General features: G+C 52.7%; 56 protein-coding genes, 1 pseudogene and 1 riboswitch (2 of these 58 only partly in view). Of the genes and pseudogenes, 30 read left to right on the top strand and 27 right to left on the bottom strand.

What is annotated here, in order from left to right; all coding sequences use genetic code 11:
• From SLIP_RS08830 to aroH, 7 genes are all read left to right on the top strand, one after another.
• Nucleotides 1–329, top strand: the 3' end of a protein-coding gene (locus SLIP_RS08830) for a 3-methyl-2-oxobutanoate dehydrogenase subunit VorB (protein WP_013175929.1). Its footprint begins 730 nt before the window's first position; only the last 329 of its 1,059 coding nucleotides appear in the window; its start codon lies off the left edge, out of view; its stop codon occupies nt 327–329.
• Nucleotides 326–1,066, top strand: coding sequence for a thiamine pyrophosphate-dependent enzyme (locus tag SLIP_RS08825; protein WP_013175928.1), 741 nt, complete (start codon nt 326–328; stop codon nt 1,064–1,066). Before SLIP_RS08830 ends, SLIP_RS08825 begins: the two co-directional genes overlap by 4 nt.
• Nucleotides 1,067–1,068: 2 nt before the next feature.
• Entirely contained in the window at nt 1,069–1,614 is a 546-nt protein-coding gene (locus SLIP_RS08820) for a 2-oxoacid:acceptor oxidoreductase family protein (RefSeq protein ID WP_013175927.1), read from the top strand.
• A gap of 298 nt (nt 1,615–1,912) precedes the next feature.
• Nucleotides 1,913–2,665: a nickel pincer cofactor biosynthesis protein LarB gene (larB, locus tag SLIP_RS08815; RefSeq protein ID WP_013175926.1), complete on the top strand. Its 753-nt coding sequence runs from the start codon at nt 1,913–1,915 to the stop codon at nt 2,663–2,665.
• Nucleotides 2,666–2,730: 65 nt separating this feature from the next.
• Nucleotides 2,731–3,231 (top strand): hypothetical protein, encoded by a 501-nt coding sequence (locus SLIP_RS12145; protein ID WP_013175925.1) that lies wholly within the window; start codon nt 2,731–2,733, stop codon nt 3,229–3,231.
• Nucleotides 3,232–3,352: 121 nt separating this feature from the next.
• Nucleotides 3,353–3,772, top strand: coding sequence for a HutP family protein (locus tag SLIP_RS08805; RefSeq protein ID WP_013175924.1), 420 nt, complete (start codon nt 3,353–3,355; stop codon nt 3,770–3,772).
• A gap of 43 nt (nt 3,773–3,815) precedes the next feature.
• A complete protein-coding gene (aroH, locus tag SLIP_RS08800; protein ID WP_013175923.1) occupies nt 3,816–4,181 on the top strand; it encodes a chorismate mutase in 366 nt (121 codons plus the stop codon).
• Between the two features lie 288 nt (nt 4,182–4,469).
• On the opposite strand, the gene SLIP_RS08795 is transcribed toward aroH, so the two are convergent.
• On the bottom strand, nt 4,470–5,303 hold the full coding sequence (locus tag SLIP_RS08795; RefSeq protein ID WP_013175922.1) for a carbon-nitrogen hydrolase family protein: 834 nt from the start codon (nt 5,301–5,303) through the stop codon (nt 4,470–4,472).
• A gap of 245 nt (nt 5,304–5,548) precedes the next feature.
• Here SLIP_RS08795 and thrC point away from each other — a divergent pair, with 245 nt between their 5' ends.
• The gene (thrC, locus tag SLIP_RS08790; protein WP_041432943.1) at nt 5,549–7,048 is read left to right on the top strand and encodes a threonine synthase; all 1,500 of its coding nucleotides are present in this window, start codon (nt 5,549–5,551) and stop codon (nt 7,046–7,048) included.
• 59 nt (nt 7,049–7,107) lie between these two features.
• Here thrC and SLIP_RS08785 read toward each other — a convergent pair whose 3' ends face one another.
• From SLIP_RS08785 to SLIP_RS08775, 3 genes and pseudogenes are all read right to left on the bottom strand, one after another.
• A complete protein-coding gene (locus SLIP_RS08785; protein WP_013175920.1) occupies nt 7,108–7,653 on the bottom strand; it encodes a 2-oxoacid:acceptor oxidoreductase family protein in 546 nt (181 codons plus the stop codon).
• A pseudogene (locus tag SLIP_RS08780) lies at nt 7,650–8,291 on the bottom strand (thiamine pyrophosphate-dependent enzyme); the annotation flags it as partial. The pseudogene SLIP_RS08780 and the gene SLIP_RS08785, both read right to left, overlap by 4 nt.
• A complete protein-coding gene (locus SLIP_RS08775; RefSeq protein ID WP_049765038.1) occupies nt 8,255–8,752 on the bottom strand; it encodes a hypothetical protein in 498 nt (165 codons plus the stop codon). The gene SLIP_RS08775 and the pseudogene SLIP_RS08780, both read right to left, overlap by 37 nt.
• A gap of 147 nt (nt 8,753–8,899) precedes the next feature.
• On the opposite strand from SLIP_RS08775, the gene SLIP_RS08770 reads away from it, so the two are divergent.
• The 3 genes from SLIP_RS08770 to SLIP_RS08755 all read left to right on the top strand — a co-directional run bounded on the left by SLIP_RS08770 (nt 8,900) and on the right by SLIP_RS08755 (nt 11,553).
• On the top strand, nt 8,900–9,577 hold the full coding sequence (locus tag SLIP_RS08770) for an ABC transporter permease (RefSeq protein WP_013175918.1): 678 nt from the start codon (nt 8,900–8,902) through the stop codon (nt 9,575–9,577).
• An 82-nt stretch (nt 9,578–9,659) separates the two neighbouring features.
• Complete coding sequence (locus tag SLIP_RS08765) at nt 9,660–10,391, top strand: ABC transporter ATP-binding protein (protein WP_013175917.1); 732 nt, start codon at nt 9,660–9,662, stop codon at nt 10,389–10,391.
• A 69-nt stretch (nt 10,392–10,460) separates the two neighbouring features.
• A riboswitch (molybdenum cofactor riboswitch) is annotated at nt 10,461–10,579 on the top strand.
• 131 nt (nt 10,580–10,710) lie between these two features.
• Nucleotides 10,711–11,553: an ABC transporter substrate-binding protein gene (locus tag SLIP_RS08755; RefSeq protein ID WP_013175916.1), complete on the top strand. Its 843-nt coding sequence runs from the start codon at nt 10,711–10,713 to the stop codon at nt 11,551–11,553.
• A gap of 99 nt (nt 11,554–11,652) precedes the next feature.
• Here the strand turns inward: SLIP_RS08755 and SLIP_RS08750 are convergent, their stop codons facing one another.
• From SLIP_RS08750 to SLIP_RS08740, 3 genes are read right to left on the bottom strand one after another with little or no spacing between them, the layout of a single operon-like run.
• Nucleotides 11,653–13,650 (bottom strand): DUF6449 domain-containing protein, encoded by a 1,998-nt coding sequence (locus tag SLIP_RS08750; RefSeq protein ID WP_013175915.1) that lies wholly within the window; start codon nt 13,648–13,650, stop codon nt 11,653–11,655.
• Complete coding sequence (locus SLIP_RS08745; protein WP_013175914.1) at nt 13,625–14,524, bottom strand: ABC transporter ATP-binding protein; 900 nt, start codon at nt 14,522–14,524, stop codon at nt 13,625–13,627. The genes SLIP_RS08750 and SLIP_RS08745 overlap by 26 nt, the downstream gene beginning before the upstream one ends.
• Before the next feature lie 4 nt (nt 14,525–14,528).
• The gene (locus SLIP_RS08740) at nt 14,529–14,903 is read right to left on the bottom strand and encodes a GntR family transcriptional regulator (RefSeq protein ID WP_013175913.1); all 375 of its coding nucleotides are present in this window, start codon (nt 14,901–14,903) and stop codon (nt 14,529–14,531) included.
• Nucleotides 14,904–15,512: 609 nt separating this feature from the next.
• On the opposite strand from SLIP_RS08740, the gene SLIP_RS08735 reads away from it, so the two are divergent.
• The 7 genes from SLIP_RS08735 (at nt 15,513) to aroF (SLIP_RS08705) (ending at nt 22,412) form a co-directional block, all read left to right on the top strand.
• Nucleotides 15,513–17,006, top strand: coding sequence for an anthranilate synthase component I family protein (locus SLIP_RS08735; protein ID WP_013175912.1), 1,494 nt, complete (start codon nt 15,513–15,515; stop codon nt 17,004–17,006).
• A complete protein-coding gene (locus tag SLIP_RS08730) occupies nt 17,003–17,590 on the top strand; it encodes an anthranilate synthase component II (protein WP_013175911.1) in 588 nt (195 codons plus the stop codon). Before SLIP_RS08735 ends, SLIP_RS08730 begins: the two co-directional genes overlap by 4 nt.
• A 110-nt stretch (nt 17,591–17,700) precedes the next feature.
• Complete coding sequence (gene trpD / locus SLIP_RS08725) at nt 17,701–18,723, top strand: anthranilate phosphoribosyltransferase (protein WP_013175910.1); 1,023 nt, start codon at nt 17,701–17,703, stop codon at nt 18,721–18,723.
• On the top strand, nt 18,717–19,496 hold the full coding sequence (gene trpC, locus SLIP_RS08720) for an indole-3-glycerol phosphate synthase TrpC (RefSeq protein ID WP_013175909.1): 780 nt from the start codon (nt 18,717–18,719) through the stop codon (nt 19,494–19,496). The genes trpD and trpC overlap by 7 nt, the downstream gene beginning before the upstream one ends.
• A 69-nt stretch (nt 19,497–19,565) precedes the next feature.
• Nucleotides 19,566–20,753 (top strand): tryptophan synthase subunit beta, encoded by a 1,188-nt coding sequence (gene trpB / locus SLIP_RS08715; protein WP_013175908.1) that lies wholly within the window; start codon nt 19,566–19,568, stop codon nt 20,751–20,753.
• Nucleotides 20,750–21,532: a tryptophan synthase subunit alpha gene (gene trpA, locus SLIP_RS08710; protein WP_013175907.1), complete on the top strand. Its 783-nt coding sequence runs from the start codon at nt 20,750–20,752 to the stop codon at nt 21,530–21,532. Before trpB ends, trpA begins: the two co-directional genes overlap by 4 nt.
• Before the next feature lie 49 nt (nt 21,533–21,581).
• Nucleotides 21,582–22,412, top strand: coding sequence for a 3-deoxy-7-phosphoheptulonate synthase (gene aroF / locus SLIP_RS08705; RefSeq protein WP_013175906.1), 831 nt, complete (start codon nt 21,582–21,584; stop codon nt 22,410–22,412).
• Between the two features lie 7 nt (nt 22,413–22,419).
• On the opposite strand, the gene SLIP_RS08700 is transcribed toward aroF (SLIP_RS08705), so the two are convergent.
• The 5 genes from SLIP_RS08700 to SLIP_RS13130 form a co-directional block, all read right to left on the bottom strand.
• Nucleotides 22,420–23,214 carry a metal ABC transporter permease gene (locus tag SLIP_RS08700; protein ID WP_041433563.1) on the bottom strand — a complete coding sequence of 265 codons (795 nt, stop codon included), beginning with the start codon at nt 23,212–23,214 and terminating at the stop codon, nt 22,420–22,422.
• Between the two features lie 88 nt (nt 23,215–23,302).
• Nucleotides 23,303–24,049 carry a metal ABC transporter ATP-binding protein gene (locus SLIP_RS08695; RefSeq protein ID WP_013175904.1) on the bottom strand — a complete coding sequence of 249 codons (747 nt, stop codon included), beginning with the start codon at nt 24,047–24,049 and terminating at the stop codon, nt 23,303–23,305.
• Nucleotides 24,046–25,002, bottom strand: coding sequence for a metal ABC transporter substrate-binding protein (locus SLIP_RS08690; RefSeq protein WP_013175903.1), 957 nt, complete (start codon nt 25,000–25,002; stop codon nt 24,046–24,048). The genes SLIP_RS08695 and SLIP_RS08690 overlap by 4 nt, the downstream gene beginning before the upstream one ends.
• A gap of 53 nt (nt 25,003–25,055) precedes the next feature.
• Nucleotides 25,056–25,472 (bottom strand): Fur family transcriptional regulator, encoded by a 417-nt coding sequence (locus tag SLIP_RS08685; protein WP_013175902.1) that lies wholly within the window; start codon nt 25,470–25,472, stop codon nt 25,056–25,058.
• A 92-nt stretch (nt 25,473–25,564) separates the two neighbouring features.
• On the bottom strand, nt 25,565–25,741 hold the full coding sequence (locus SLIP_RS13130; protein ID WP_423218585.1) for a type II toxin-antitoxin system VapC family toxin: 177 nt from the start codon (nt 25,739–25,741) through the stop codon (nt 25,565–25,567).
• A gap of 371 nt (nt 25,742–26,112) precedes the next feature.
• On the opposite strand from SLIP_RS13130, the gene aroF (SLIP_RS08680) reads away from it, so the two are divergent.
• The 3 genes from aroF (SLIP_RS08680) to aroA are packed head-to-tail and all read left to right on the top strand — an operon-like array spanning nt 26,113 to nt 29,545.
• Nucleotides 26,113–27,126 (top strand): 3-deoxy-7-phosphoheptulonate synthase, encoded by a 1,014-nt coding sequence (aroF, locus tag SLIP_RS08680; RefSeq protein WP_013175901.1) that lies wholly within the window; start codon nt 26,113–26,115, stop codon nt 27,124–27,126.
• 39 nt (nt 27,127–27,165) lie between these two features.
• The gene (locus SLIP_RS08675) at nt 27,166–28,248 is read left to right on the top strand and encodes a prephenate dehydrogenase (protein ID WP_013175900.1); all 1,083 of its coding nucleotides are present in this window, start codon (nt 27,166–27,168) and stop codon (nt 28,246–28,248) included.
• 4 nt (nt 28,249–28,252) lie between these two features.
• Nucleotides 28,253–29,545 carry a 3-phosphoshikimate 1-carboxyvinyltransferase gene (gene aroA, locus SLIP_RS08670; protein WP_013175899.1) on the top strand — a complete coding sequence of 431 codons (1,293 nt, stop codon included), beginning with the start codon at nt 28,253–28,255 and terminating at the stop codon, nt 29,543–29,545.
• 79 nt (nt 29,546–29,624) lie between these two features.
• Here aroA and SLIP_RS08665 read toward each other — a convergent pair whose 3' ends face one another.
• Nucleotides 29,625–31,583, bottom strand: a complete 1,959-nt coding sequence (locus tag SLIP_RS08665; RefSeq protein ID WP_013175898.1) for a methyl-accepting chemotaxis protein — start codon at nt 31,581–31,583, stop codon at nt 29,625–29,627.
• Nucleotides 31,584–31,869: 286 nt separating this feature from the next.
• Between SLIP_RS08665 and SLIP_RS08660 the strand changes: the two genes are divergently transcribed.
• Nucleotides 31,870–32,259, top strand: a complete 390-nt coding sequence (locus tag SLIP_RS08660; protein ID WP_013175897.1) for a hypothetical protein — start codon at nt 31,870–31,872, stop codon at nt 32,257–32,259.
• A 119-nt stretch (nt 32,260–32,378) separates the two neighbouring features.
• Here SLIP_RS08660 and SLIP_RS08655 read toward each other — a convergent pair whose 3' ends face one another.
• The 13 genes from SLIP_RS08655 to SLIP_RS12140 form a co-directional block, all read right to left on the bottom strand.
• A complete protein-coding gene (locus SLIP_RS08655) occupies nt 32,379–32,840 on the bottom strand; it encodes a chemotaxis protein CheX (RefSeq protein ID WP_013175896.1) in 462 nt (153 codons plus the stop codon).
• A gap of 1 nt (nt 32,841) precedes the next feature.
• Nucleotides 32,842–33,321: a chemotaxis protein CheX gene (locus SLIP_RS08650; RefSeq protein ID WP_013175895.1), complete on the bottom strand. Its 480-nt coding sequence runs from the start codon at nt 33,319–33,321 to the stop codon at nt 32,842–32,844.
• Between the two features lie 9 nt (nt 33,322–33,330).
• Nucleotides 33,331–33,732 carry a response regulator gene (locus tag SLIP_RS08645; RefSeq protein ID WP_013175894.1) on the bottom strand — a complete coding sequence of 134 codons (402 nt, stop codon included), beginning with the start codon at nt 33,730–33,732 and terminating at the stop codon, nt 33,331–33,333.
• A gap of 147 nt (nt 33,733–33,879) precedes the next feature.
• Nucleotides 33,880–34,938 carry a protein-glutamate methylesterase/protein-glutamine glutaminase gene (locus tag SLIP_RS08640; protein WP_041432936.1) on the bottom strand — a complete coding sequence of 353 codons (1,059 nt, stop codon included), beginning with the start codon at nt 34,936–34,938 and terminating at the stop codon, nt 33,880–33,882.
• A gap of 1 nt (nt 34,939) precedes the next feature.
• Nucleotides 34,940–36,496: a chemotaxis protein CheW gene (locus SLIP_RS08635; RefSeq protein ID WP_013175892.1), complete on the bottom strand. Its 1,557-nt coding sequence runs from the start codon at nt 36,494–36,496 to the stop codon at nt 34,940–34,942.
• A gap of 42 nt (nt 36,497–36,538) precedes the next feature.
• Nucleotides 36,539–38,476, bottom strand: a complete 1,938-nt coding sequence (locus tag SLIP_RS08630; RefSeq protein ID WP_013175891.1) for a methyl-accepting chemotaxis protein — start codon at nt 38,474–38,476, stop codon at nt 36,539–36,541.
• 86 nt (nt 38,477–38,562) lie between these two features.
• Nucleotides 38,563–40,053: an Hsp70 family protein gene (locus SLIP_RS08625; protein WP_013175890.1), complete on the bottom strand. Its 1,491-nt coding sequence runs from the start codon at nt 40,051–40,053 to the stop codon at nt 38,563–38,565.
• A gap of 4 nt (nt 40,054–40,057) precedes the next feature.
• Nucleotides 40,058–40,441: a hypothetical protein gene (locus SLIP_RS08620; RefSeq protein WP_013175889.1), complete on the bottom strand. Its 384-nt coding sequence runs from the start codon at nt 40,439–40,441 to the stop codon at nt 40,058–40,060.
• Nucleotides 40,442–41,233 (bottom strand): ParA family protein, encoded by a 792-nt coding sequence (locus SLIP_RS08615; RefSeq protein WP_013175888.1) that lies wholly within the window; start codon nt 41,231–41,233, stop codon nt 40,442–40,444.
• An 11-nt stretch (nt 41,234–41,244) separates the two neighbouring features.
• Nucleotides 41,245–43,917 carry a chemotaxis protein CheA gene (locus tag SLIP_RS08610; RefSeq protein WP_013175887.1) on the bottom strand — a complete coding sequence of 891 codons (2,673 nt, stop codon included), beginning with the start codon at nt 43,915–43,917 and terminating at the stop codon, nt 41,245–41,247.
• A 23-nt stretch (nt 43,918–43,940) separates the two neighbouring features.
• Nucleotides 43,941–44,315 carry a response regulator gene (locus SLIP_RS08605; protein ID WP_013175886.1) on the bottom strand — a complete coding sequence of 125 codons (375 nt, stop codon included), beginning with the start codon at nt 44,313–44,315 and terminating at the stop codon, nt 43,941–43,943.
• Between the two features lie 11 nt (nt 44,316–44,326).
• A complete protein-coding gene (locus tag SLIP_RS08600) occupies nt 44,327–45,157 on the bottom strand; it encodes a CheR family methyltransferase (RefSeq protein WP_013175885.1) in 831 nt (276 codons plus the stop codon).
• Between the two features lie 28 nt (nt 45,158–45,185).
• Nucleotides 45,186–46,277 (bottom strand): HEAT repeat domain-containing protein, encoded by a 1,092-nt coding sequence (locus tag SLIP_RS12140; RefSeq protein ID WP_013175884.1) that lies wholly within the window; start codon nt 46,275–46,277, stop codon nt 45,186–45,188.
• Nucleotides 46,278–46,559: 282 nt separating this feature from the next.
• Here SLIP_RS12140 and SLIP_RS08590 point away from each other — a divergent pair, with 282 nt between their 5' ends.
• The 3 genes from SLIP_RS08590 to SLIP_RS08580 all read left to right on the top strand — a co-directional run bounded on the left by SLIP_RS08590 (nt 46,560) and on the right by SLIP_RS08580 (nt 49,323).
• Complete coding sequence (locus SLIP_RS08590; protein ID WP_013175883.1) at nt 46,560–46,838, top strand: cell division protein ZapA; 279 nt, start codon at nt 46,560–46,562, stop codon at nt 46,836–46,838.
• Complete coding sequence (gene polX / locus SLIP_RS08585) at nt 46,838–48,514, top strand: DNA polymerase/3'-5' exonuclease PolX (protein WP_013175882.1); 1,677 nt, start codon at nt 46,838–46,840, stop codon at nt 48,512–48,514. The genes SLIP_RS08590 and polX overlap by 1 nt, the downstream gene beginning before the upstream one ends.
• A 65-nt stretch (nt 48,515–48,579) precedes the next feature.
• A complete protein-coding gene (locus tag SLIP_RS08580; protein ID WP_049765036.1) occupies nt 48,580–49,323 on the top strand; it encodes a DUF421 domain-containing protein in 744 nt (247 codons plus the stop codon).
• Here SLIP_RS08580 and SLIP_RS12425 read toward each other — a convergent pair.
• The gene (locus SLIP_RS12425; RefSeq protein ID WP_013175881.1) at nt 49,210–50,499 is read right to left on the bottom strand and encodes a phosphatase PAP2 family protein; all 1,290 of its coding nucleotides are present in this window, start codon (nt 50,497–50,499) and stop codon (nt 49,210–49,212) included. The two genes, SLIP_RS08580 and SLIP_RS12425, sit on opposite strands and share 114 nt — an antisense overlap.
• Before the next feature lie 210 nt (nt 50,500–50,709).
• Here SLIP_RS12425 and SLIP_RS08570 point away from each other — a divergent pair, with 210 nt between their 5' ends.
• The 5 genes from SLIP_RS08570 to SLIP_RS08550 form a co-directional block, all read left to right on the top strand.
• A complete protein-coding gene (locus tag SLIP_RS08570) occupies nt 50,710–50,949 on the top strand; it encodes a DUF2283 domain-containing protein (protein ID WP_013175880.1) in 240 nt (79 codons plus the stop codon).
• 119 nt (nt 50,950–51,068) lie between these two features.
• Nucleotides 51,069–52,028 (top strand): hypothetical protein, encoded by a 960-nt coding sequence (locus SLIP_RS08565; RefSeq protein ID WP_013175879.1) that lies wholly within the window; start codon nt 51,069–51,071, stop codon nt 52,026–52,028.
• Nucleotides 52,029–52,101: 73 nt separating this feature from the next.
• Nucleotides 52,102–54,594, top strand: a complete 2,493-nt coding sequence (locus SLIP_RS08560; protein ID WP_013175878.1) for a U32 family peptidase — start codon at nt 52,102–52,104, stop codon at nt 54,592–54,594.
• A gap of 2 nt (nt 54,595–54,596) precedes the next feature.
• Entirely contained in the window at nt 54,597–56,936 is a 2,340-nt protein-coding gene (locus SLIP_RS08555) for an endonuclease MutS2 (protein WP_013175877.1), read from the top strand.
• Nucleotides 56,937–57,155: 219 nt separating this feature from the next.
• Nucleotides 57,156–57,671, top strand: the 5' portion of a protein-coding gene (locus SLIP_RS08550) for an NUDIX hydrolase (RefSeq protein WP_013175876.1). Its footprint extends 117 nt past the window's final position; 516 of the gene's 633 nt are visible here — the first part of the coding sequence; it begins with the start codon at nt 57,156–57,158; the stop codon falls past the right edge of the window.

Below are 57,671 nucleotides of genomic sequence, written 5' to 3'. Positions count from 1 at the left end.
ACGCGGAGCTGGTGGTGGTTGCCTTCGGGTTGTTATCGCGGGTGGTCAAGAAGGCGGTCACCGAACTGAGAAGTAAAGGGTTAAAGGTGGGGTTGGTTCGTCCTATTACCCTGTGGCCTTTCCCCGACGATACGATAAAGCAGTGCTTGGATACGGCTAAGATGTTTATGACGGTGGAAATCAACATGGGGCAGATGATCGAAGACGTGCGACTGGCGGTAAACGGTCGAGCCCCCGTGGACTTCTACGGGCGAGTAGGGGTTATTCCTAGTCCTCGGGAAGTAGAGGCAGCGATTATGAACGTGGCAGCAAAGGGGGGGCTTGTATGAAAAAGGTGTTCCAGAAGCCGGAGAGTTTGACCGGCAAGCTCTGGCATTATTGTCCGGGATGTGGTCACGGCATTATCCACAGGCTTATAGCCGAGTCGATGGACGAACTAGGCATTCGAGAAAAGACAGTGGGGGTGTGTCCGGTAGGCTGCGCGGTTTTGGCTTACGATTATTTCAACTGCGACATGTTAGAAGCTGCTCATGGACGAGCCCCGGCGGTAGCCACAGGTCTGAAAAGGGTGCTGAAAGATAGGGTGGTTTTTACGTATCAAGGAGACGGGGATCTGGCTTCTATTGGTATGGCAGAGATAGTGCACGCCGCGTCAAGAGGGGAGCGGATCAGCGTCTTTTTCGTAAACAACACTGTATACGGGATGACCGGGGGGCAGATGGCACCGACTACTCTGTTAGGACAGGTCACCACCACTTCGCCTTACGGGCGTGACAAGGATCGGGAAGGGTATCCGATTAGAATAGCAGAAATACTGGCTCCATTTGAGGGAGCGGCCTACGTCAGCCGTGTGGCCATCAACAATCCCGCCAACGTAGTTCGGGCCAAGCGGGCCATCAAGAAGGCTTTTGAGGTCCAATTGCAAGGAACAGGGTTTTCTCTGGTCGAAATTCTTTCAACCTGTCCCACCAACTGGGGATTGGGAGCGGTTGAGGCTATGAAGTGGCTGGAGGATAACATGATTCCGTACTACCCTTTGGGCGACCTTAAAGTTAAGGAGGGTTAGACGTGGAGAAGCAGGTCTTAGTAGCAGGTTTTGGCGGGCAGGGGGTTCTATTCATAGGCCTATTTCTTACTCACGCGGCGATGCTAGAAGGGATGAACGTGTCCTACGTTCCCTCCTACGGCGCAGAAATGAGGGGTGGTACTGCCAACTGCATAGTGACCATTTCCGACAGCTATATAAGCTCACCGTTAACCGACAGCCCTTTGCATTCGATCATACTGAATCGTCCTTCGCTAGACCGGTTTGAGAACAGTGTGCAACCAGGTGGGGTTTTAGTGGTTAACACTTCGCTGGTGGACCGAATGCCGGTAAGGCAGGATATTGAAGTGTATTCGCTGCCGCTCAACCAATTGGCAGAGGAACACGGTTTTGCTCGGGGGGCTAACATGATAATCCTGGGGGCTTACATTGCCAGAACCGGAATCGTTAACCTGGATTCAGTCGCCAATAGTTTTGACGCTATTTTCAAGGGCAAACGCAAGCAGATGATTGAGGAAAACAGGCAGGCCTTTTTGGTAGGAGTAGAGTATGCTCGTAATAACTGGTAACAACCGGCGCCGGCAGGTAACTGAAAATTGTGTGTTTAGGCTTAGCCTCATCGGGGATCGATAACCGGCTTGCTTCGGCAATTTCTTCTTTACCAAAGCTTTTTCGAAAATGGCTTCACAATTATCATCGGAACTGCTTGTGAAGAATACAAGTCAAGAAATTGGTGGGGTTAGGCCGGTCAACCTTTTGTGCTGAATCGTAGCGTAGGCGCAAAAGGTTGATTGTTTATGTGATTGATTTAATTATGTGACTGGAAGGTGAGTGGGACGGTATTATTTTGGGGAGGGGGTACGGCGGGTGGACAAAGAGCGCTTGAGGGTATTGTTGGAGGAGGTAGCCACGGGTCGGGTCACAGTGGAAGAGGCGTTGTCGCAGTTGAAGCTGCTTCCTTATGAAGACCTAGGGTTTGCCAAGATCGATTATCACCGGGGAGTAAGAGATGTTTTCCCCGAGGTTATATTTTGCCCGGGCAAGACTCCGGAACAGATAGCGGTAATCTTTAACAAACTGGCAGCGCAAGGTACCAACGTACTGGCAACTCGCGCCACGGAAGAGGTTTTTGACGTGGTGAAGAATGAGGTAAGAGATGCGGTCTTCCACCCTGTAGCCCGCCTGATAACAGTCAAAAAAAAGGACTTTCCTAGGGCAGGAAAAGTGGCGGTGGTAACTGCGGGAACTTCTGACCTGCCGGTGGCGGAGGAAGCGGCTATTAGTCTCGAGTTGATGGGAGCGGAGGTAGTTCGCATCTACGATGTGGGAGTGGCCGGGATTCACCGGCTGTTTGACCGCTTGGAGGACATCAACGAAGCCCGGGTTCTTATCGTCGTGGCTGGGATGGAAGGAGCTTTGGCCAGTGTGGTCGGGGGTTTGACCCGGCGGCCGGTGGTGGCAGTTCCTACCAGCGTCGGATACGGTGCCAATTTTGGTGGACTGTCTGCACTTTTATCCATGCTGAACACTTGTGCTACGGGTGTGGGCGTGGTCAATATTGATAACGGCTTCGGAGCTGCAGCTTTAGCTTTCTCCATATTGAAGTCAGCCGAGGACTAGCCAGGGATAATCTTTTGCTTGCAGGCATAACATAAAGCAAAAAGCTGCAAGCGGGAGATGATAGCTTGAAGCAACTCCTGGACAAAGTGGAGAAGTACCTGATCCGGGGGGTTGTCTTAGGGGTAGTAGCCTTGGTGGTGGTCCAGGCCATGATGACCAAGGAGCCCTTGCGTTTTTACCTGAGTCTGGGTGAACGCTTGGAAGGACAAAGCATCGAATACCCTGCGGGTAATGTGAATTCGGAGAAGACCGCAGTGAATAAGAAAAGGGAGGGAGCAGAGGGTTACTCCCCATGGGGTAAACTGACCATTTCGTTAAAAGACTATTCTGCTCTAGCGAAGGCCAAGGTGTTGGTGAATAACGAAGAGGTGGCCAGTTTTTCTTCAAAAACCGTAGAAGTGAGGGTGATGGGCGGGGATGTGGTGGAGATAGATTCGACCTACTATAACTTCCCGGTCACGTTTGAAATCACCGGGGTATCTAGGAATTTGGCTACTCCTTCGCTGCATCAGGTTTTTACTTCTAACCAAGGGATGGTTATGGTCGGCAAAGTGATAGTAAAATAAGGTCATGTGAATATCTTCCCTACGCGTGAAGCAGGATAACAACCATCACAGCAAGAATATGTTGATTTAAACCGAAAGGGGGCCCTGCAACTCGAGGAATTTGTTGCAAAGGGGGAAGAGGATGGTCGAGACTGGTAGTAAGGCAGTGGCAGCCGCAGCGATAAAGATGGCTCTGACTGCGACCCGGAGTGAAGAGATGGAACTCAAAAAGCGACTGTGGGAGGAGAAAAGCATCAGGGCTGTGGCGGTGGACTATGGAGGAGAATTCATATACTCGGTGAGCAAGATAGTAGAAAGGGCAGTGGTAGCGGCTAAAAGAGAAGGAGTAATCAAAGACACTCATCCTGACGAAGGCGCGGTAGCAGGGGCTACGAGAGAAGCTATAAGCCAGATAATTCCCAAGGCCTTGGGCCTGAACGTAGGAGGGAAGATAGGTATTGCCAGGTACCAAGACCATATCAGCGTGGCCATATTCTTGGGTATTGGATTGTTGCATCTGGATGAGGTGGCGATCGGACTGGGCCACCGGGCTGTACCGTGATGGCTTTGCAAAGCAAACCAGGTGGGAAGGGTAGGATGGTGGAATGTTGGTGGTGAGGGGTATAAGAGGAGCTACTACGGTCGAGCGTGACTGTCCCGAGGACATCACGGAAGCCGCTACAGAGCTCTTGCATGAAATTGTCAAACGGAATGAGATTGAGTTAGACGATGTGGTTGCCGTGATTTTTACTGCCACGAAGGATTTGTCCTCAGCTTACCCAGCGGTAGCCGCACGCAAGATGGGTTGGAACCACATCCCTTTGCTGTGTTGTCAGGAAATGGCAGTTGCGGAGGCTTTGCCTCGGTGCATCCGGGTGCTGATGCTGGCGAATACGAGACTTGCGATACAGGATGTGAGACACGTGTATCTGCGCGGGGCCAAGTGCCTGCGCACAGACATCAGCGGGTAAAGCCTCAGCCACAGATGAACACTGATGGGCGCAGATTAGCACAGATTTTTGTTTGCTGAACGCAGATTGACGCAGATTTTTAATCGCAGAAGAATATAACTCTGAATTTCTTTATTGAAACAGTCAATAACAGAATCCATGTCCTGCGTGTGGTTTTTTGTAATGAGTACTTGGCCCATGCACTGCATGTGAAAAAGGGGTACTGCACTATTTTTTAGGGCCATTAGGGTCAGGGCAAAGCCCTAAAAAGTCATAAATATATTTGTTTTTTATATACGTCTGCGTAAGTCAGCGTCTTTTCAATGTGTACAAATCGGTGCGGCGATGACGAAGCAGGGGAAGGGCTTTGCGCACCTGTTCGATGCGGCTGAGATCTAGGTCTGCCCACAGGACGGTTTCTGTGCTACCAGTCGAGGCGAGCACGGATCCCCACGGGTCTACTACCATGGAATGGCCCCAGGCATGGTAGCTAGCGACGGGATTAGTGGCTGGGGCGGCTCCTACCACGAATACCTGGTTGTCGATGGCTCGGGTTCGGAGCAGGATCTCCCAGTGAGCAGGCCCGGTAGTCGTGTTGAAGGCGGCAGGTACCACGAGCACCTGAACACCGGACAGCGATAGCAGGCGGCTCAGTTCGGGGAAACGGATATCATAGCAGATGAGTATCCCCAGGGTAGCCGCTGGTGTGGGTATAATGGTCAGATTGTTCCCCGCTTTCAGAGTGTCGGATTCTCGAAAGGAAAGCCCGCTCTCCAGGTCTACATCGAACAAATGGACTTTGCGGTGACAGCCGAGAAACTGCCCATCGGGACCAAAGACCGGACACGAGTTGAAGATGCGACCGCCGGAGTCGATTTCTGGTATAGATCCTCCCACCAGATAGATGTGTTCATCACGTGCAGTTCTAGACAGCAGTAACGAGGTCTCACCGTTAGGGATTGGCTCGGCATAAGATGGGAAAGCCATGCTTTCGTAAGGGCAGTTAAACATCTCCGGTAGTACAACCAGGTTACATCCTTGACGTGATGCTTTGCGGATCATTTCCCGCGCCTTTCTCAGATTGCTCTCCTTGTCGTCAACGACCATCATCTGGCAGATCCCGATTCTTAAGTTAGCCTTCACTTGCATACCCCCGCATTTTCAACTGTTTACCCGTTTTGTCTCCTTGCTATCGGTTCCAAATCATTGCCCATCATGTTGCCGTCCCATACCACAAGTATGGCAATTTGTGACGGTGGTGGTCAACTCCAGGCTGTGTTCGGAATAGTTGCCGGCCCTCGGGCCCAAAGAATCAGGTGGTTGGCCGAGATCACTGGTTGTAAATTGAACCGCTTTCGGCTATAAGTATGGCAGGGAGGTTTTAAATGATGAAGTATGTGAGCACAAGAGGCCAAGCGCAACCCGTAAGTTCAGCTGAGGCTATAAAGTTGGGTATAGCTCCTGACGGCGGATTGTTCGTTCCCGAAGAAGAAGTTCGCCTGAAATGCGACGAACTAGCAGCGATGCGTGGAATGAATTACCAGGAAAGGGCTGTAATGGTTTTAACCAAGTTTTTGACCGATTTCTTGGAGAAAGAGATCAAGGAATACGTCGACGCTGCTTACAGCCCCGAAAGATTCGACCATCCTCATGTCGCTCCAGTGGCCAGGCTCGACAACAGTACCTACATCTTAGAGCTCTGGCATGGCCCGACCTGCGCTTTTAAAGACATGGCCTTGCAGCTTTTGCCGCACCTGCTCACTGCCAGTACCCGTAAAACGGGAGAAAAGGCCCACATCGCTGTGTTGGTAGCAACTTCTGGCGATACAGGCAAAGCGGCCTTGGAAGGATTCAAAGACGTGCCAGGGACCAGTATCATCGTTTTTTATCCGGCTCAAGGGGTGAGCCAGGTCCAGGAGCGGCAGATGGTAACCCAGGAAGGGTCCAACGTGCATGTGGTTGCTGTGGAGGGCAACTTCGATGACGCCCAGAACGGGGTCAAAGCCATGTTCCAGAACCAGGGTCTGGAGACGGCAATGGCGGTGCGAGGGATAAAATTTTCTTCGGCCAACTCTATTAACTGGGGGCGCCTGGTTCCACAGGTAGTATATTATATTTCTGCTTACCTTGATCTCGTAAGCGCGGACGTCATAGAAGAAGGAATGCCAGTCAACTTCGTGGTTCCCACCGGCAACTTCGGCAACATTTTGGCAGCGTTCTATTCGAAACAGATGGGTTTGCCCATAAACAAGCTGATATGCGCGGCTAATGCCAACAATGTTTTGACCGATTTCATAAATAGCGGAGTTTATGACCGTAACCGGTCTTTCAAAAAGACCATCTCGCCTTCAATGGATATTCTGATATCGAGCAACCTGGAAAGGCTCCTATACGAGATTACAGAACACAATGATCAAAAGGTGCGGGACTGGATGGACAGCCTGCGGGAGCGGGGGAGATATGAAGTGGACTCCTGGGTTCTGGAGAGGATTCAGAATTCTTTCTGGAGCGATTTTGCAACCGATGAAGAAACGAAGGCAACTATCCGCGATACTTACAACACATATGGTTATCTCTTAGACACCCATACGGCGGTAGGCAAGAAGGTCTACGACCGGTATGTAAGGGTTACTGGGGACACTACTCCCACCGTTATAGCTTCTACGGCCAGTCCATTCAAGTTTGCCGGAAGCGTAGCTGAAGCTGTCTTCGGCATGGAGATAGCCGCAGAGCATGACGAATTTGGTCTATCACGACTGCTGTCAGAAAAATGTAACCTGTCCATCCCGAAGGGCTTGCAGGGGCTTGAAACCAGACCTATCAGACACTACCGTAAGGTATTGCCCGAAGAGATGGCGAACGTAGTGCTAGATATACTTAGTGGTTAGCGTGCTAACAGGGGACGATTAATCAAAGACCGTCTCCTCTTTGCGTTTTTGGTTTGTTACTAAAAGTTACGAATGAATTGGGCTCCGGCTTCCATTGCTGCGAGGTTGAGGGGCATCATGTTAAGATACTTACCACGAAAGGTTTTAACCAGGTAGTCTTCGCTGGCGGCAAAATCGAGCACTTTACTGATTTCTAGCAAGGCTCCCAGCATGACCATGTTGGCTCCTCGCGGCAGTCCAACCTGGTTGGCGATTTCCTGGGCCGGAATCGAATAAGAGGTTATGTCCTGCCGCTCGGCCGGGCGGTGGGCTAGGGAGGAGTTGATGAGTAGGACTCCCCCGGGCCGTACAACCGGCTCAAACTTGGCGAGAGAAGGCTGATTCATGGCGACTACGATACCAGGATCGGAGATCAGGGGGGAACTGATGTCCCTATCCGAGAGGATGACCAGGCAGTTGGCGGTGCCTCCCCTCATTTCAGCTCCGTAAGACGGGACATAGGTGACTTTCTTCCCTTCCGCGATCCCTCCGTATGCGAGAAAAAGGCCCATCGACAAAACGCCCTGGCCACCGAAGCCGGCAATCAAGAATTCTTTTTTCATCATGATTTCACCTCTTCAGGCACTTTGAACTCTCCCAAGGGGTATACGGGAACCATTTTTTCCTCAACGAACTTTAGGGCCTCCAATGGAGTTAAGCCCCAGTTGGTGGGACAGGCTGAAAGAACTTCAACTAGGCTGAAGCCGAGTCCTGCCATCTGAGTTTCGAAGGCTCGGCGAATAGCCTTTTTAGCCCGGTTAACCTGGACAGGATTATATAAGGCCACCCTTGCAATATATGCTGCTCCTTCGGCTGTTGCTAGCATCTCACAAACCCGGAAAGGAAAGCCTTGCTGTCTGCCTCGCCCTGTGGGTGTGGTCGTGGTTACCTGCCCCATCAACGTGGTGGGGGCCATTTGTCCGCCAGTCATACCATAGAGGGTGTTGTTGATGAAGATAATGGTTATGTTCTCACCGCGTACCGCAGAATGCACCATTTCTGTGGTCCCAATAGCTGCTAGGTCGCCGTCGCCTTGGTAAGTGAACACCAGGCGGTCAGGCAGAACTCGCTTGACCCCGGTAGCTACCGCCGGGGCCCGCCCGTGGGAAGGACCTACGCCGTCGAAGTTGAAGTATTCATAGGAAAAGACGCCGCAACCAACTGACCCTACGCCGACCGTTTTATTCTGCAGTCCCATTTCTTCTTAATGCTGCGTTTTTCTTTTTGCTCGATTTCCCTGTATTTGGCAAACAACCGGTTGCAGTGAGCTTCCAGTTTATCTGCCGGAAGATACAGGGTGTGGACTATGTTGGGTTCACGTCCTTCCATACCAGTGGTGGCCCAGGGCCGGTTAGGAGGCGGGAGTTCGGCTTCGGGCATGAGCACGGGTTCCATCATCTGGCCCATCATGGCGTCGCCGAAAACGACCACTGGAGTACGGTAGGTTTCGGCCAATTCGAAAGCCAGGATGGTATGGTCAATGAGTTCTTGAACCGATGAGGGGGCGAGAACGATCAGCCGGTAATCTCCGTGGCCTCCGCCTTTAACCGATTGGAAATAATCGGCTTGCGAGGGATGGATGCCGCCCAGGCCGGGGGCCCCCCGCATGATGTTGACAATAACGACTGAAAAAATTGCCTTGAAAAGAAATGTTCCTAAAAGCACATGCAAACTTGACGGAAGATAACAAATGAGGTTGAATAAGTGAAGAAAGCCGGCTGAAGTCGCGGCTCGTGACCAGGCTTGGGGCGAGCATCCTATCTGGCCTGGTTTTTTTGCGCGGAAGCGGTCAATCTCAGCGGAGGAATCAAGATGGACACCGTAATCCCTTTTTTGGCTACAGAAAAGAATGAAATCTTAGAAATAGTCCGGTTGTCCCTCGTGGTATCAGGTTCCGCTACCATTCTTGGGTCATTAGCAGGGATACCCCTGGGAACTTGGCTGGGAATGAGAAATTTTAAAGGAAAACAGGTCTTCTTACGTGTTATTTATACCCTGATGGCGTTGCCTCCAGTGCTGGCAGGGCTGCTGATATATATCTTGCTGTCTCGAAGCGGTCCTTTGGGGAGTTTGGGGCTTCTCTTTACACCCTGGGCTATGATCAGCGCCCAGTTTGTGCTCGTACTTCCTATAGTTACAGGGCTTACTGCAGCAGCGATAGCTGGTCGAGAGCGGCTCATATTTGAAACTGCACTCAGTTTGGGGGCCAGCCGGTGGCAAGGTAATTGGGCGGTAGTGCAGGAGGCCCGAACCGGCATAATAGCGGCGGTGATGACCGGATTCGGAAGGGCCTTGGCCGAGGTGGGTGCGGTTATGCTGGTGGGGGGGAACATAAGGCACCAGACAAGGGTATTGACAACCGCCATAATGTTAGAAACGCGCCAGGGTAACTTTGACCTGGCAGTGGCCCTGGGCTTGATATTATTGATTGTTTCTTTTTTGGTAAGTTCGGTGGCTTTGCTCAAAACCGACGAATTCAGCTCCGGTTGAATCGGGTTGTTGCTGGTAGGAAGATGTATGGGCGGTTTTAAACCGACATGGTCGGTTTTAGGCGGAATTCAGGGGTGAAAAGATGAAACTGTTCGAGCTGGCGGGGATTACCAAGCGATTCGGAAGCCGCACCGTTCTCGACATTTCCGAGCTCACACTGTACCCGGACAGGATTTACGCGATTTTGGGACCTAACGGTGCCGGCAAGACCACGCTTTTGCGCGTTCTCAACCTCCTGTTGCCTCCTGATTCGGGTAAGATAAGATTTATGGAAGTAGATGTCGACCACTCGGAGAGGACCAGACTGGCGTTATCTCGGGAAATGTGTATGGTTTTCCAAAGGCCTTACATGTTCCGTACCAACGTGTTTGAGAATGTTGCTTACGGGTTAAGGTTGAGAAATATCGCGGGCAGGGAATTGAGGGATAAAGTCACCGAAGCTTTACGCTTTGTAGGTATGCTCGATTTCGCCCGCCGCCCGGCTCACAAACTATCGAGCGGCGAAGCGCAACGGGTTGCCCTGGCCAGAGCCTTGGCCTTACGCCCCCGCGTGCTGCTCTTGGACGAGCCTACGGCCAACCTCGATCCGGCGAGTGTCCAGGCTTTGGAGAACATAATAAAGGGCTGTCGCGAGGAATACAGAGCTACAGTGATAATGGTTACGCACAACCTGTTTCAGGCCAAGAGACTTGCCCACGAGGTAGTGCTTCTGCACGAAGGCAGGATAATAGAGCACCAAGACACGGTAGGATTTTTTAATAGTCCCAAAGATATTAAAACAGTTCAATTTTTGAACGGTACCATGGTTTATTAAGGATGATCAAGCGAGGAAGGATTTTGTCAAGTTATAGAGAAACATATGTACAGGGACGAACAAAATAAATTAACAACTGTTCTCCGAGCTCTCGCGACCTAAGGCGGAAGCTATGGTCCCTGAGCCGATAGGGTATGAGGGGAAACGCTCATGCCTCCCGTTTGGAAAGGAGGGCTGCTTATGCGGGTGCGATCGCGACCAGGCTAGGCTTTCCTTGGGCCTGGCTTTTTTTGTCGCTGGATTTGGGATTGGACCAGCGACAGGACAAGCCTTTTAATGGCAAAACAGGGGTTAAGAAAGAAAGAGAAGGAGTGAGAAAATGGTGGTTGAAGTAAGACGAGCCCGAAATTTGACTTTGATAGCTTTGGTTATTATTGTATTAGGGACAATATGGTTTCTGGTTAGCGGTTCGCCCGAAGAAAAGAGTCTGACATTGGCCACTACTACCAGTACTCAAGATTCAGGGTTGCTCGACGTGTTGGTTCCCGCTTTTGAAAAAGAAACTGGCATAAAGGTAAAAGTAATAGCAGTAGGAAGCGGTCAGGCAATGGAGTTAGGGAAACGAGGTGACGCCGACGTGCTACTGGTGCACTCGCCTCAAGCTGAGCAGGAGTTTGTTGATGGAGGGTACGGCGTGGACCGGAAGCCGGTCATGCACAACGTATTTTTGATCGTGGGGCCGAAGAGCGACCCGGCTGGGGTAAAAGGGAGTAAAGACGCTTCAAAGGCTTTCCGAACCATAGCAGAGAGGAAGGCCAAGTTCATTTCGCGCGGTGATGATTCCGGAACCCACAAAAAAGAGCTGGGATTGTGGGAAAAGGCGGGAGTGAAACCCCAAGGGGACTGGTACGTGGAGTCAGGACAGGGTATGGGCGATACCCTATTGATGGCTAGTGAGCTGGGAGCTTACACCCTGACAGACGAAGCCACATACCTCAGTATGGCTCCAAAACTGCAGCTGGAAGTAATGGTGCAAGGGGATAAGGCCTTGTCTAATCCTTATTCCGTGATAGCCGTGAATCCAGAGAAGCACAAGAATGTTCACTACAAAGCTGCCACGCAATTCATAAAATTTATTACTGGAGAAAAAGGACAATCTGTGATAGCTTCCTTTGGCCGCGATAAGTTCGGTAAATCGCTCTTTATCCCCGATGCCAAATAGTTACAGGGGATGGTTCTTGATTTGCATTAAAATATTGAGCAAGGCCGGAAGCAGCAACCTCCCGGCCTTGCCGGCTGTTTGTCAGGTGCGCTTTCAGTGTTAGTCAAGTTGTTTCAGACATTCGCCCAGTGACTTCGAAACCGGCCAGTCTCGGTATATAACCCGCTCAAACTGAAAAGCACGTCCGTTTGTTCTACCATAAAACGTTGCTCTGATCATTCTCTCCGGACTGGCAAAAGTTTGTGGCCCGTTAATGGTGAGCAATTCTTGTATGAGTTTGCTGTCTGTCACTTCAACCCGCTTTGCTCCTCGGTTCGGTTCGTTGCTTTTACTTTCTTCAGGAAACACGGTCCGCTCAAGGATGACACGGTCTACTTCTTGTGGAAACAGTACTATATCCTCATAATACCCCTTATCTTTGAGCCACGCAGTAACCGAGCGGTACCCTTCGCGCAAAGCGTACTCCACCGAGTTCCCCTTGATATCTACGATGTTAATGTACACGTTGTCTTCCCTATCGGAGACCAAATCTTCGAAGGTCGTATTGAGTATGTCTTGCTTCAAACGAGCAACAAATTCTTTGATTTCGGGTTTCTGAGTCAAAATGACCGGGCCTTTGGAGGTTCGAACATCCTTAATTTCAACCAGCTTAATGTTGTCGGGATTCTGAGTCACCACGGGGAACCGCGCCTTCTTGTATTCTAGTGACTCGTATATCGGTTTGAGGATGGAAGCATGACGTTTTTCATCAACGTAGTACTGGCGTATTAAGTAGTCACCGTTATCCAAAGTATAGGCGATGTAGCGGATCGTCCCTTCTTTACTGTGGGGTGTCTTTAACAATTGGTGATGTAACAATACTATGTTTCTTATATTAGCGTCGTCCTGGAAGAAGTAAGTTTTTTCGTATTTGACGCCTAATCCTTGCAAATTCTTACGTTTCTCCAGCTGTATCCATTCATTTATGTTGGTTCCAAAGTAGACCTTTTTCACCTTCTCGGGGTCAGGAACCCGGTGAACATAGCCGGTAACGTCGGTGGCGATTCCGACCAGCAGGACCGTTATGACCACGGCATAGGCCACATACCCTTTGTAACCGGACCAAACCTGCCAAGACTTCCGCAACAGGACCTCAGCCGTTAGATACCCTAACAGAGAACCGAGCACATACCCGAAAACAATAAGGGCATAGTTATCACCGTACACGCTGGCAAAGTACAGGCCCGCCAGCAGCATGGTGCAGAAGGTTACGCCGTACTTGAAAACGGGTCGGATTACGGAAAAGGCCACGACTTCACCGGCTGCTTCCGAAGGCCTTAGCCGGTAGACGTACCCGGCTACTGCCAGAAAAAGAACGGCAGCCGTGAGGTATGCTATTACGGTACCGGCGGTGAAAAAATCGTTGCCGTGATATCCGGCAAGCATAACCAAAGGGAAATTGTACCGGAATTCACCGGGGAGTCCGGTGCTCGCGTACCCGTAGACTAACTTACGGAGGTTTTCGTCCAGCAGTATCACCAAACCGGTAGGCAAAAGCTGGAGTATATAAGTAAAGGCCACATGGGCAAAGGTGTTACCGGTAAACATCCCCACAAAGACTGTAATCGAAAACATTAGAGCAGCGAGCAACGCCGTCAAACCAGCCCATCGCAGGATGTCCAAGAGGGAATAGAGCTCCTTTAGTTCAGTAGTGGCATTAAGAATCATCAATACAAATCCAGTAATGAGGACGGGCAAAAGAATAAGAAACAGTCCGGCGGCTGCGTGGCTGCAAAAAAGTGTACGGCGGTTCAAAGGTAAGCTGTGCATTACAGCTACCGCCCGGCTGTCGTGGAGGTAACGGAACAGCAGCACAGCCAGAACGACGGGAACGGTACAGATCAGGATGATCTGCATCCCGCTCTGACCAGAAAAAATGTCCAGCGACCTCTGTAAAGCCTGTTTGACCCACAAGTCATCGGCCTGAACACCTTGTATCACATGGTGAAAAGGCAGGATCAACAACAGACACAGGCCGTAGGCGGCGCTGACCCACCAGAACCTCTTGAGATCACTGGCAACCAGACCCCTGTTAAATAAGAACGCTCTTAATGTCATATCCGATCCCTCCCAGTTCATAAATGAATATTTCCTCGAGTGTAAGGGGCAGGACATCCAGGATAACAGGGCTGGCTCGTCGAACCTCGGACAGGATATTCTCTTTGTCGCCTTTCACAACCATAAGGACGATGCTCCCGTTTTGTTCACGGTGCAAAATCGTTCCGGTCGAAGGCAGCTCACGAGGTGCCTCCCCCGCAAAAGCCACCTGAAGTTTGTGGATGTCGGTTTTCAGATCATCGAGGTCTTTTTCCACAAGGATTTTCCCGTTATGCAGTATACCTATGTAATCGCACACATCTTCTAATTCCCGCAGGTTATGGGAGGAAACCAGCACCGTGGTTTCGCGTTCGGCCACGTCTTGCAGCACCAAGCTCCACACCTTCTTGCGCATTACCGGGTCAAGGCCGTCTACCGGTTCATCCAGAATCATGACCCGGGGCGAAGCACAAATGCCTAGCCAGAAGGCAACCTGCTTTTGCATACCCCGTGACAAGCGCGAGATTCTCCTGTCGATATCGATGGCGAATACTTGCTTCAGCCGATGGAATCTTTCCCAATCCCAGCCGGGATATAGGCTGGCGTAAAACCTCGCCGTCTCCGCTATGCTGTACTCCGAAAAGAAAAAGAGTTCATCGGGGATGTAAACCAAGAAAGACTTAACTGCCATATTCTCGTAAACCGGTTGACCGTCGATGGTAACTGATCCCGCATCCTGGCGATAGACTCCAACCAGGTGTTTGATGAGTGTAGTTTTTCCGGCGCCGTTCGGGCCTAATAAGCCATAAACCGACCCTTTGTTAACAGTGATGTCGACGTTATCCAGGGCTTTAAGTTGTCCGAAGCTCTTACTGAGCCCTCTAACTTCGATCACGCGGTCATACCTCCCTCTTTTCGTAGATGGCCTGAATGATACTCAAAAGCTGTTCGATCGGTACGTTTAGATACATCAATTCGCCTGCGATTTTTTTAAGTTCCTGCAACAGCTCTTCCCGGCGCGGATGATGGACTGACACGTCGAGCGGGCTGACAAAGCTGCCTTTGGCCCTGATGGAGTAGATGAAACCCTCAGCTTCCAGGTCTTTGTATGCTTTTTGAATGGTGTTGGGGTTTACGGTGAGCGACTGGGCCAGTTCGCGCACCGAGGGTATCCGTTCATCAGGTTTCAAGACTCCGCTGATGATGAGTGTCTTAATTCTTTCTTTGATCTGTTCATACAAAGGTCGACGATCCCGAAAGTCCAGCTGAAACATAGGCACCTCCTTCTGTATTATATAAACTAATACAGTTGATACAGTTTTATTGTATGTCTGCCAGCCGTGCTAGTCAAGAAGAAAAAACGTACCAGGCGACGGTTGTCTGTCACGCTTGGTGGTCAGCAAAAACCCGTTTACCGCAAGGCCGTTACAGGCTGGAAGCTTGAGAATTGACAAACTGGACGAGGAATAGCTATTGAAAATGTCTTAAAAGAGATTCTTATTGACCTGACACGGCTGAGACTATATTGTGTATATCGTATAGCTCGTTAGGTGCAGATGAGCCTTATCGCTACCAAACAAGCGTATGGAGAAAAGGTAAGGATCATTAGACATAAGGTCATAGCCATGGGTGAAAAGTGACGAGCACAAACGGAAACGTCCGGCTGCAGCAAGACATAGCTCCAAATTCTAACACAGGGGACGGAAAAGCTGCGTGTGATTCGATTTTTGTACTTTTACACTTAGGACTTGACAAGAGAGGTGTGGGGGAAATAGACTAAAATGCAGATGAGATCAGCTTTGACATGCTGGTGAGCAGAGAATAGCCTGTAAGACAATTGAAGATCAGACGAGGGCGAAGAGACGAGGAGAGGAGAGACCGAGATGAGAGGAGACCGGAACATTTGTGCCGGCACTCACCTGGGTGCCGGTTTTGATTTTTCTGCCTTTCACTATACTGAAAAAGAGTTGTTCTTACCTGGTTTTGACCTCTACCGCTATTTTTCGGCGATGGCCGGGAAGAGTCGGAGTCAACCCCTGTTTTTCCTGGAAAGTTTGACTGAGGGTGAAAATGCGAGGTATTCCATCCTGGGGCTTGACCCTTTGCTGGTCGTGGAGTACAGCCAAGGGAAACTCAGTGTTACAACTGACAACCGGTGCTACGAGGAACAAGGTGAGCTATTTACTTACCTTAGGGCTTTTTTAGCTGCTCAGAGTGTGGTGCACCTGACAGCACCTGCAAGCGGATTTACAGGCGGCCTCGTAGGCTTCTGGGGTTATGACATCGGCTTAGAACAGGAAAAAATACCTCGAAGGAGTGTCTCCTTGTCTTCAGGGCCAGACGCCGCATTTTTCTTCCCCGGAGTTACGGTGGTTCATGACCGTTATACTGACCAGGTGCGGGTTCGTAGCTTTTACCCGAACAGCATCCAGGAAAGGGAGGGGGCGGTGGCCAAGTTGGAACAGGTCGTTGCGGGGTTGTCTTTGAGCCAAGACACGGTGCCGGTAACACATTGCAGAAGGAAAGTTACGGGTAATCCTGACGCGGGATTCATCAGCAACACCAGTTACGACCAGTTCATCGATATGGTACGACAGGCCAAGGAATACATCCGGATTGGAGATGCCTTTCAGATTGTTCTTTCTCAGTGTTGGAAAAAGCGGACCCGGGCTAGTCCCTTAGGGGTGTATGCTGAGTTGCGGCACGTGAATCCTTCTCCCTACATGTTTTACTTGGGATTTCCTTCGATGACCTTGGTAGGGTCATCTCCAGAAATGCTGGTTAAAGTTGAGGGTGATGTAGTGCAAACTAGGCCGATCGCGGGGACCAGGCCCGTTACTGGAGATGAAAAGCTAGATGATGCTTTGCGCCGAGAGCTGGTTAGGGACGAGAAGGAGAGAGCAGAGCACCTGATGCTGGTTGACCTGGGCCGCAACGATATCGGGAAGGTGAGCCGGCCGGGAACGGTTGAGGTGGTTGAGTTTATGAAGCTCGAAGCTTATTCTCACGTGGTGCATCTGGTTTCAAAGGTCCAGGGCCGTTTGCGAGAAGGTCTTGACAGCCTGGCCGCTTTGCAGGCCTGCTTCCCAGCCGGTACCCTGACCGGGGCCCCGAAGCGCAGGGCGATGGAGATAATTAATAACCTGGAAAAAGGTCCTCGAGGCCCGTATGGAGGAGCGGTCGGCTACGTCGGATTAGATGGTAACCTGGACTCCTGTATTACGATAAGATCGGTGCTATTTCGGGGAGAACACTGTTACCTTCAAGCCGGGGCCGGGATAGTAGCGGACTCAGTTCCGGAGAACGAATACCAGGAAACCGTTAACAAGGCAAGAGCTTTGATGCAAGCTGTGGTGAGGGCGGAGGGGGAGCAATGATACTCGTAATCGATAATTATGACTCTTTTACTTACAACTTGGTACAGTACCTGGAAGAACAGGGAGCAGAAGTGCGAGTGGCCAAGAACGATGAGTTGGAATTGAGCGACATCGAAAAAATGCAGCCTCAGGGAGTGGTTATATCTCCAGGCCCCGGAAATCCGGACCAAGCAGGGATAACCCTGAGTCTGATAAGGGCCTTCAGTGGGGTATTCCCGATTTTGGGAGTATGTCTGGGGCATCAGGCCATTGCGCGAGCTTTTGGGGGGGATGTACGGATAAACTGGAGGACGATGCACGGCAAGGTCTCGACAATATACCATGACGGGCGGGGGATGCTGGCCGGGATGAAGAGTCCTTTCATAGCCGCCCGGTACCATTCATTGGTGGTTGACGCGACTACTCTGCCTGTATGTCTCGAAGTTTCGGCCTACTCCGAACAAGGGGAAGTTATGGGAATCAGGCACCGTCATTTTCCGGTAGAGGGCGTGCAGTTTCACCCCGAGTCTATAGCTACTGAATGCGGTAAAACGATTATCGCGAATTTCCTCAAGTGCGTGGGGCAGTTGAGAATGAAGGATTAAGAATGAAGGATTAAGAATGGTATTTGAGTGCGAGTCAGCGTAAATGATACATCTGTGTTTATCTGTGGCCTATTAAACAAAGACGAGACGAGTTGAGAGGAGGAGAGACAATGTTTATCAAGTATCTGAAAAAGGTAGTTGACGGCGATTATTTGACCAGCAGCGAGGCCTATGAGGTCATCAACTTGATGTTAGATACGGAAGTAGCAGAGAGTCAAGTAGCGGCCTTGTTTGCAGCCCTGCGCTTGCGGAAAGAAAGCGGGGAGGAGTTGTTTGGGTTTGCCCGGGCCTTGCTGGACCGAGCTATAAAACACGAGGGTATGGAGGGATTGCTCGATACCTGTGGCACTGGGGGCGACGGTTGCGGGACATTTAATGTTTCAACAGCGGCAGCCATTGTCTGCGCCGCCTGCGGGGTACCGGTGGCAAAGCACGGAAACCGAGCTGTCACCAGTCAGGCAGGAAGCGCTGATGTTCTGGAGGCTTTGGGAGTTCGGGTTGACCTAAGCCTGGACGAAGCCAGGATGCTATTAGAAGAAATAGGATTAGCTTTCTTGTTCGCTCCTGGTTTTCACCCGGTAATGAAGCACTTTGGCCCTATGCGCCGCAGTTTAGGGATAGCTACGGCCTTCAATTTCCTTGGGCCTTTGATAAACCCGTTTTGCCCGACGTACCAGTTAATGGGTGTGGCCGACGAGGACATGATCCAACCTGTGGCCGAAGCCCTGGCCAGGTTAGGACGCAAGCAGGCCCTGGTTGTCCATGCGGAGAACGGCATGGATGAGATAGCGCATGTGGGCGTTACCCAAATGGCGAAGGTTGAAGGTGAATCCATTGTTCCGGGCCGTATCATCAGGGGCGGAGCCGTCAACGAGTACCAGGACCAGGGAGTACGGGGAGGGGATGCAGTTCACAACGCGCGCATAGTGAGGGAAGTATTGGCTGGAAAACCGGGCCCGGCTCGGGAGATGGTTCTGGTTAACGCGGGAGCGGCTTTGATGGTGGCAGAAAAAGTTAGGGATTTAGATTCAGGTATAAGGATGGCGGCAGAAGCTATCGACTCTGGCCGGGCTCAAGAAAAGCTTAGACAACTGGTGCGGTACAGTCAGGAAAGCCGGGTGGGCCGATGTTAGACGAGATCGTCAGGCATAAGCAGGAACAGATTCGTTCTCATGGAAAAGATATAATGGAGACGTTTCAAGCAGCAGAGGTGTTACCGCCGTTGAGGGAATTTGCCGAGGCCTTAAATGTTAACGGAAGGGTTTCTTTGATTGCCGAGGCAAAGAAGGCTTCTCCGGTCAAAGGCAGGTTAATATCTGAGACTAGGTTCGATCAACTTCCGGTATTATACGAGCAAAATGGGGCTAAAGCCATTTCAGTAATAACCGAAGAGAGGTACTTTGAAGGGAGCCCATTCCTAATTCAGAAGGTTAAGTCTCGCGTGAGCTTGCCGGTCTTGCGCAAAGACTTCATAATAGACCTCAGGCAACTGTATGAGACCAGGCTTTTGGGAGCGGACGCGGTGCTCCTTATCGCTCACCTCTTGCCGAAGGATCTCCCGCTGTTTGTGGAAACGGCGCAACAACTGGGGATTGAACCGGTGGTCGAGGTTCATGACCGGTACGAATTAGAGATGGCCTTGGATACGCCAACCCGGATTATCGGTATAAACAACCGTAACCTGAAAGATTTTACGGTGGATACCCGGGTTTGCCTTGAGCTGGTGGGGTTGGTTGCAAACAAGGTGCAGTGTATTGCCGAAAGCGGTATCCGGACAGTGGAGGACATGCTGATGTTGGAACAATACGGGTTCTCCGCTGCTCTGGTGGGTGAGGCTTTAGTGACGGCTACTGATGTTGCTGCTAAAACCGGAGAACTAGCCTGGTATTGGAAGAATGAAGAATGAAGAATGAAGAATGAAGAATGAAGAATGATATTGCGGGTTCTGAACAGTAGGAGAGGAGGTACATGGAAGGTGTACCCTGACGAAAAAGGCTACTACGGAGAATACGGGGGACGGTACGTGCCGGAGACCCTGATGCCGGTACTAGAGGAACTGGCTCGCGAATACGAAAAGCTGAAAGATGACCTGGATTTTAAGAGAGAACTCTCTTACTATCTACACCAGTACGTGGGACGGCCTTCGGGACTGCATTTTGCCAAAAGGCTGAGCCGGGAGCTGGGGGGAGCCAGGATCTACCTCAAGCGGGAGGACCTCAACCACACCGGCTCCCATAAAATAAATAACACCATGGGCCAAGCTCTGTTGGCAAAAAAGATGGGGAAGACCAGAGTCATAGCGGAAACCGGGGCTGGCCAGCACGGAGTGGCCACGGCTACAGCGGCGGCCGTACTGGGCCTATCCTGCACCGTTTACATGGGAGCCAGGGATATGGAACGGCAGAGGCTCAACGTTTTCCGGATGAAGGCTTTGAACGCTGAAGTCAAGGCGGTGGCGAAAGGATCCCAGACCTTGAAAGAAGCCACGGACGAGGCCTTCCGCGACTACATCGCGAGCAGCGACTATACCCATTACCTCATCGGATCCGTGGTGGGACCACACCCTTACCCCATGATTGTACGGGATTTCCAGTCTATCATCGGCAGGGAACTGCGCCGGCAGATACTTGAAGAAGAGGGCAAGCTGCCTCAGTACATCATCGCTTGTGTAGGGGGTGGGAGCAATGCCATGGGCATATTCTACGAATTCTTACAAGACGACGTGCGGCTAGTCGGTGTGGAGGCGGGCGGCCTGGGTTTGGACACCGGGCAGCACGCCGCTACCTTGAACCGCGGGTCCCGAGGGGTGCTCCACGGTGCTCTAAGCACTGTACTGCAGGACGAAGAAGGGCAGGTGCTGCCTACGCATTCTGTTTCTGCTGGGTTGGATTACCCCGGGGTAGGGCCAGAACACTCGTATCTAAAAGACTCGGGACGGGTAGAGTACACCAGCGTGACCGATGAAGAAGCCCTGTCGGCTTTCCTGACTTTGAGCCGGATGGAGGGGATTATTCCTGCCCTTGAAAGCGCTCATGCCGTGGCCTATGCGACAAAAATAGCCCCGACTCTTTCCCGGGACGACTGCATTGTAGTGAACCTGTCGGGGCGGGGCGACAAGGACGTGGAGACGGTGGCTGCCATACTCGAGGGGGTGAGGCCGTGAACCGTTTAGAGCTGAGGTTAAGGCAATTGAAAGAACGGGAAGAAAAAGGCCTCATAGGCTTCATGATGGCGTGTGAACCTGATTTCGCTACAGCGGTCGAGTGTGCGAAAGCCCTGGAGGAAGCCGGTTGTGACATCCTCGAAATCGGCGTTCCATACGCTGACCCGATTGCCGATGGTGAGGTTATTGAAAGGGCTCACTTTCGCGGGGTGGAACGAGGGATGAACATGACGAAGGCGTTAGAGTTTGTGCGAGCGGTTCACGACAATTGCTCGCTACCGTTGGTGATGTTTTCATATTTCAACCCTATTCTGCGAAGGGGAGTTGAAGTGTTTGCCCGGGAGCTTGAGACAGCCGGAGCTTCGGCAGTTATTATACCGGATCTCCCGTTGGAGGAGCGGGAAAAATACGACCAAATTGATGTAGACATCATCCCGATGCTGGCCCCGACAGCTGACGAACAGCGTATGGCCAGAGCCGACCACTACGCGCGGAGTTTCATATACTGCGTATCGGTGGCAGGAGTTACCGGCGAGCGCGACCGGTTGCCCGACCTCACAGATTATCTGAGCCGGGTCAGGGCTCGCACATCTCATCCATTGGCGGTCGGGTTTGGAATCTCGTCTGGAGCTCAGGTGGCTAGAATAAAAGACTACGCAGACCTAGTAGTGGTGGGGAGTGCGTTGGTACGCATCATAGAGGAAAACTCAGATGACAAGACACGGCTTCTTTCGGAACTGAGCGCTTTGGCTAGAAACCTTAAGCAGGCCTTAAGATAGTTCTCACCGGTTTTGCGGTGGGGTAGAATATAAACTGGGGGAATGGGATATGAAACCTTTTAAGCTAGCGGCCAGAGAAAGTCATGAGGGGGACACCCTGATTGAAATAAACAGTTCGCGAGGTACGGTTAAGATAGGGGAGGGTTACTGTACCGTCATAGCCGGGCCCTGTGCGGTAGAAGGACGAGAGGAGTATCTCGATATCGCTCGGATTTTGGCGGACATGGGGGTGCATCTCCTGCGAGGGGGGGCTTTCAAACCGAGGACTTCCCCGTATTCGTTTGCCGGCTTAGGAGAAGAGGGCCTCAAGATCCTAGCAGAGGCCAAAAAAATTACGGGAGTACCGGTGGTCACCGAGGTACTCGATACCCGGGATGTCGAGCTTGTACAGGGCTATGTGGACGTTCTTCAGGTAGGAAGCCGTAACATGCAGAACTTCTCTTTGCTGCAGGAGGTAGGCAGGACCGACAAGCCGGTGATACTTAAACGTGGATTTGCCGCCACCATGGAAGAGTGGTTGTTGGCGGCGGAGTACATCATGGCTGCCGGTAACCCGCGGGTTATCTTGTGCGAGCGCGGCATCCGCACCTTTGAAAACTATACCCGCAACACCGTAGACATCGGAGCAGTGTCCATGATTAAGGAATTGTCTCATCTCCCGATTATCGTAGATCCCAGCCACGCTACCGGTAGGTGGAAGATGGTGCGCCCGGTGGCCAAGGCCGCTATAGCCGCCGGGGCCGACGGTGTGATGATTGAAGTCCACCAGTGTCCAGAATGCGCTCTTTCCGACGGCAAACAGTCACTAACTCTAGAAAACTTTGCGGTTCTCTTGGAGGACATAAAGAAGCTGGCCGAGGTAGAAGGGAAAAAGATATGACAGCGGGCTAACTAAAAAAACGTTTAATGAAAATGGCGAGAGCGAGGAGAAAGAGAGAGGTCAGGATTACTGCTGCCCCGGGCGGCAGGTCCAGATAAAAGGCCAAGGTTATCCCTATCATCACGCTGATTAATGCCACTGTCACGGAGATCGCCACAGCTGACCGGAAACTGCGGGCCAGCTGAATGCTGGCGGCGACCGGAACGATCATAAGCGATGAAACCAAGAGGGCTCCCACAATTCTCATGGAAACGGCTACCGTCATTGCCACCATGAAAGTAAAGAAGAGATTGATTTTGGTTACCGGGATGCCGGCCACGGTAGCCGCCTCTTCATCAAAGCAGATGTAAAACAGCTGGCGGTAAAGCAGTGAAACCAGTATAGCTACCGTTAAGCCAACCGCGGTTATTATGTAGATGTCAAAACCGCTGAGAGCGACTATGCTGCCAAAAAGGAAGCTCAAAACCGTGGCTGTTGTTCCCCGACCTAGGCTGATGAGGACGACGGCTAGGCTCATTCCGGCGGCGATGATGATGGCCAGGGACAGTTCGGCATACCTGCGGTAGAACCGGTGTAGGTATTCGATACCGAATGCTCCGATCCCTGAAAAAACCAGGCCAGCGGCGGTCGGGTTAATGCCGGCTACGAGACCGAAGGCAACCCCGGCTAAGGATACGTGGGCCAGAGCATCGCCGATGAGCGACAGGCGGCGCAGGACCAAAACTATCCCGATTAACGGGCATATTATTCCTACCACGATTCCGGCCCATACTGCCCGCTGCATAAAAGTATAATGTAGCATTTCCAACGCGATCTTCTCCCTCACGAAAAGTTCAGGCTATTGGTTATTCCGCTCGAGGACGATTCTTTGAAGGAAGACCCGGTTTAGGCTAAGGTTGTAAAAACATTGTTTGTTTGACATGCCGGTGCGGCTGCAGTTCGTGCTTGATCTCTTCCGGGCTGTCATGCACGAAAAGATGCCCTTCTTCCAGGCAGGCCAGCCGATTTATCAAGTCGGCCACCGGCTCCGGGTTATGGGTTACCATGAGTACGGTAATTCCGAGTTCCCGGTTAAAGTATTCTAGAGAAGAACAGAAAAGCTCTTGCGAACCGGCATCGATACCGACCAAGGGCTCGTCCAAAAGCAAGATTTCCGGTTCGCTGACCAAGACCCGGGCCAGGAATACCCGCTGTTGCTGGCCGCCTGACAGCTCGCCGACCATTTGATGGCGGAGACCAGAAAGACCAGTTAAGGCTAAAGCCCGTTCAACTTTGGTCTTTGCCCCGCTTTGGTCCAGTTTCCTGCTCAGGCTGGCCTGAACCAGGAAGTGATTGCGCACGATCTCCTGAACTGTGGCAGGGAAACTCGGATTGAAAAAAGAAGCTTTTTGTGATAGATAGCCGATACGGTGCCATTCATTGAAGTGGGCTAAATCCTTACCCAGCAGTTTTACCAGCCCTGACTGCGGTTTGAGCAGCCCCACGATGATTTTGATCAAAGTGCTCTTGCCCGACCCGTTAGCACCGATTACGCCGACGAAGTCTCCGGAGTAGACTTTGAGGTCCACGCCTTTCAATATCTGGTGATGACCGTAACTGAAATGTACATCGTGAAGTTCTATTGCCACGTTGTTCATGGCTCATACCCCAGTGCCATTCTCAAATTCTCCAGATTCGAGTACATGATGGAAAAATAGTCTTCGCCAGCCTTCAGCTGTTCCTCGGTCAGAGTGCCTAGCGGATCCAGAACCAGAACCTTGGCACCAGTTTCCTCAGCTATCACCTGGGCTAAGCGGGGAGTAGTCGTCTTTTCAAAAAATATGTAATGCACGTCGTTTCTACGACAGAACTCGGTTATTCGTGCCATGGCAGAAGGGGTCGGCTCAGCTTCGGCAGAAACCCCCATCAGAGCCTGCTGATTCAACCCGTAACGGCGGGCCATATACCCGAAGGCCTGGTGGGTTACGACTATGTCGTGTTTTTGACACTTTTCGATAACAGCACGATAGGCCCTGTCCAGGTTCTCTAGTTTCTGAACCAGCTGGGCGCAGTTCTTCTCGTAAAACCCGCGGTTCTTCGGGTCGGCGGTCGATAAGCCGCTGGCGATATTCTTTGCCATGTCCTGGGCCAAAACCGGGTCCAGCCACACGTGAGGGTCCCAATCCTGGTCGTGAGGGTGGGTATCACTATGGGTGGTATCAGCGGGCAGCAAGGGCAAACCACGGGTAGCTTCGACAACCACCATCGACTTTGTGTCCAAGGCCCCCAAAACCTTGTCGATCCAAGGCTCCATGCCGGCGCCGTTATATACCAAGACCTGCGCCCTTTGCAGTTCAGCCAAGTCCTGGGGTGACGGCTCCCAGGAGTGAGGATCCGCTCCCGGCGGGACCATGCATCTTACACTTACCCGATCACCGCCGATTTTTTTGGTAAAATCGTAGACCGGATATAGAGTAGCATATACGGTGATCTTTGAAGAAAGCGGGTATTGATTTGAGGTTTGGGAAGAGTCTTTACAACCGGTCAGCGAGCATGCCAAAACGGCAATCAGGACCAAAGAAACGACAGAGTAAAGTTTTCTCAACTTCATCAGGCCTTCCTTTTCCACAACTACATAGTCTCAGCGGTGCTAGAGAAAAAGCACTACGGCGAACACCCACAACATTTTCCACAATAACCGAAGACTTCGAGGCTGTGGTCAATTACCCGGAAATTAACTTTTTCCGCGGCATCCCCGAGGACATTCTTAAGGTCACAACCGGGAAACTCCACGAGTTTGCCGCACCTCATACAAACCAAATGATGGTGATGGGAGTCGTTGAGCTCATACCGCGCGCGCCCGTCGCGAAAATCAACGGCAGTAACAATGCGTAGCCGCATCAAGAGGGCAAGGTTGCGGTAGACGGTTCCCAGCGAGATGTTAGGTTCTTTTTGCTTTAACATGGCACAGATATCTTCGGCGCTGGCATGCCGGTTTTCGCGCAGCATTTCGAGTATCAGGCGCCGTTGGGGAGTAATCTTGTAGCCGTTCGCACTTAATTGCTGAAGCAGGGCATCCAATGATAGAGCCTCCTAAATAAGAATCATTCTTAATTTTAAGAACATTATAATCTTATCGGGATAAGTGATGCAAGCCAAGATCGGATTTCTTTTCAATTCTTCAAATAATCTTTGAGAAAGAGAACCGTCAATGGGCCCACTTTTCCGGGTAACTTTAAGTCGTTCGTAACGAACAAGGTTGCCTGGCTTTCGACGGCTGTAGCCAACTGTATGGCATCGGGCGTGCGCAGCCTGTATTCAGCCCGGATCTGGGCGGACCGGACAGCTATGGGCGACCAGATTCAAGCTTTTGCTTCCGGAAGCTGGAAGGGATCGGACCATTGATTTTGACGCTGCTCTGTGCTAAGTTATAAACGTAGGATGGCTAGTTAGGTTACTGAGCAGGTAGGTAGGACGGTAGGGAATCAGATGGTGGCAAAGGGTACCATTTGGCGGATTCCTGCCGGGTGGTATTTTTTTATTTTAGGCTAGAGGAGGTAGGTAGGATGGGGCTATATCAATTGAGAATTAAGAATTAAGAATTAAGAATTAGGAATTGAGAATGGGAGGATGGTTTGTTAATCAGCATCTGTCTTAGTTTGCGACAAGCACGTATGTATGTAACTCATTTTCTAAACAGTCAACGGAGGAGGAAGGCAGGATGGTTATTGTAATGGAAAAGAGTGCCACCCCGGAGCAGGTCAGGAGGGTGGAGGAAAAACTAAAAGACAGGGGGTTTTCTACTCACTTGTCGCAGGGCGTAGAAAGGACCATAATTGGGGCTATCGGTGACCGCGATGCGGCTTTGATGGAATCTTTGGCGACTTTGTCCGGAGTGGAGAGGGTAGTCCCAATATTGAAGCCTTTCAAGCTGTGTTCGCGGGAGTTCAAGGGAGAAGACACCGTAGTGAGAGTAGGTGACGTAGAAATAGGTGGAGGAGAGCTTCAGGTTATAGCCGGGCCCTGTGCGGTGGAATCCAGGGAAGGGTTCTTGGAGGTTGCGGAAATGGTCAAGGCAGCAGGGGCCACTGTGCTGCGGGGAGGGGCTTTTAAACCCCGTACTTCGCCCTACTCTTTCCAGGGGCTGGAAGAAGAGGGGCTGAAGATACTGCGGGAGGCCAGGCAGTTAACAGGGCTGCCCGTGATTACGGAAGTTATGGATCCGCGGCTGGTTTCCACTGTCTGCGAATACGTCGACGTGCTGCAAATCGGCGCCAGGAACATGCAGAATTTCTTTTTGTTGAGGGAAGTAGGTAAAATCAAGAGCCCAGTAGTTTTAAAACGGGGGCCCTCCGCTACCATCGAGGAATGGCTCATGGCAGCAGAATACATTATTTCTAGCGGCAACACCAACGTCATTTTGTGTGAGCGGGGAATCAGGACTTTTGAGACCTACACCCGCAATACCCTGGACCTGGCAGCGGTGCCTCTGGTAAAACAGCTGACCCACCTTCCGGTTCTGGTCGACCCCAGTCACGGGACCGGCAAGTGGAAGCTGGTAGGACCTATGGCCTGCGCGGCTGTAGCGGCGGGATGTGATGGGCTGATGGTCGAAGTCCATCAGAACCCGTCTGAAGCCCTCTCGGATGGGCCCCAGTCGCTGACTCCCTCCAACTTCGAGCGCATGATGGAGAATGTGAGGCGTGTCTTTGAGGCGGTTTCCTGCGCTTCTTGAGCAAGGCCGGGTATAAGTTAGGCCGAGGGGGAAGGCAGAATGGGTTTTGTGGTTACCATTGTTGGGCTGGGGGTCATAGGAGCATCGCTGGGGCTGGCTTTAAAGGACTCACCTTTGGTTGAAGAGCTGATCGGGGTTGACCCCCAGGACCATGTTGGGAAAGAGGCAGTTGCTCTGGGGGCGGTGCGCCGCACGGAGAAGCTTGAGGCAGGAATCGAAAACGCAGATGTGGTGTTCCTGTGCTGTCCTCTAGAACGGCTGGAGGAGGTCATCAAACAAGCTGCCCCGGTCCTGAAGCCGGGGGCTGTTGTAACCGATGTGGGCAGTGTTAAACAGGTGGTCATGGAATGGTTTCGCCGGTGGCTGCCCGGCGGGGTTTACGGCATCGGCGGCCACCCTATGGCTGGCTCTGAGAGAACAGGTTTGGCAGGGGCAGACAGGTACCTGTTTGAGAATGCGGTGTATGTTCTGGTGCTTCCACCGGGCACTCCATCCGGACCGTTCGAAACCTTAAGTCAGCTTATCAGTTGTACCGGAGCGAAAATAATAACAATGGATGCGGCTCAACACGACCGCCTGGTAGCCACGGCCAGCCATCTTCCGCACCTGGCAGCGGTGGCCTTGGTAAACCAGGCCGGGAAAGCGCCTGAGGCCCTCGGGCTAGCAGGAGGAGGTTTTAGGGATACAACCCGTGTAGCATCGTCTAACCCGGCTATGTGGGAGGAAATCTTCATGTTTAACCGGGAGGCGGTACTGGACCAACTGGACGGTTTTATCGGGGAATTGAACCGCTTGCGTGGGTATATAGCTGCCGCTGACCGCCAGCGACTCAGGCAAGAACTGCAAGCTGCTCAGGCTTTACGGGAGTCTGTACCAAGGGGGGCAAGAGGAGCTTTGCCCAGTGCTTGCGAAATCATTACTGTGGTGCTCGACCGTCCCGGGGTGATAGGTTACCTGGGTACGGTTCTAGGTGAAGGTGGGATAAACATAGTTGACATCGAGATCTTACGGGTGCGCGAGGGTGACGGGGGTACCATACGCTTAGGGGTGCCTTCAGTGGAAGATGGGGAGAAGGCAGTGAAACTCTTGCGGGACCAGGGAATTAAAGCATGGATGAGGTGAGCAGATGGATGTAACTGTACGTCGCGCCCCAAAGGGGTTGAGGGGGACTATTACGCTGCCGGCAGACAAATCGATATCGCACCGCAGCGTCATGCTGGCGGCCCTGGCTCAGGGAAAGAGCCGGGTAAAGAATTTCTTGCGGGCGCGAGACACACTAGCCACGGTTCGGTGCGTGCGAGCACTCGGGGTTAACATTATGGACAACGGCGAGGACCTCATAATCGAAGGGCGCGGGCTAGGCGGATTTCTACAGCCAGAAGACATTCTGGACTGTGAGAACTCCGGAACAACTATGCGCTTGATGTCAGGAACTCTATCGGCCTGCTCGTTTTTTTCGGTATTAACCGGGGATTCATCCTTGCGCTCCCGCCCTATGGCTCGGGTAGTGGAACCTCTGCGTTTAATGGGAGCACGCATCGACGGACGAGACGGGGGCCGGCTTGCACCGCTGGCTATTCGAGGGGGCAACTTAAAAGGGATCGACTACACCCTGCCGGTGCCGAGCGCTCAGGTCAAATCTGCTGTTCTTTTAGCTGGTTTGGGAGTTGAAGGGGAGACGGTGGTAAGGGAAAAGGTGCCTTCAAGGGACCACACGGAACGGATGCTGGCAGGGATGGGGGCAGAGATTTTTGCCGAAAACGGGGTGATTCGGCTGCAACCGGGAAGAGAGCTCGAACCTTTTGATATGTCCGTTCCAGCCGACATTTCATCCGCGGCTTTCTGGATAGTGGCAGCGACGCTGGTTCCGGAGTCAGAGGTCCTAATCCCTGGGGTAGGAGTTAACCCTACGCGAAGCGGGGTACTAAGAGTGCTTGCTTCTATGGGTGCTAGAATCGAACTTCAGAACCAGAGGGTTGTCGGTGGCGAACCGGTAGCCGATATACGGGTGGTCTCGGCTGGGAACCTAATCGGCACAACCGTGGCAGGGGAGATTGTACCGTCTCTAATTGACGAAATTCCGGTGCTGGCAGTTGCTATGGCCATGGCTCGGGGTGAATCGGTTGTACGGGATGCGTCGGAATTGAGGGTTAAAGAAACTGACCGGATACTGGCTGTCTGCACCTGCCTGCGCCGGCTCGGAGTAGAGGTAGAGGAGACCGAGGACGGGTTTTATGTTCGGGGGCAGGGCAGGCTTACCGGGGCGAAGGTGGACAGCTACGGGGATCACCGCATTGCCATGGCCATGGGTATCGCCGGGCTGGTAGCCGAGGGGGAAACCATAGTCAAAGGGGCAGAAGCCGTTAACATATCCTATCCCGGTTTCTGGGCGGAGCTCGCCCGTTTTGCCGGCCGGTAAATGTGCAGTGGATCAGGGGGACGGTTCTTGTGGTTTATTTTGAAAAATAAACCACAAGAACCGTCCCCCTGATCCAAGCTTAATTCATCTGCATCTCATCGGCGATGGAAGCGATATCTTCGATGGAGTTGGCAAGTTCTTGAACAGCTTTGGCCTGTTCCTGGGCGATGACTGATGCTTCTTCTACCTTACTGAAAGCGGCAGCCAGAATGTCGGCGGCGGCTGTCGCAATTTCAGTTCCTTGCGCCACGACTGTTCCGAGTTCCGATATGCTCTTGCCCACGAGAACTCGAAGTTGACCGATCTGGTTTACCTGATCGGTGGCCTGCTGGTTGGACTTGGCCGCCATGCCGGCGGTTTCATCGGCCTTGCGGCAAGCTGCTTCAGACTGGCTGATGTCGCCGACAACTTTGCCGATCTGAATCTGGATGTCCCGCACCAGGTCCTTTATTTTATCCGCATTTTCGGCAGACTCTGTAGCCAGGTTGCGGATGTCGTTCGCGACCACGGAAAAGCCCCGACCGTGCTCGCCGGCCGTAGCGGCTTCTACGAACCCGTTTACGGCCAGCATGTTGGTCTGAATGGAAACGTTTTCGATGGTATCGACGATTTTCTCGATGCGGCGGATCTTGTCTTGCAGAGAGGCTACGGCGGAGTTAGTGGCGCTGTAAGAGGCGATACCTTCTCTGATCCCGGCCCATACCTTCCGGGCACTGGCCCGGCTGGCTTCTAGAGTCTCTGCTATCTCGGCGTGGATGTTCCCGGCAGCAGAACTTATTTCGGCAATGGTTTCTACCAGTTGCTGGCTGTCTTGCCCGATATCCTGCGCCTTGCGGGCTTCTGCTACCGCGATACGAGCACTTTGGGTCAGCTCGTTCAAGCCTGATGCTATTTGGGTAGCCGAGGAACTGATTTCCTCTATGTTGGCAGAAAGCTGCTCGGCCGTAGCCGCTATCTCTTCGGCCGATTTGTTGATGTTGGTGGAGGTCCTTAGTTCCTCGGCCATGTCGGTCAGATCATGGGTCGCGGCGGTTACTTCGGACAAGGCTTTGGTCTGTTCGGCTACAGCTTTAGCCGCCTCCTGCGTCGCCCCGGCTATCTGAAGGGCGGCGCTGGCTATACCCTCACCCGAGGTCAGTAGCTCGCCTGCTTTGCCGGTCATCGTTACCCCTCCGGCAACCGCTTCGTCAATCTTGCTTGCATACTGGGCGAAAAGCTGACCTACCTGGGCAAAGCCCTGGTTGGTGTTGGCAAGTTCGTCCTGGAGACGTTCAAAGTTGTTTACAACCTCGCCTATGTCCTTAACTATTTCTTCAACCACTGACCGTATTTCTTCAACTACTCCCCGGATATCCCGGGCCGATCTTTCTGATATCTCAGCCAGGTTTCTCACTTCATCGGCTACCACCGCAAACCCTCGCCCGTGCTCACCGGCCCGGGCAGCCTCAATAGCGGCGTTCAGAGCCAACAGGTTAGTCTGATCCGCAATCATCACTACCGCCTGCACGATGTCGCCGATTTTTTCAGACTGAATTTCCAGTTCTTTTATGCGCTGGCCCGACTGCTGGTTTTTGGCAACGGCTTCCTTCATCTGGTCCATCATGGTCTCCATGCCTCTACGCGACCGCTCGGCTGCTTCCACTCCGCTCAAAGCGTACTGGTGGAGGACCTGTAAGTTCTTGTGGAACTCTTCTACAACCTGATTGACTCTGGTAGCCCCGGTTCGCATCTGCTCGGCGTTTTGGCCGACATCGTTTCCCATAGAGGCCACTTCGGTCATAAGGCGCGCGAACTCTTGGACCGATGCGTTGGTTTCCTCAACTGCGGCCAGAAGCTGCTGTGATGATGCGGCAATGCGTTCGGCCATGGCCTGCTGCTTGGCCAGGGTACGGGCCTTGGCCTTTTCCTGAGCCATTTTGCGAGCCTGCTCTCGCTTGCGGGCTAATTCCGCTGTCTCATCTTGTTTAAGAGCTATTCCGGTTTTGCTAGAGGTTGGCTCGGGGTCCAAACCCGGTGGCTTTTCCAACTGTTTCCGCATTATTTCTTCCCCTCCTCGGCATGGTCTGTTACCTCCCTCGCCACCGAATTGACCGCAAAGAAAACAAGTATATGTCTTGAAATAACGTAGCATTTTTGCTACATTTATACTTTTGACGCTGTGACGAATTATCCTGCCAAAACTAAAAAAATAATCAAAAAATTTGTGGTTTTATGCCTATAAGGAGAATCATGGAAGTTTTAGATAACAAATTTTTTAAAGTCGGGAATGTTATGCTGAGAATCCGAGCAGACTAAGCACAGTCAGGTCGTTAGGAGGTGGAGCTATGGCCAAAAATGAACGACCGGTGTCTTGGCTGTGGAAAGTGATGCTGGTAGCTGGGCTCGGAACGGTGGCGGTTTGGGCCGTTAAGAGGCATCGCGTGTCCCTCAGGGAGGGAGGGAGAAACGTGGCTGCCTGGGCTTCGAACAAGACTGAAAAGGCTACCGGGATGCTCCGAGAAAAATGGCAGGCGGTCAAGAGCACTGCTCAAAAAGAGTTTGCTGCTCATCCTACAGTCCAATCAGCATCTGACCTTATAAACAAGGCGGGTCAGGCCATCACTAGAAGCGACGAAATGGTAACGGAGTATGCCCGGGAACTGAAACCGGGGTTGCGCATCACTCCCATGACCTACCGGCGCATCAAGCGGAAGCCCCTGCAGAGAAAGGATTGAGATGGTTAGACGCAGACTTAGACAGAAAAAAAGCGTTAACCGGTCACGGCGATAGGCGAAACAACGCACGAGCGCCGGACGGTTAACATTTTTTTGGGCAGACAAGGCTTGAAGGCAACTCACATTTCTAAGGCCACGTTCATCTCTAAGGGCCCTTCGTTGCCCGCAAAATTGATGACCAGGGTTTCTACCTGGCTGATAAGGGCGAGCAGGTTCTTGCCGGTAATCAAGGTGGGGGGCGTGACATTGAATTTTACGCCCAGCCCTTCCAGCTTGGCCGCGGAGTTACCTGCTATCATATTGGCCAGTTCGCACAGGGCGCTTTTTGATATGAGATCGAGCTTTTCCACCGGGACTCCCGCCATCATGGCTGAGGCAATGTTCTTGGCGGTGGCTTCCGGCATAGAGAACACGATATTTCCCTTAACCTCTCCTGTGAGCCCGATGATGATGTTGACCTCATTTTCAGTTTGAAGGTATGTCTTCTTGCCTAATCCAGTACGGACAATGCTCGTCATTCCCAGCATGGCTACGACATCGAGGAGTCCCTGAATGAAGGGGTTGATATACCTCACATCCATCCTACCTTTTCCCCTCCTCTACCGCTACGTTTATCTTGATGGGCCCTGCTTCGGTTTGCATCAAAACGGAGTAGGAGCTGAGTCTGACGTTGAACATGCTAAAGCCGTCTCCCACGAAGACGCTGGGAGGGGTCAACCGGATGTTCAGGCCTGGGTAAGCGTCGTTAACGGCGGTGACGGCGTTGCCGCACACCACGTTGCCTATCTCTGCAGCGGACAGGAGGACTTCTTCTTCGGTTGGAGAGGCGTATTCCTCGCCCGTCAGGATACTGGCCAATCTCAACGCTGCTGTGGGCGGCATGTCCAGGAAAAAGCGGCCGCGCCAGCCGCCAGTAAAGCCGACGATCACCGCAAACCCTTGTGACCCAAACTCTTCTCCTTCGTCAACTGGTTCTCCTTTTGTTACGACAATTCCCAACATATCCTTGAAAACACTGGCCACGGCTTTGATAAAGGGCACGATGTAGGTTGTGGAGCTCACCTCATCACCTCAACCTTCCGCTAAAACTTTCAGAATCTTGCCGATAATTTCGTCGGGTTTAAAAGGCTTGGTACAGAAATCAGTAATACCCAGGCTCTGGGCTTCAGCCACGATATCTTTATCGCCCATGGCGCTCAGCATTATTATTTTTTGGGAAGGGTTGAGTTTCTTGATGGCGGCTGCGGCTTCTAGCCCGTCCATTATGGGCATGGTAACGTCCATGGTGATGACATCCGGGTTGGCCTGGGCGTAGGCGGCCACGGCATCGCGCCCGTTACCAGCCTCGGCAACAATAATGAACCCTTCGGGCTCGAGCGCTTTTTTGAGCATCTTCCTGGTTACCGGCGAATCGTCCACTGCCATTACCTTAATCGGACTCCCGTCCGGTTTTATCCCTCTCGTAAGAACCACCTTCCTTCCTACCTTCGAGCCAGCCACAGATGGACACAGACCCGGCACTCAGCTCAAGCCCTGACTAGTGTATAGCGTTGTTGTGACGGGATGTCATGTTGAAAGCTAGGTTGGCTGAGTGCCGGGTCTGTGTGCATCTGTGGCTTGTTAAACTACTCCTACCGCTTTCACGATTTCAGCCGCTATGTCCCATATGGGGACCACGATTTCGGCTCCGCCGCGCTTGATGGCCTCTCCAGGCATTCCGAACACGATGGCACTCTCTTCCGATTCGGCGATAGTCAGGCCTCCGCCCTGCCTGATTTTGACCATAGCGTCAGCCCCGTCGTCACCCATACCGGTCATGAGCACTCCTATGGTCCTCGGCCCGAAAACCTTCAACACTGCCTCCATCATGACTCCCACTGAAGGCATAAAATGGTGAGGTGGCTGGGATGGCAGCCGGATGACCGCTTCTCCCAGCGAATTTTTCACCAGGCTGAGATGCCGTCCTCCTCGTCCCACATAAACCACACCTGGCCGTACCTTCATGCCAGCCTCGGCTTCCACCACCTCCAACTGGCAGTGTTCGTTCAGCCTTTTGACGTAAGCCGAAGTGAAGTTAGGCGGCATGTGCTGGACCAGGAACACAGCCGCGTTGAGGTTGGCCGGTAATGAGGGCAAGACCTCATAAATCATCTTGGGGCCCCCGGTCGATATACCCATGGCCACTGCCTTCATGTCCCCGCTTGCAGTATCTCCCGTTTTCTTCACAACCTGCCTGCCACGGGAGCGACGGGCCCTTGACAGGCGGGCGGTGATCTTTCTCTTTTTCAACCCGGCGGCTGCTTTAATCTTGGTAACTAGCTCATCGGCCACTGTTTCGAGGTTGGATGACACAGTACCGCCCGGCTTAGCCACGAAATCAAACGCACCCAGTTCCAAGGCTTCAAACGTGGTCACTGCTCCTTCTTGGGTGAGGGAAGAAACCATTATGACAGGGCAGATGTCTTCATTGACTATATACTGAAGGGCAGTGATGCCGTCCTGTTTGGGCATGTTTACGTCCATAGTGACAACATCCGGGCGGTACTCCCGGGCTTTGGCTACGGCATCCTCTCCGTCCCGGGCTGCAGCCACGACTTCAACCTCCGGATCCCGTTCCAGGATTTGCCGGAGAGTTTTGCGCATAAGGGCCGAATCGTCGACAATCAGTACACGTACCACGTTACTCGTTTCCACCCTGCTTCTTGAGTTTCACTGGGGTCGTCTTTTTCGCCGCCTGGGACTGGCTGAGGTCGGCCAGCTTCTGCCACTCTTTCTCTACCAGGATGTTTTCCAGGTTCAAAAGCATAATCATCCTGTTCTCCAGGTTGGCCAAGCCTTCCATAAAGCGGGCTGCCTGGTTCCCTTGAATGATGTCGGGAGCCTCTTCCAGGTTCTTTTTGGGTACCCGCAAAACCTCAAGGACCTCGTCCACGATGATTCCTATCTTTTTGTTGTTTATATCGCTGACTATGATGCGGGTGAACTCGTTGTACTCTTTTTCCTCCATCTCAAACCGCTTGCGCAGGTCGATGAGCGGGATGACATCTCCTCTCAGGTTTACGACCCCTTCGACGAATTTGGGTGCCCGCGGCACTTTAGTGATCTTAGACAGACGGTTGATCTCCTGTACCTGGGTGATGCGTACCCCGTACTGCTCGCCTGCCAGCTTGAACACTACCATCTGTTCTTCGTCCATCCCGTCTAGAAAAGCCGGGGCTTCTTCGATGGATTCTGCATCGGCCGTTTCTACGGTGGATATCCCGCGGATTTCCTCCCTGGTCAGGATGTCGAAAGGATCAATGAGCATGATGATGCGCTTCCCGTCATCTAGCCTGACTATGCCCTTCAACTGCTCCCGCCCCTCGGTGGTCAAGGCTTGAGGCGGCGGGTAGATAGTGTCTTTGGGGACGCGGGTAACTTCGTAGACCTTGTCCACGACTAATCCGACCTGCATGTTGTCCACATCGACGACTACCACCCTGGTAGTGTCGCTAACTTCATCACTGCTGGTTTCGAGCTTAACCCGCATGTCGACGATAGGCAACAGGCGGTCGCGCAAGGAGATCACTCCTTTGATGTAGGCCGGAACGTTAGGGACCTTCACGATCTCCGGGTAGCGGATGATCTCCCGAACCTGTTCTATTTCAAGGGCAAACTCTTCTTTTCCTAGCCCAAAAGTAACTAACTGGACTTCTTCCAGCTTCTTGTCCTGCTCCTGCTTGAAACCGGCTTCGCTCCTGGTTAACCGGGCGGCAGCGGTATCCTGTCCCTCGCCGCTTTCCAGTTGACAGAAGCGCACGGCATCCAGGATCATGACCAGTTTTTTTCCATCGTTAATCTTGACCATTCCAGAGATAGCACTGGTCTCGATACCCGATACCATGGCGGGGGCCGGCTCTATTTGGTTACTCTCAACCCGGAGGACCTCGGATACTCCGTCAACGCTCAACCCGATTTTCCTGCCTTTCACATCTACTACTATTACCCGGCTGGCGGCGTCGCGTTCGCGAGGAGGCAGGTTGAACTTAACCCGGGTGTCGATAACCGGAAGGATATTGCCCCGCAGGTTAGTTACCCCTTCTACATAGGGCGGGGCCTGCGGAATAACCGTTATGTTGGGCGTGCGGATGATCTCCTGCACGTTCATAATATTGATTCCGAAGCTTTCCCGCTCGAGATCGAAGGTGACCAACTGCATCTCATCCTGAACTAAGGCGTTTGCCTGTTGGTCGGTCACTTATTATCCCCCCTTTGGCTTTAATGTTTTCGTAATAAACGTTTATTGACCTGCCTGTAGCTCATCAGCGATAGACGCTATTTCTTCAATGGAGTTGGCAAGCTCTGCCACCCCTCGGGCCTGCTCGTCAGCCGTGCGAGAAGCGGCTTGTATTTCAGCAAACCCTGCGGTTATCATCTCGGTCAAAGCCTCAACCAGTTTTTCGGCTTTCTCAACCGCGTTGCGGATATCAGTTACGGCTTTACCTACCTGGGCGCGCTGGTGCGTAATCTGGGCCAGTGATTCTTCGACTTCGTCATTTTTCTTGGCAGCTACCCCTATAGCTTCGTCTGCTTGCCGGGATACGCTTTCGGACTGACCCAGGTCAGCGATAACTTTGCTCATCTGCTTCTGCAGGTCCCTTACCAGGTCCTTGATCTTATCGGCATTTTCTGCCGACTCGGTGGCGAGGTTACGGATATCACCGGCAACTACGGAGAATCCACGACCGTGCTCGCCTGCAGTTGCGGCCTCTACGAACCCGTTGACAGCCAGCATGTTGGTCTGGATAGAAACGTTTTCGATGGTATCCACAATCTTTTCAATACGCCGGATTTTTTCTTCGAGGGTCTCAATGGAGCTGTTGGTTCCCTGATACGAGTCAATACATTCGCGCAGGTCCCTCCACACAGCACGAGCTGCCTGACGGCTGTCGGTTAATATCTGCTGCAATTCCCCTAAGGTTTGACTGGCCTGGGTTATGCACTCGTTCATTTTGGCTAGGAGTTCCTGGCTGGTGTGTACCAAGGTTACAACCTTCTGGACATCCTTTTCGGATAGGCTGGCGGCGTTTGTCATCTGGCTAAGAGAGCTCACGATCTCACTGGCGGAGCTGCTTATTTCTTCTATATTAGCGGAGAGCTGTTCCGAAGTGGCAGCCACTTCCTCGGCTGATTTGTTTACGTTCGTAGATGTCTTAAGTTCATCCGCCATCTCCGCCAGTTCGTGGGTAGCCTGGTTGACCTCGGCCAGTGCCTTGCTCTGTTCGGTCACCGCTTTCGTGGACTCTTCACACCCTACCCTGATCTGGTCTGTATTGGCGGCGATGGATTCGCAGACAGAACGGACTTCCTGGGCCGTGCGGTCCATCTGGCCTGAAAAATCCAAAAACCTTGCCAGTATTTCCCCGTAGAGCTGAAACCGCTGTGCTACCCCCTGGAACCCCTGGTTATTATGCTCGGTGCGCTGTTGCATATCCTGGAAGCTTTCTACTACCTGGTTTATATCTTTAACTACCTGATCCACGCCACTACGAATTTCCTCCACTACTCCGCGGATATCCCGGGCTGCGCTTTCAGAAATCTCGGCCAGGTTGCGTACTTCATCTGCTACTACCGCAAATCCACGCCCGTGTTCTCCAGCGCGGGCTGCTTCAATAGCGGCGTTCAAGGCCAGGAGGTTGGTCTGGTCTGCGATCATGACCACAGTCTGCACGATGTCTCCGATCTGCCGGGACTGTTCTTCCAGCTCGGCAATGCGCTTGCCGGACTGGGCGTTTTTCTCTGCTGCTTCTACCAGGTGAGCGCGCATGTTTTCCATGGCGGCCACCGACTCACGCATGGTGCCGAGACCTTCCTGGGTTATCTTATAGAGAATATCGAAAGTCTCTACGACCTGCTGCGCCGCATTACTTTCGTCCTGAGCAGTCTGTTTTACGGACTCAGACATCTCCGCTACTTGCTGCATGCGTACCGCTAAGTCAGTCATCATCCGGGCGAATTCCTGGGCTGATGCGGTTGCCTCCTCTACTCCTGCCAGGAGTTGTTCGGAAGCGGTGGCGATTCTCTCGGCCATAGCCTGCTGCTTGGCCAGGGTGCGGGCCCGGGCCTTTTCTTGAGCCATCCTGCGGGCCTGTTCCCGCTTCTTGGATATATCTTCTTCGTCGGTCTTCAGGGTCAATCCGGTTTTGGCACCGGGCGGTGTTTCCAATCTTCTAGCCATTCGACTCCCTCCTCAATTCTAAAAAATAACCACGCCTACCGAGAGCTTTTCTTTCTACTGGAATACCAGCGGCATACGAACAGGTCTCATATAACCGTTAGCGAAGTCCCGCGGCGGTTTTCACCCGGGTGTCCGCCGGAAAACGCCACGTCAGTGATCTGTACTTGGTTTTCCGTACCTGTTTCCGTGTCCCGAGCGGCAACCTCGAGAACTCCGTTGCGGTCAATGGTGAAAGTTACCTCGATGCACGGCACCCCGGCTGGAGCCTGCTGGATGCCAGCCAGGTGAAACTTGCCCAGGGATACGGCTGCTGAAGCCTCGGACTGGAGTTCGTCCCGCTGCAGGATGTGAATTATCACCTCCTCCTGATCGTCTTCGACTGTGGTAAACAGGCGCGACCTGGTTACCGGATAGAGGGTATTAGCTGGAATAATGGGGACAAATTCCCCCATATCATCTTCAATGCCCAAGGTGTGGGAAGTTACATCGTAGAGTTCGATATGTTCGACCTGGCCAGCCAGGATTCCAGCTTCTATGGCGGCTCCGAGTGCTACTACTTCGTCGGGATTGATATCGCTTTTTATTTCTACCTGCCCGAACAATTCCCGTACCACCCGCTCGAATCCGGGCATCCGCGAGGCCCCGCCAGCCATAACTATTACATCCACCCAGTCGGGACCAACCTCCGCTTTCTGCAGGGTTTGCAGGATAAGAGAACTGATCTCGTTCCAGAGGTCATCTGCCAGGTGCTCAAATTCTTCCCTACGGATGGTCTGGTTGAGATGAACCGGGCCTTCAGTTCCCATGGTGATGTAAGGTATCAGAACCGAGCACTCGTTTACGGTTGACAGGTCAACCTTAGCCCGTTCCGCGTGTATTTGAACCTGTTGGCAGGCTACTTTGTCGGCAGCGAGATCTATCCCATGAGTTTGCTTAAAAGTTTCGAGAATGTGCCTTATCAGCCGGTTGTCGAAATCGATCCCCCCCAGGGTAGTGCATCCCCCGACCGCCACCACCCGGCAGGTGCCACCGTCGTTTTCCATAAGGGTGATATCGAAGGTACCACCTCCTATATCGAGCACCAGGACGTGTTCCTTTTCCCCCGACTGCAGGCCGTAGGCCAAGGCCGCGGCCGTGGGCTCGTTCAACAGCTTCAATATCTTTAATCCCGCCAGCCTTCCCGCCTGCAGGGTGGCCTGGCGCTGGTTGTCGTTGAAATAGGCGGGTACGGTGACTACCGCTGCCTCAACGGGCTGGCCCAGGTATTTTTCGGCGTACTGCCGAAGTTTTCGTAACACCAGGGCTGAGATCTCGATAGGAGTGTACTCCCGCCCGGATATGTTTACCCGGTAGTCGGAACCCATGTGACGCTTGATGTAGCATACCGTCCGGTCGGCTTTCAAGACCATCTGGGAACGAGCCAGCTCCCCTACTAGGACCTCCTGGTCTGTTTTGAAGTACACGGCCGAAGGTGTCAATCGGCTCCCACGCTCATTGACGATGATTTCCGGCTTGCCTTCCCGGTTGATATAGGCTACCAGAGAGTTGGTGGTGCCTAGATCTATGCCCACAATCACTGTTCTAGCCTCCTTGCAAGAGCGAGTTAAGGTTATCACGCGCAGTAAGGTTGTCAGGGCAGACCTGAACTGCTTTTTCCAGCAAGCGGCGGGCCTGGGCTGTGTAACCGTGTTCATACAGGATGACGGCAGCGTTATTCAGGGACTGAGAGGCCAGGCTTTTGGCCTCCGGGGTTATCGCGGGGCCTTTTTCGCGAACCAGGTCGCTGGCCAGACGGTAAAGATAGTACGCTTCAAACACGTTTCCAGCTTCATCTTCGCGCCGGGCCTGGTCGAAAACACTTTGGATGCGGTTCCAATCAACAATCCCCCCGGGTTGATTAACTGAGGATTGGACCGAGGACAGCAGCAGGTCCAGCCCCATTCCCAGTTTCTTTTTCCCTGCCATCTATTGTTCACCACTTCTAGAAAGGATGGTTTCCACCAGGTTTTCGTAATCCTGAGCTCCCCGCGATGCTGGGGAGTATTCGAATATGGTCTTGCCAAAACTCGGGGCTTCAGCTAACCGGATATCATTTCGTATGGGGGGGAGCAGCATTTCTTCCCCAAAATTGTTTTTTATTTCCGCCAGTACGCTCCGAGCCAGGTTGGTTCGAAGGTCGCACTTGACGGGGAGAACTCCCATCAGGCGTAACCCCGGGTTGAGCTCGGCATTGACCCGGTACAGGATACCCATCATCTGAGCCAGACCGTCCATCGAGAGAAATGAAGGTTCCGTAGGTATTACCAGCCAATCCGCAGCGACGAGGCCGTTTACTGCCACAAATCCCAGCGATGGGGGGAGGTCGATGAGTATGAACTGGTAGTCTTCCATGACATCCAAAAGCAGATCCTTTAAAAGGGACTCGCGTCCGGTCTGATTTGCCAGTTCCACTTCAACTGCCGAGAGATCCGGCTTAGAAGGGATGAGGTCGAAGAGTTTCTGGTTTCTGATAACTGTTTCGTTTATTTGCTCCTTGCCCAACCCCCGGGGACTGGCCGCAAGGTGCAGTAGTTCGTACAGGGTCATGGTCAACCGGTGGGGCAGTATCCCAATGCTTACCGTAGCCTGGGCCTGAGAATCGGCATCCACCACCAGTACCTTTTTCCCTCTGCGGGCAAGGCCGTCGGCCAGGTTGACAGTGGTCGTGGTTTTTCCGCTGCCTCCTTTGCGGTTGGCAACAACGATAGTTACCGCCATGGTTTTCCTCCCTAGCTGCCGGTCAGGTGAAGTTGCAGGAGTTGAACAGGGTTCAGGATTAGAACCACGCTACCGTCTCCCAGAATAGTAGCTCCGCTGTAAACCTTGAGACCGGCTAGTTCTTCGCTCAGAGATTTGATGACGAATTCTTGCTGGTTTTGAAAACGGTCGACGATCAATCCTACCCGAACCCGGTCTATGTCCAGAACTACAATCGGTACCCTTCCGTCTTCTGACTGGTCTACGCCGTTTCTATCGGAAGGTGATTCTATTCCCAGCACTTGGCCTAATCTGATTAGGGGGATGATCTGACCGCGAATATCCGCTACCAGCTTTTGTTTGTAACTCCTGATGAACGCTAATGGCAGTTTCACCGTCTCCACTATAGCGTCCAAGGCTATGATGAACCGTTGGCCTAATGCTTCGACCATCAACCCCTGGATTATCGACATGGAAAGCGGTATCTTCAGGGTAAAAGTAGTACCAGCGCTTGGCTGGCTGTCCACATATATAAACCCGCCCAGCCGCTCTATGTTGTTTTTTACCACGTCCATCCCCACGCCCCGTCCGGACAGTTCGGTAACCTCTTGAGCGGTGCTAAACCCCGGGGCAAAGATGAACTGGTAAAGGTCCTCAGGGCTCATGGTCTGCGCATGGACAGGGTGAACCAGTCCTTTTTCAACGGCTTTCTGCTTGATGCGTTCAGGGTCGAGGCCTCTACCGTCATCGGATATTTCGATAACGACATACCCTCCTTGATAGTAAGCACGAATCGAAATAGTACCCTGGGGATGCTTGCCCAGAGCTTTTCGCTCTTCCGGAGGCTCTATCCCGTGGTCTACCGCGTTGCGCAGCATGTGGACCAGCGGGTCGTTGATAGCTTCGATTACGGTTTTGTCGAGTTCAGTGTCTTCTCCCGTGATCACCAGGTCCACCTGCTTTCCCGATTTACGAGAAATGTCGCGGATAGTACGGGGGTACCTTTGAAAAAGCACGCGCAGCGGAATCATCCGGGCCGACATGATGGCGTCCTGCAGTTCGTCGGAGATCCTGGCTACTTCCATGGCTGCCGCTTTGACCTCTCGGGACAAGGCTGGCAGATTGTACTCCATGCTTACCTTCCGGGCTAGGTGCAGGATGTTGTTCTTGGAGATCAGGAGTTCGCCTATCATGTTCATGAGCCGGTCCAGCTTTTCCTGGCTGACCCTAACCGACTGCCCGGCAATTTCCCCAACTGGTCTGGTTTCTTCTGCTGTTTCCCGCTGTTTTTCCCGGGCTACTGCTTGCTTAGAGAGGGCCATAGCCACTTCTGAGGGGGAGGCTAGACCCGATTCGACCAGGATCTCGCCCAGTCGTTTGTCGGCGTACTCCAGCGGCACGTCCTCTATGATACGCTCGACCTCAGCCACCTTGGTCTCTAGCAGGTAGAGCAAGCGTTCAAATCCTGCCCGAAGCCTTTCCAGCATCGAACCTGTAAGCACGTCTCGTTCCGGTGTAACTGTCCGGACAAACTGAGCCTGGGTCGCCGCTTCTTCAGCCAGCTCATTAAATCCGAGGTAGCGAGCGCTCGAATGGAGGTTTTTTAGGGCCCGCGAGTACTGCCTGAAACGGTTAGTTCTTACAGGGTATCCTTCGCGGGCGGTATCCAGCAGGCCTTTTATGGATTCCAGGGCTTGGTTGGCTATGTTGATAAACGCGGCCAGTTGGTTAGAGGCCAGGAAGGGCCTAGTAGACATGCTTTCTTCAGTCTCGTTCCGTCTGCTCGAGACGCACCTGGCTGCCATTTCCATCCGCTGGATGATATCTCGTGTCGAAGGATCCGGCTCCCCGCCCTCGCCCAGCGTTTTAACCAAGGCAGATACCTTGTCGACTGCCTGTAGGACCAGATCAACTATAGATTCCGAGAGAGGTTGGTTTTGGCCAAGATAAGATTGAAGTACGGTTTCGGCCGCATGGGTTAGGGCTCGGATAAGTTTGACCGGGTCATTCTCTCCTTGGTCAGGACGCATGCTGGCTATGACCCCGGCTCCTCCTTTGATGCTGTGGAAGCTGCGCATGATAGAGTTGAGTATTTGCGGATCCTGTGGGTGTTTTTCCAGTTCCACGCAGTAATGTTCTACAGAGCTGAGGTGTTCTACCGTTTCATCAATAAAGTCGGGGAGCATTTGATCGAGTAGATACGAAAAATCGGGGCTTTGCTCCGGCCTCGCCTCCTCATCAGGCTCAGGCTGAGACTGTCCGGTGAGCCGGAGACGGATCTCTTCAACTGTTGCTGCCAACTCCTTACCCCCGGCGTCGGGAATATTAAGGGCGAAGGGCTCCTGAGGTGGATCCGCCTGTAACTCCTGCAACTGGGCCACAACCTCTGCCAGCTGCAGGTGCAGAACATCGACTCCCCGTAAGAGCAGGTCGGTTATTTCTGAGTCCGGAATGTAGAGGCCTTTGCGGATATCCGTCAGCATCGATTCTAGACAGTGGGCGCAATCTTTAATTGGCGTGAGATCGAGTAGCCCGGCTACTCCTTTAACCGAATGCAGGGCCCGAAAGACAGAGTCTACGGTTTCAGGATCAAAGTCTGCCTCTAGCCTCAGAATACCTTCTTCAATGCCTCTAAGATGCTCGCTCGATTCCTCCACTATGCCTTGGAGTATGTCTATATCGTCAGGCTCAAAGGTCAGCCTCACTCTCTTTTCGCCTCGCTTTTCCTTCAAGCTCCAATCAGCATTTTGATCATTTCGATCAAGGTTGCCGGGTCGGTCGGTTTTACCAGATAGGCGTTGGCACCGGCCTCGAACCCTCTTTGCTTATCTTTTAACTCGTCTTCAGTAGAAACGATGATGATGGGGATGTCTTCGAATTCCGGTTCCCCGCGCAAATGCTCGATGAGGGCATAGCCATCCAGGTTGGGCATGTTGATGTCGGTAATTACCACGGCCCAGGGGGCGGATGAGCCGTATGCCTTTTCCAAGGCATCAGCTCCATCTACCGCGGTTACCACATCAAAGCCGGCGCTTTTCAATATATAAGAGTGAAAGTTGCGAATCATTTCCGAATCATCAGCCACCAGAATCTTGCCGCCCATTACGAACCTCCTCAGGCCTGGTAAACGATATGGCCGTCCATTTTCCTAATCTTGAAAGCCGTGCTGATACGGCTCAGAGACTCGGCATGACCCAGGAATATAAACCCGCCTTTGTTCAGCATGGTATAAAACCGTTCCACCAACTGTTTACGTGCAGCATCGTCAAAGTAGATCAAGACATTGCGGCAGAATATAAAATCGTAATTGTTCTCGTACCTGAGAGCCCGCCTGTCCATAAGGTTAAGGTGCTCGAATACCACTATTTCTTGGAGCTCAGGCTTGACCGCGAAGACCCCGGGGGACGGAGTGGTGAAATACTTCTGCAAGTAAGCAGGGGGAACGTCCTTGACCGAACGGGGATCATAAACGCCGCGCCGGGCTGTTTTCAGGACGTTCTCATCGATGTCGACCGCTTTGATCATCACTTCCCACTGGGTTGGATCATCGAGCATCTCCGAAAGGATGATAGCCAAAGTGTAAGGCTCTTCACCGGTTGAACACCCGGCGGAGAACAATTTCAGGGTCGTGTCTCCGGTCCTCTGCTTTTGTTCTACTATCTCTGGCAGGCAGTGTTCGGCAAAAACCTTCAGCTGCGAAAACTCCCGGAAAAAGTAAGTTTCGTTGACGGTGAGGAGGTTAACCAGCTCTTGAAACTCGCGCTGCTTAGGGTCGAAGAACTTCAGAAAACGTATATATTCATGTACCGTGTCCGCACAACAAGCCTGCATCCGCTTGTGCAGGCGCTTCTTTATGTAGTAGATTTTGTTTTCCCCGAAAAACATCCCGGTCCGCTCGTAGATCAGGTTTCTCAAAGCAATGAAGTCCTCAATCGGTAGATCCACTCTGTTGTCACCGTTCCTCCGTTTCAGGTTAATCAGCCCAGCAGTCGCCGCCTCGCCCCCGTAAGAGTTCGAGCGATCTTTCGATTGCTTCTAAGAGCTCGTCATCGTGAGTGTGCTGTCTAAGGTTATTCAAATACGTCACCGCATCACGGTTGCCGTATAGCCCTAAACCTTCGACTGCTCCCAGGCAGGCGAGCTTGTTTTCTGGTTGGAGATACCGGAGAAAAAGCGAGTATATCTCGGGATTTTTATACTCTCCCAGAAGCACCAGAAGCTCGTAGCGGTTGATGTCATTGATCGGGCTCCCGATAAAATGTACGATCTCCGACAACAACTCCGATGGTAATAGGTCATAACCGTTGCGTTGCAGGATGCCCTCCAGGGCGTTGATAATCTCTTTGACCATCAACGGGCCTTTTTCGCGCATGAAAGACAACAGCAACGGGAGATGGTCCCGAGTTCCTTTACCGGCTATGAACTTGAGGTACGAGTATTTTTCGAGCTCGCCGATTGATTCGTAGTCTGGATAAAGCCGGGTGACTATTTCCTGGCTGGTTTCATCACCGATACGAGCCAAAGCCTCCAGACAGGTACAGCGCAAAAGCAGGTTCCCGGTAGACCGGAGAAGCTCGTTGATACGGTCTGTATATTCAGTCGATTCTAGCCGTCCCAGGTACTCAACGGCGGTGATCACGTTGTTCACCTCAGGGTCACTTAAAGCCTCGGCTAAGACCGCCTTCGCCTCTGCGCCCCCTATATGGAAAGCTATGTCGAGCACGAACTTCCTCACATCTTTGCTGGGATCAGCGAGCAGGGGCCGGATACCGTCAACGGCCTTGTCTCCCAGCCTGGCCAGAATGTCGATGGCGGAGTTGCGGGTAAAGGCGTCATCGCTATAAAGAAGCGATACCACGGTGTTGATCAGCAGCGGGGTGTCCATCGATTTGAGGGCGTTGACGATAACCTCGCGGACAAACCGGGAATCTTCGACCTGCAACCTCTCGACCAAGGCTGAAACGCTCTCGTCGGAGTTCTCGTAGCCAAGATCTTCAGCGGCAAAAGCCCGCTCCTTTTCGCTGGCTGAGTTGAGTGATTTTATGAGTTCATCGATACCCGGCACGAGCTGCACGCTCCTCGTTTCATATTGGCGGCGAACATCTTTACGGATTCTTTCGCTATTTTCCGCAATCATTGACCAGGGATTAATTGCCAACAAACCAGCTATTCGACATTATATGACAGTACTCCTGCTTCTAAAGGAGGAAAATTTTTTGACACTATTCGACATCTGTCCTAGACTTTTCTTGCAATAGAGTAGCCAAGGTGTCCTGGATCGAGAGAGAAGGGAAACAAGGCCCGGGTGTCGAATGAAGGAAAAAACCCGTGGTAGGGAGGGGTGGCAATGAAAGAAAGGAAGAGCGAGTTTACCAGGGTTAATGTCAAGATCTTCGGCGAAGACTATGTGGTAAAAGGGACGGAGGATCCCGAGTACATACAGATGCTGGCGGCATACGTGGACCGCAAGATGCAGGGTATAAGCCAAAAGATGCCTAGCTTGCCGGCAACGAAGGTGGCAGTTCTAGCAGCTCTCAATTTGGCAGACGAGCTGAGCAAGCTTCAAGAGGACTATGATGAGTTGGTAAAGAAGCTGGAAGAAGGCAAGACCAGCAGGATGGGTTGATGATGGATAATCAGGAAATTGCCCGGATTCTGGATGAGATCGCCGATATACTCGATATACTGGGCGAGAACCCGTTCAAAGCCAGGGCCTACCGTCAGGTAGCCAACCATATCTACCGGATGGAGACCGATCTGCACGAGGTTTCAAAGCATCATGGCCTGGAGGGTATTCCGGGGGCCGGTAAGGCGATTCGGGCCAAGTTACAAGAACTTTTGGAGACCGGGGACCTCAAGTACTACCGGGAACTTCAGGAAAAAGTGCCGCCCGGGGTTCTAGAGATGCTGGCTATACCTGGCCTGGGGCCGAAAACAGTCGGGGCCATCTACGCTCAGACCGGAATCGATACTCTGGAAAAGCTATACCGGGCCGCCCAGGAGAAGAGGATTCGAGAACTCCCAGGGATGGGTGCCAAGACCGAATACAATATCAAAAAGGGCATTGAAATGCTCCGGTCAACACGAGATAGTTTCAACTTGGGAACAGTCCTACCTCTTGCTCTCGAATTCAAGAACTTTCTTTCGGGGTTCGATTGTGTCCAGATAGTCGAGATTACAGGAAGCGTGAGAAGGGGAAAACCCGTAGTAGGAGACATAGATATCCTGGTCGGGTCCGCCGAGGAAGAAGCCGTGAGAGAAAAGGTGCGGCGTTTCCGGCGGGTTCAGGAAATTACCGAAGAGAAACCAGGACACGTTAAGGGTAGATTAAGGCCAGGCATTGTGTTTGAGGTGTTGATAGTACCGTTTGGGGAGTTCTGGCGAGCACTGGTCATCAGTACGGGGTCTAAAACCCATCGCGAACAGATACAACCTGCCTTAGATACCTTCGACTGTAGTTCGGCTCATTCGGAAGAAGACGTTTACAGGCTGCTTTCTATGCAGTATATTCCTCCGGAGTTGCGCGAAGGCCGGGGCGAGATCGAATTGGCGCGGAACTTTGCTTTACCCCATCTGGTAACTCTGGAAGATATTAAAGGCGACCTGCATATTCACACCGATTGGAGTGATGGGGCCCACAGTTTGCGTGAAATGGTAGCCGCTGCCGCAAAACTCGGTTACTCCTACATGGCTGTAACCGAACATTCGCGTTCTCTGGCCGTTTCCCGCGGGCTCGATGTGGAAAGGCTTTTAGCCCAGGGGAAGTTGGTAGAAGAACTTAACCGGGAAAACGACGGGTTCAAGATCCTGACCGGTATCGAGGTCGATATACTCAAGGACGGCAGCTTAGACCTGCCGGATGAGGTTTTGGCAAACCTGGATGTGGTTATAGCATCCATTCACAGCCATTTTCGTTTGTCTCGTGCTGAGCAGACCGAGCGCGTGCTCAAGGCGGTTGAAAACCCGCACGTCGACATCATTGGGCACCTCACGGGAAGGCTTCTGGGGCGGCGCCCAGGATATGAGATCGACATCGAAGCGGTTTTAAAAGCAGCGGCCCAAACCCGCACGGCTCTGGAAATCAATTCTTACCCGGACCGGCTGGACATCGACGAGGAAACCGCTTTTAAGGCCAAGGCAAAGGGGATAAAAATTGCGATTTCGAGTGACGCCCACCACCGGGCTGATCTGGGATTGATAAAATACGGGGTGATAAACGCCAGGAGAGGGTGGCTGAGCAAGGAGGATGTGTTGAACACTTTGGAAACAGAAGAGCTCATGGCTTACCTCAGGAATAAATAAAGGATTGGAAGCAGCATACTAAGTCAGGGTCCCGACCTGGATTAGCCTGGCGGAGGATGGATGAGATGCTGGAATTCGTCCTGAGGGCTGTAGGTATGTATTTTCTGGCCATGGTGGTAATAAGGTTTATGGGAAAGAGAGCCCTGGGAGAACTGGGGCTCTTTGATTTTGTGATAATGACCGGGGTAGGCCATACCCTGACCTCGATCGCTTTGGACCGCAGCCTTCCTTTCTACGAAGGCATCGTGGTGCTTTTGACCCTGGCTGGGCTCGAGTATATCATGGGCTTTGCCTCGCTCAAAAGCCAGCGCTTAGCCCGCCTCATTTCGGGGGTGCCGGTAGTTGTCATTGATAACGGCCGGGTTATAAGGGAGAACCTGGCCCGGGAAAAGTTTAATGTCGATGACCTGATGCAAGAACTGCGGAAACAGGGAATAAGGGATGTGAGCGAAGTAGACAAAGGCATACTGGAGCCCTGCGGAGGCTTCAGCGTTGTCCTCAAGCCTGATTTTGAACCCGTAACCCGTGGTGAGTTAGGGCTTAACTGGGAACCGGGCCCTGACAGCATTTTAACCCTAGAGCCGGTTTCAAGAAAGCACGTACTAAACAAACCGGCCATGACGGACGACGGGGAAAAAGAGCCGCCGGTTTCCCTTGCTCAACTGGAAGGAATGGTGAAAGAGATACGGATGGTCCTAGACGATGTTCTGAGAAGGCTGGAGAAGTTCCAAGCACAAGATGGAACTGGCGAGCCAGAACCCGCCGGCAGCAAAGCCAGCCAGCACATCGCTAGGGTAGTGGACTCCTAGATAAACCCGGCTGAAACCGATAGCCAGCACTAAAAGCGGAGCAAGACACGAAAAAGCCCATCTGGTCACGGGCGAAGACGAGTGGCGAAAGACCAGGTAAGCCAGAAACCCGTAAAAGGCGGTCGACATCATGGCATGACCGCTGGGGAAACTGTATCCGGGAGCCGAGACCAGGGGCGCGAGCTCCGGCCGGATTCGGTGGAAGACGTTTTTCAACACCTCGTTTGTCATGCCTGCTCCTGCCAGAACCAGTACCACTGTAAGGGCTTCAAAAGACCGTTTCCTGGTCAGCGTCAGGTATAGCCATAGAATAACTGCTATGCCTGTCATGACCGCAGGCGAACCGATGACGGTGACCGATTTCATTACGGCGGTGAGGGCAGGGTGGTGAAAGGCGGCCACCGCCTGGGATACCGCGAGGTCGAATGGCTCGAGCTCGTTCTCCAAGAGTTCCTCGGCTAGCGAGGCAAAAACTAACAAGCACACCGAAGCTACAAGTGTAGCCGCCGGGAGGAGAGGGGTATTCTGGTGCAGCCAAGCCAAACGGCGGGAATAGAAGTTTTCGAGTTTTGTTTTGCCCGTAGTCCAAAGGTTTCGCCCTAAAGAGACTGCAGGGGTGTGGCGCAGAACCACGTAGATAAGAGTGAAAGCTAAGACCAATCCTATAGTTATGAGCTCGAAGTACTTGGTTATGAACTCCTGAGCTCGGGCGCCTGCGGCGAAAAGGAGAAATCCCTCAAAGAAAAACCTTGCCCCCCGGCTGACCAGTGAGGCGAGAACAAAAACCCGCTTTCTTATTCGGAAAATGCCGGAGGCAATAGTGAATATCTTATAAGGGATTGGGGTAAAACCGGCCACAGCTACAGCCCAACCACCGTAGCTCGCGAAAAGTTCTTCTACCTTTTGCAGGCGCTTTGCGGAGACCAGCTTGGAGAGAAGAGGGCGACCAGCCTTGACTCCCAAAAAATAACCGAACAGGCCTCCTATGACCGAACCACCGGTAGTAATCGCTGCATACCACAGAGCCAACCCCGGTCGATTGACGGAAAGGCCGATTAGAAGGATATCCGGGGGGATAGGGAAAAACGATGATTCGGCAAAAGCGACTATAAGGAGCCCAATCGATCCGTAAGCTACCAACGCTTCAGAGAGGCTGTGCCAATCCAGTCCGAACACGGGGTATCATTCCTCCTACATACACTTGGTGGCTTCAAAAACTCCCATACAGTATAACCCATAACGCTGAGATGCAGCAATGAGAGACCAATCCACCGTGTGAAATGCGGCCCCGAAGAGCCTATTGAGTGAAACCGTGTGCCGGGTTATAGTTAAGCGTAGGGAGGAGGGGTCGCGGTTGACCGAATCTGATGAAAGGGGTTTGGAGGTATGAGAATAACCTATGATGCTGAAGTTGATGCTCTCTACATCAGGTTTATCGAAACTACGGTTACGACGGAACATGTCGCAGAGGGAATTGCCCTGGATTACGCAGAAGACGGCCGCCTGGCTGGTATAGAGGTTCTAGACGCTCGCAGAAGGTTCGGCAGTTTAGATGTTTTTCGAAAAGTTATATTAGAGGATATAGCTGTTTCTTTGCCTGGGAATACGCTGTTCCCTGCTGAGTAGTTGTCTGCCCAACGTGATTATGAAATTGCCGATAAACGGCTGTGCCTGGTTTGACAGAAGATAACCATTCTATTCGTACATTGTTTTTCCAGTAACTTCAGGGAGAGGGGACTTGGCTTATGAAACTTGCAGACATATATCGATTGGCGGTAGAGAAGGGGATTGAGAGCGACGTGCGGGGCCGGGAGGAAATCGAGAGGCTGCTGGCCCAGGCCCGCAAAGATTACGAGAAGCTGGAGGAAAAGGACCGGGAGTTTTTTGACCAGGATTCGCTATGGAACCCGTTTGCCGACACCCGAATACTTAACGGAAACGGTGAAGAAGAAGTAAACACAGTTATGTGCGGGGTCGATATCGAGACCCCGGAGATGCTGCTGGCAGACCGCCTGCGGGAACGGGGCGAGAAGATAGACCTGGTCATTGCCCATCATCCCGAAGGGAAAGCCCAGGCAGCTTTGCACCAGGTGATGGAGTTGCAGGCGGATCTTCTTTACCGGGCCGGGATACCTATTAACGTGGCCGAAGGCATACTCGGGCCCCGCATAGCCGAGGTAGAGAGGCTCATAGCCCCGGTCAACCACCAGCGGGCGGTGGATGCGGCGAGGCTCTTGGGGATACCCTTCATGTGCGTGCACACTGCCGCCGATAACCTGGTCAACCGTTTTCTGCAGGATTACCTCGATAATGCGGGTTTGCGGACGGTGGGCGACGTGGTAGAAGCGTTGGAGAATATCCCTGAGTACCGGGAGGCTCGAAAACTCAAGGCCGGACCGCGCATATTCTCCGGTGACAAGAAGAAGCGGGCAGGCCGTATCTTGGTGGATATGACCGGGGGAACCTCCGGTTCCGAGCAGGCTTACGAGAAGATGGCAGCGGCCGGCATCGGCACGGTTGTCTGTATGCATATGCAGGAGAAGCATCGCAAGAACGCCAAAGACCACCATATAAACGTGATTGTGGCCGGACACATGGCCAGCGATTCGCTCGGGCTCAACTTGTTCCTGGACGAAATCGAGAAGGCAGGGGTAAAGATCATCCCGGCATCGGGGTTGATAAGGGTGAGGAGAATTGAGAATTGAGAATTAAGAATTAAGAATTAAGAATTGAGAATTGAGAATTAACGGGTTTGGGCAGTAAAAGGGGGTGATGGGGGTGGAACTGCTGGCACCGGCCGGAAACTGGGAATCGTTTATAGCGGCAATCGAAAACGGGGCCGATGCCGTGTATCTGGGAGGCAGGGAATTCAGCGCCCGGCAATACGCGGCGAATTTTGAGATTGAAGACATTAGAAAAGCGGTGGAATACGCCCACGTGCGTGGCAAGAAGGTTTACATTACCGTCAACACCCTCATCGACCAAACCGAATTTGATGCGGTCCTTGATTTTGTCTTTCAACTCCAGGAATCGGGTGTCGATGCCCTTATTATTCAAGACATCGGTCTTATGTCGGTTCTGCGCAGGGTGTTTCCCGACCTGCGCCTGCACGCCAGTACCCAGATGACCATTCACAACGTCTTAGGGGTCCGTTTCTTGAAAGAAAACGGATTCAGCCGGGTGGTGCTTGCCCGCGAACTGACACGGCAGGAAATCGAAGCTATACGCGAGGCGGTACCGGACATCGAGATCGAGATATTCGTTCACGGGGCGCTCTGCTACAGTTACTCCGGGCAGTGCCTGTTCAGCAGCGTGGTCGGGGGACGGAGCGGCAACCGCGGCCGCTGTGCCCAGCCCTGCCGTCTGCCCTACCGGCTGCGGTCGAAAGAAAAAGGGGACTACGCTCAGGCCGGGGAATACCCTCTGAGCCCGGCCGACCTTTGCCTTATTCAATGTTTGCCAGATATCAAGGCAGCAGGGGTCGATTCTTTAAAGATAGAGGGCAGGATGAAGCGGGCCGAATACGTGGCAACAGTCACCCGGGTTTACCGGCAGGCTCTCGATCGTTTAGAGGCCGGGGAAGATACCGTGCCTCAGGAAATGTTGGAGGAGTTGGCCGGGATATTTAACCGCACCTTTACGCCCGGGTTGTGGGCAGGAAGAGGGACAGGGGTACTGAGCCCGAGCCGTCCTAACAACCGGGGGATTTATATAGGGCGGGTCTTGAGTCAAAAGGCAGACGGTTTTACTAGTATCCGCCTTACGCGGTCCTTGCGGGTTGGAGATGGCATCGAGGTGTGGGTGAGATCGGGCAAGAATCCGGCTACCGTGGTAACGCATCTTGAGGTTCAGGGACAGGCCGTACAGGAGGCAGGGCCGGGTTCGGTGCCAGTAATACCTCTCAGCTGTAGAGTTGCTCCGGGTGACAGGGTGTTTCGGACTCACGATACTGTTTTAGTAGGGCGGGCAGCCGCGACCATGGTGGAGAACCGCCCTGAGGGCAAGGTAAAGATTGGGGCGGTTGTGGAGGTGTCGCGGGGAGAGCCGCTAAAAATAACTTTCAGGGACAAACGAGGGATCAAGGCCCAAGCCTGTACCCGTTCGACCGCGGTTCCGGCAGAAACCAGGCCTTTGAGCGAGCAAGATATCTACGAAAAGGTCAGTCGGTTAGGCAACACTCCCTTCGAGATTGAAGACTTCAAATTGTTTGTGGAAGAGCCGCTGATAGTGCCTTTCAGCGAGATTAATCAGGCGCGGCGCGAGGCAGCCGACCAGCTGCGGGAAAATATTCTAAAACTGGCCAAACCACCGGCTATTGACCGGAAGGAGTTCACACGTAGGCTCAATGAGCGTGCGGCAAAAAGTAGCGAATGGCGCTTCGAGAAACCTGCCCGAAGAACGATGCTTTCGGTGTTCGCCGGCCGAGTCGATGTGGCTAGAGCTGCTCTGGAGTCCGGAGCCGATCGCGTATATCTGGATCTAGAAGGATTAAAAGGGCTAAAGACATCGGAGCGGGTCAAGGTATTAGAACTCAAACAATTGGCCATCAACAAGGGACACGAACTTGTCTTGGCTTTGCCCCGAATAACGGGGCCATTGCAGGAGATACCTTGGGATGAGATAGAAGAAGTTGGCTTCGAAGGAGTGCTTGCAGCCAACCCTGGTTTGTTGCTGGAGGCCCGCGAGAGAGGGTTGACTGTTTTTGCCGACTATCCGCTCAACACGTTTAATCCTGAGGCAGCTCGATTTTGGTTAGAGCATGGGGCCGAGAACTTTTGCCTTTCGCCGGAGTTGAGCTCGAGCCAGCTCAAGAACTGGCCGCAGCCGGAATTGAGCTGGGCCGAAGTTTTGACACACGGGGATTTAATTTTGATGATTTCGGCCTACTGCCCCTGGAAAGCTTTAGGACAAGGAAAAGAGGGAAAGTGCGAGCGGCCGTGCCGGGAGGATGAGTTTTTCCTTGTGGACCGCAAAGGCTACGAGTTCCCGGTCAGGGCTGATAACCATTGCCGGGTGTACCTCTTTAATTCTCGTACCCTTTGTTTGATAGAAGAATTGCCAGAGCTCCTAGAACTGGGAATAGGGACGTTGCGTATTGAAGCCCGGCTCAGTCCAGCCCAGGCAGTTGCAGAAACGGTGCTGGTTTACCGTCAGGCTATTGATGGTTTAATACAGGGCAAACCGGTCAGGCTGGCATCGCTGAAAGAAAGGCTGAAGAAAGTGGCCCTGTCTGACTTCAGTAAGATTCACTACTACCGAGGAGTTGTCTAGATATGGAAGAAAAAGCGCTGCACCGCCTGGAGTTTGACAAAATTCTCGAAATGTTGAGTCAAAAGGCTTGTTCGCCGATGGGGGCTGAAAAGGCGTTGGAACTGCAGCCCGTCTACGATTTGGAGACCGCCAGCATGCGCCAACAAGAGACCGGAGAAGCCTTGAAGGTGTTGCGGTTAAGGGATACCGGTTTTTTGACCGGGGTCAAGGATATCCGCCAGCACATGCGGCGGGTAAGAAGTGGGGTTCCTCTCAGCACAGGAGAGTTGTTAGACGTGGGGGCACTAGTGCGGGCATCACGCCTAGCTCGAGACATGGTAGAGGGGAGAGAATGCCCCGGTCTATGCGGTTTGACCGGGGACCTATTCGTAGATGAGGGTATAGAGAGGGCGATACGAGAATCCATAGATGAAGGAGGAGAAGTGCGCGACACTGCTTCGCCCGAACTAAAGGCCATACGAAACCGGATAGCAACGGCCAAAAACAGGGTACGGGAGTACTTGCAAGAGTTTGTGCGGTCTTCTCATTACCAGAAGTTTCTGCAGGACGCTATTATAACCGAACGCCAGGGGCGTTACGTGGTTCCGGTTAAAGCAGAGTACCGCTCAGAAGTTAAGGGCATCATCCACGATGAATCTGCCAGCGGGGCTACGGTGTTTGTGGAACCGGAAGCCGTGGTACACGTTAACAACGATATCCGCAGGCTGGAAATGGCTGAGAACCGGGAGATAGAAAAGATCCTGCGCCGCTTGACTTCTCTCTTAGAGCCTGTCGTATCAGAACTGGAGCGCGATCTGGAGATACTTACCGACCTTGATCTTGTTCTGGCTAAGGGAAGATTAGCTTTGGAAATGAATGCGGTTGCTCCCCGGTTGAACGGACAGGGTGTTTTTGTTCTGAGACGGGCACGACACCCGCTCTTGGGCAAAGGAGCGGTGCCTGTAGATCTGGAGTTGGGGAAAGGTTTTGATATCTTGGTTATTACCGGGCCTAACACCGGGGGCAAGACCGTGACTTTAAAAACCGTGGGGCTGCTTACCCTCATGGCTATGTCAGGCCTGTTCGTGCCTGCAGCTGAAGGTACTGAGATCGCGCTGGTAGACGCGGTTTATGCGGATATCGGGGACGAACAGAGCATCGAACAGTCACTCAGCACCTTTTCCTCTCATATGACCAACATCATCGACATCCTCAAGAGAGCTACTTCGCAGTCCCTCGTGTTGCTGGATGAACTGGGGGCGGGTACCGACCCGGTGGAAGGAGCGGCTTTAGGCAGAGCCATACTGGGTGAATTGCTCGCCAAAGGGGTGAAGGCCGTGGTAACCACTCACCAGAGCGAGCTCAAAGTCTTTGCCTTTCAAGAAGCAAAGGTTGAAAACGCTTGTGTCGAATTCGACCCGATTACGCTGCAACCGACATACCGTTTGTCTATCGGTATACCCGGGCACAGCAACGCTTTGGAAATTGCAGAAAGACTGGGACTCGATCATCGCATAGTCGAAAAAGCCCGCCAGTTTGTTCCTCAGAGCGAGCAGGACCTGGGGCGTATCATAAACAAGGTGCAGGAACACCGCCGGAGACTAGAAAGCGATATCTACGAGGTCGAAGAGTTACGGCGCCGAATGGAGGAGGAACGCCGAGCGCTCCAGGAGGAGAAGGAGAAACTGAGGCGGGAACGGGAGGAGATTATACGAAAAACGCGGGAAGAGGCCGAGAGCTATTTAAGAAAGGTTAAGGGGGAGGCGGACACCGTCCTGGATGAGGTAAAACGCAGCCTCAAAGAGAGGGAAACACCTCCTAAGTGGCACGAACTGGAGAAAGCGCGGCACCGGGTACGCGGACTCAGAACAGAAAGGCAGGTGGGAAGCCTGCAAGCCCCGGAAGGAGCGGAACTGAACCCCGGCGCTTACGTAGAGATCCGTTCCATCGGCCGCAGGGGTTATATTCTAGAGGGGCCTAACGATAAAGACGAGGTACTGGTGCAGGTCGGTATTCTCAAGTTAACCGTTCCCAGGGATGACGTCGTTCTGACTACTCCGCCGGAAGAAGAAATGGCGAGAAGAAAGAGCCATGCATTTCTGGAAAAGGCCAAGAGGATTTCTCCCGAACTTGATCTGCGAGGGCTTACTGCGGATGATGCCGTCTTCGAGGTCGAACGCTACATCGAGGATGCTTACCTGGCGGGGTTGGAGAAGGTCCGCATCATTCACGGGAAAGGAACGGGTGCCCTGCGACAGGCAGTGCGCGAGTGGCTGGCCCAGTGTCCTCGGGTGACGAGTTTCCGCGATGGGGAACGCGAGGAAGGGGGTCACGGGGTAACGGTGGCTTTTTTCCGCAAGTAATAGCGCGTGTAAAAAAGTGGAAGAACAGAGATTTGGATGTTGAAGACCCCGTAACCGCAGTATATACTATGTATATCTGGATTGGGGCCACGGGGCGCGTCTTGCCTGTGAAGCCCAGCCTGAAATCCTCTGGGAGGGTTTGGCCAAGTTCGAGTGTTTCTGTAGTGGGTCGATGGCACTCGACGGCAAGAAGTCTATGAGGAGAAGGAGAAATGGGCAGTGGAAGATGCATATTTTCGGTTAAGAGGAAGGCAAGCCGGTATCCTAGGTGAATTTGAGTTGAACCGGATGGCGGTGATGGTACCTCTGGTAAAGCTCGAAGGGCAGGTAAATATCCTGTTCGAAGAGAGGGCATTGACCTTAAACCGGCAGCCGGGAGAAGTGTGTTTCCCAGGGGGAGCGGTAGAAGAAAGCGATCGCAACCCGGTTCGAGCAGCCTTGCGGGAGACCTGTGAAGAACTGGGCATAACCAGAAACGATATGGAATTCATCGCCCCGCTCGACGTGTTGATTACCCCCTATAATTCCATCGTTTATCCCTACTTGTGTGAAATAGACAACCCGAAGGCCATTCATCCCAATCACAGTGAAGTCAAATCGGTATTCTTTGTCCCGTTAAATTATTTGAAGTCGACCACTCCCCGGGTGTATGATGTCAGGGTTTTTCTGGATCCGGGGGATGATTTTCCCTTCGACCTCATTCCTGGCGGCAAGAGCTATAAATGGAGTACCGGA

Source organism: Syntrophothermus lipocalidus DSM 12680 (genome assembly GCF_000092405.1).
GTDB lineage: Bacteria > Bacillota > Syntrophomonadia > Syntrophomonadales > Syntrophothermaceae > Syntrophothermus > Syntrophothermus lipocalidus.
This window is presented reverse-complemented; position numbering and strand designations above follow the sequence as displayed.

Excerpts from the sequence above, each read along its gene's own strand:
- SLIP_RS08825 (WP_013175928.1), top strand. The coding sequence starts at position 326 with ATGAAAAAGGTGTTCCAGAAGCCGGAGAGTTTGACCGGCAAGCTCTGG.
- SLIP_RS08805 (WP_013175924.1), top strand. The coding sequence starts at position 3,353 with ATGGTCGAGACTGGTAGTAAGGCAGTGGCAGCCGCAGCGATAAAGATG.
- aroH (WP_013175923.1), top strand. The coding sequence starts at position 3,816 with ATGTTGGTGGTGAGGGGTATAAGAGGAGCTACTACGGTCGAGCGTGAC.
- thrC (WP_041432943.1), top strand. The coding sequence starts at position 5,549 with ATGAAGTATGTGAGCACAAGAGGCCAAGCGCAACCCGTAAGTTCAGCT.
- SLIP_RS08785 (WP_013175920.1), bottom strand. The coding sequence starts at position 7,653 with ATGATGAAAAAAGAATTCTTGATTGCCGGCTTCGGTGGCCAGGGCGTT.
- SLIP_RS08770 (WP_013175918.1), top strand. The coding sequence starts at position 8,900 with ATGGACACCGTAATCCCTTTTTTGGCTACAGAAAAGAATGAAATCTTA.
- SLIP_RS08765 (WP_013175917.1), top strand. The coding sequence starts at position 9,660 with ATGAAACTGTTCGAGCTGGCGGGGATTACCAAGCGATTCGGAAGCCGC.
- SLIP_RS08755 (WP_013175916.1), top strand. The coding sequence starts at position 10,711 with ATGGTGGTTGAAGTAAGACGAGCCCGAAATTTGACTTTGATAGCTTTG.
- SLIP_RS08750 (WP_013175915.1), bottom strand. The coding sequence starts at position 13,650 with ATGACATTAAGAGCGTTCTTATTTAACAGGGGTCTGGTTGCCAGTGAT.
- SLIP_RS08740 (WP_013175913.1), bottom strand. The coding sequence starts at position 14,903 with ATGTTTCAGCTGGACTTTCGGGATCGTCGACCTTTGTATGAACAGATC.
- SLIP_RS08735 (WP_013175912.1), top strand. The coding sequence starts at position 15,513 with ATGAGAGGAGACCGGAACATTTGTGCCGGCACTCACCTGGGTGCCGGT.
- SLIP_RS08730 (WP_013175911.1), top strand. The coding sequence starts at position 17,003 with ATGATACTCGTAATCGATAATTATGACTCTTTTACTTACAACTTGGTA.
- trpD (WP_013175910.1), top strand. The coding sequence starts at position 17,701 with ATGTTTATCAAGTATCTGAAAAAGGTAGTTGACGGCGATTATTTGACC.
- trpC (WP_013175909.1), top strand. The coding sequence starts at position 18,717 with ATGTTAGACGAGATCGTCAGGCATAAGCAGGAACAGATTCGTTCTCAT.
- aroF (WP_013175906.1), top strand. The coding sequence starts at position 21,582 with ATGAAACCTTTTAAGCTAGCGGCCAGAGAAAGTCATGAGGGGGACACC.
- SLIP_RS08700 (WP_041433563.1), bottom strand. The coding sequence starts at position 23,214 with ATGCTACATTATACTTTTATGCAGCGGGCAGTATGGGCCGGAATCGTG.
- SLIP_RS08695 (WP_013175904.1), bottom strand. The coding sequence starts at position 24,049 with ATGAACAACGTGGCAATAGAACTTCACGATGTACATTTCAGTTACGGT.
- SLIP_RS08690 (WP_013175903.1), bottom strand. The coding sequence starts at position 25,002 with ATGAAGTTGAGAAAACTTTACTCTGTCGTTTCTTTGGTCCTGATTGCC.
- aroF (WP_013175901.1), top strand. The coding sequence starts at position 26,113 with ATGGTTATTGTAATGGAAAAGAGTGCCACCCCGGAGCAGGTCAGGAGG.
- SLIP_RS08675 (WP_013175900.1), top strand. The coding sequence starts at position 27,166 with ATGGGTTTTGTGGTTACCATTGTTGGGCTGGGGGTCATAGGAGCATCG.
- aroA (WP_013175899.1), top strand. The coding sequence starts at position 28,253 with ATGGATGTAACTGTACGTCGCGCCCCAAAGGGGTTGAGGGGGACTATT.
- SLIP_RS08665 (WP_013175898.1), bottom strand. The coding sequence starts at position 31,583 with ATGCGGAAACAGTTGGAAAAGCCACCGGGTTTGGACCCCGAGCCAACC.
- SLIP_RS08660 (WP_013175897.1), top strand. The coding sequence starts at position 31,870 with ATGGCCAAAAATGAACGACCGGTGTCTTGGCTGTGGAAAGTGATGCTG.
- SLIP_RS08655 (WP_013175896.1), bottom strand. The coding sequence starts at position 32,840 with ATGGATGTGAGGTATATCAACCCCTTCATTCAGGGACTCCTCGATGTC.
- SLIP_RS08630 (WP_013175891.1), bottom strand. The coding sequence starts at position 38,476 with ATGGCTAGAAGATTGGAAACACCGCCCGGTGCCAAAACCGGATTGACC.
- SLIP_RS08620 (WP_013175889.1), bottom strand. The coding sequence starts at position 40,441 with ATGGCAGGGAAAAAGAAACTGGGAATGGGGCTGGACCTGCTGCTGTCC.
- SLIP_RS08615 (WP_013175888.1), bottom strand. The coding sequence starts at position 41,233 with ATGGCGGTAACTATCGTTGTTGCCAACCGCAAAGGAGGCAGCGGAAAA.
- SLIP_RS08605 (WP_013175886.1), bottom strand. The coding sequence starts at position 44,315 with ATGGGCGGCAAGATTCTGGTGGCTGATGATTCGGAAATGATTCGCAAC.
- SLIP_RS08590 (WP_013175883.1), top strand. The coding sequence starts at position 46,560 with ATGAAAGAAAGGAAGAGCGAGTTTACCAGGGTTAATGTCAAGATCTTC.
- polX (WP_013175882.1), top strand. The coding sequence starts at position 46,838 with ATGATGGATAATCAGGAAATTGCCCGGATTCTGGATGAGATCGCCGAT.
- SLIP_RS08580 (WP_049765036.1), top strand. The coding sequence starts at position 48,580 with ATGCTGGAATTCGTCCTGAGGGCTGTAGGTATGTATTTTCTGGCCATG.
- SLIP_RS08570 (WP_013175880.1), top strand. The coding sequence starts at position 50,710 with ATGAGAATAACCTATGATGCTGAAGTTGATGCTCTCTACATCAGGTTT.
- SLIP_RS08565 (WP_013175879.1), top strand. The coding sequence starts at position 51,069 with ATGAAACTTGCAGACATATATCGATTGGCGGTAGAGAAGGGGATTGAG.
- SLIP_RS08555 (WP_013175877.1), top strand. The coding sequence starts at position 54,597 with ATGGAAGAAAAAGCGCTGCACCGCCTGGAGTTTGACAAAATTCTCGAA.